Genomic DNA, 57,671 nt, shown 5'->3' on the forward strand with positions numbered 1-57,671 from the left:
CATCCCACAAAAGCATCTCAGTACTATCAAGCATCTCCTCAGGAACCTCCTCAGACAACAGAAGCCGCTGAATATCACGCACAGCCCGCTCCATCACCTTCTCAGAACGAATACGGTCACGCACCGCCCTACGCGTCACAGACCCAATATCCATCCCCTCCGTATAGCCAGAAACCACCTCAAACGCAGCAGGAATCGTAACCTCCGCTTTATACAAATCAGCAATGTCATACACAAAAGAAGAAGCATGCCCCGTATGCACAAAACCCAGCCCAGGCGCACACCCCAAAGACACAATCGCCGCATGAACAATCCCATACAACGCAGCATGAGCAGCCGACAACGCCTGATTAATCGGAGACCCATCACAAAAATTGTTCGGATCATATTCACGGCGCTCCCACGGAACACCAGTCCGCTCAGACCACTGCCTATACACAGAACGCACCCTCGCGCCTTCCCTACCGCGCAGTTGCTGCATCGTCAGCTCGCTCGTATCCTCGCCAGGAAAACGCCACTGATACATCATGCGCGCCACAGCCAAACGGCTCCGCGTATTCGACACCAGCTTCGCCTGAGCAATCAACAGACGCGAAGAACGCGCCACAGACTTGCCGCTCGCATAATAACGAACACCCTGCTCGCCAACCCACACTACAGTCGTGCCGCACTCCCCCAATAAAGCCATCGCCTGATGAGTAATACGGGTACCCGGCCCCAACAGCAAAGCGCTCAAACTCGCAGCAGGGCAATGAACCACGCCCTCTTCCTTCACAAACGTCACCGCACTATCCGCACGGGAAATCATCGCATGCTCCACATACACAAAACTCAAACGGTCAGAACTACGAAACAGCTCAGACGAGCTCGGAGGAATAGCCCCCTGCATGATCTTCTCCTATGAACATCAACGTGCCAGCATCGGCACAAAAAGTATGAGTGAATAAAGAAAGGGCGGGGCACTATCACACAGAACAGTCCCCCGCCCTTCACCCGCATTACCTAGCGGGACAGAGGCGCCAACGTCAGAAGGCCCATACCGTACGCCTTACCTCTGCCCATACCGGAAAGCAGAGACTGACGGAACAGCTCAACATCAGTGATGCGAAGAGCACCATCAAACTGAGCCTTACGGTGAGTCACCCTACCAACCTTGCCATCAGCATTACGGCGGGCAAACGCAAGGTCCTGACGAGAAGAAACCATCGGGCACTCCTCAATATCCTGACCTTCAACAGTAGGAATTACCTCAAATCCCCACTGCGGAGCACGCTCACGAATCCATGCCTGCTGCTGCTCGGCCGTCACGTGCGGGAACACTTCACGCTTACCCGTCTGCTTATTCGTGTGACGCTTCACAGGGTTTGCGGCAAGACGGAAAGCCCACTCCTGACCGTTCTCCAGCTTCGCCAGCAAACGGCCATAATGAGCGCTCTCACCAGGGCGAGTCTGCCAACCAGCCTGCTCCACAAGGGCCGAAAAATCAGGCTTCTCAGGGCTCAACATGTACAGAACCGGAGCATGCTTAGACTCATCCAAACGCCACAGGATGCGACCCTCAGAATAATCCGTATCCGGCGGCAAAGTCGCCATCACGGCTGCATGCATCGCCTGCGGGCTACGCAACAACTTCCACGCACCACGACGCCGCGGATTAATCATGAAACGAGAAAAATACGTCACGCTTCCATCACCGCCTTCATGTAATCAGGCTCAGAATCCTGGGCAGAAGAGCTCTTCGCAGAAGCCCCTTCCTCCGTGTTCTGTGCAAGCTGATCTTCCTTGACATTAACGAGGACAGGCTCAACCGATACAACCTCACGCGAAGCATACTGACGATGCTCCGGGCTGAAACTCACCGGAATATCCTGAACCAAATCACCACGCTCACCAGGTATTGCATCACGCAGGATGCGCAACGCTACCGGGCTCGGAAAATCCTTACGACGATACTCAGGAACCTGCCACTCCAACGAATGCAGAGCTTCCTCAGCAGACTCCTCAAGGATGCCCAGGACAAGGTCGTAACCAGCCGGGCATGCGCGCCGCCCAAGATACAGAGGATACACGGGCTTCTTCAACGCAGACTCAATAGTCTCCAGCTGTTCACGTTCACCTTCCAGAGCCACCACAAAAACAGCATCCGAAAGGTACATACGAGTCGAAAGAGAAGCCGCACCATTCGGGCTTTTAGCCCAATTCTTAGCGGTCTGATAGTCACGAATCAGGGTACCCGAGGCATCCGTACGCACCGCGAACCTCAACGAAACCAGGTCGTCAACCGGCTCATTACGCGAGCGCCCCAAGGCTGCAGCAACCATTCCAATCACGCCAGATTTACTCGGCTCATGTCCGGCATCACGGCGACGGAAACGGCTCTGAGTGCCCCATGACTGCAACGGCCCGCTCATCTTCAAGAGCAGGGTAGGCATTAGGACTCCTGAGAGGTGAGAGCAGTCAGCTGAGTTTCCAGGGACTCCAACAGACCCTTCAAAGAAACAGACTCGCCAAGATCAGCCAGTTCTTTCTTGAGGTCACCCAAAGCCAGAACGTACGAAGCGACAGGCTTGTAACCATATGCTTCTTCAATGTTCTTAGCCTCAGATGCGAGCGCACGAGCTGCAGCCACGCGGCGTCCCTCAACCTCGGTAATAGCCTTCTCGAAGGCGTTCACGTAGGAGATGGGGCGGTCGTTGCGAACGGTTACGATAACCGCGTCAGGCAGGGTGCGTGCGGCGAAAGAATTCTGCTTACCGGTAGGCATAGAATTGATGAACGCGCGGACAAACGCCAGGGTTGCTTCAACGCTTGCAGAAGTATCACCCAGGTTAGCGTTCAGTGCATCCAGGTTGATGTTGGCGTAGCGGTAGAAGGTGCTTGCCGCCATCTCAATGGTGCCGATCATGCCCGCACCGTTCGAGTCATCGGAAGAACGAACGACGTCATCCACTGCAGTGTAGTAGTCAAAATCGGGTTCGGAACCGTGAACGCTCAGAGCGTGTGCTACCTGGCATGCGGCGTCAACGTTGAAGTCGGCTGCTTCTGCCAGCATACGACCGAAGAGAGCAATATCAACGCTGTGGTTGGTGTCAAGGATTTCCTTAACATCCTTCGCAACGAGCTTCTCGCCGTTAGCGTCAATAATTGCCTGTGCCAGCTTGTCAATCTGCTGGTTACTCAGCAGAATCAGGTAGCCAGAAACAGCGCGGCCTGCTTCTTCGTCTTCCTTTTTCTTAGGCTTCTCCAGCTTAATCTTTGCTGCCTTGAACGCCTCAACGACAGCCGTCTCAGCCTTCTCAGCATCGAACTCGGGCGCAAGATCCAGGATACGTGCCACTACCTTGTCAGCAACCAGGCGGGTACGTACACCCAGCTTCGAGCGGTCAAGGTGCGACTCAAAATCGCGGCGAATAACGGACTTCCAAGCCTGGCTGGAAACACGCTGACGCTGAACGCCGCCAAAGAAAGCGGATTTGGGGCTGCCGGTGTCGTCACGGTTAATGTTCGACGGGGGCAGGGTCTGCAGGGCGTGGATGTCGACGAAAGTAGTCATGATTTTTTTCCTTCTTTCAGGGGTAATAGTTACTTAGTGGTTTTGTTCGCAGCAGCGCGAACAGGGATGAGCCCGTAGGAGAAGTCACGGTTCCAGCAGTACAGCACCTTCTGACGCGTCGTAGGGTTCATAAGATACATGTAATCCACCGCAAATCGACCGTAATCAAAGGCAATACCTTCGGAACGGAGCAGAGTAATCAGACTACGCAAGTAATGCTGGCGAGCGTTCTCCGTCTGAGCGGTCAGCAGAGAATCAAAACGCTTCTTCATCGAAGAAGTAGTCTGACTAACCAAGCGACCGACTGCCTGTCCAAAAGAAACACCTGCAACATGCATAGGCTGGTTCTGCGACTGCTGATGCAGAGCAAAAAGAGTCAAAGCAGTGTACGTGGCATTCTCCGCGTTACTTGGCTGGTCGCTCTTGCCTCGGTACTCTTCAGGGATACCTTCAGTACCGTCTTCCTTCTCCAAGACGAATCCCCAAAGCTCAGGATGAGCCAAGGGCGGTTCGCCCGTTCCACGGCGAAGCTTCGCCAGCTGTGCAGTAGCAGATGAAACACCGCTACTCTTCTGGTGGTAAAGGCGCATCACCTTTGCAGCGATAAACTGCTGCAGGTCATTCTGCGCAGTACGGTCACTCATTAGTGTCCTCCTGAGGTGAGTGAGAGGTAGAGGCTTGATAAGCCAAAGGGATAATCTTACGCAGACGCGCATGGAGCTGCCGTTCTGCGTGAGCGACACTGTAAAGAACTTCGTTCCCCGAAAGATCCTTACCAAAGAAACCAAGCATAGCCTTGGGTCCTGCACTATCGATAAGGATGTTCACTTCATGCTGGATAGCGGTACGCACTAGACGCTGCCATTCTTCCTTCCTAGCGGAGATGTCCTCTGTTGCCCCCTGACCTGCAAGCCAGAGGCGGAAAGACACTTCCATACGGTTAAGTACGGCTTCGGTAGCATCTGCACGGAATTCATATTCCCGACCTGCGGCACGCAACAAATTACCCGCGAACTGTCCCAGAGCAATTGCTGCGTCCATAGTTGCCTGAATATTTTCACGCACCATCTGGGAGGTGCTCACACCTTCATCAGTCAGCAGAGAAAGCTCAAGGGTCATCGAGTCAGAAATAATGTTCTCAATCACGGCACTCTGGTTGCCGTATTCAACACCTACCAGCTGAACCTGCACCTCCGCATCAGTCGGAAAGTACCTTCCCGAACCCAGCTGACGAATCACAGGAGCAGGCTTATTCTGCTTCTCAGATTCCGGGGTGAGACGAGTCAGCAGAGCATCAGCGCCACGCCACAGGGTACGTTCAGCCGAATGAGCCTGAGGCATCCACACCTGTTCAGTCTTCGACGACTGATTCTTGCTGTAGCGATAACCCGTCAGAGGGTCAGTATAGGTATTGCGGTCAAACCATTTATCACCATTAGCAACAAGGACCGAAGTTACGCGCTCGCCGTCATGATGCAGACGGATACGACGTGACTGCCAGGTCAAAATCTCGCACATGCCGTTCGCGGGCACCGGCTGATCCTTGTACTGAGCCGCAGGACCACCAGTGTACGCACGCGGTGCTGCGGTATCAGGCTCAGCGCGCTCCCATACCGGGAGGTCAAGCGCAAACGACTCTTCATCAGTCAGCTGCCCATAGTCGAGGCTGTACAGCAGGGTTTCCATGATGTTGGCACCGTGAACAATCACCTTACCGGTGGTGCCGTACCAGCCAACACCCAGAGGGTAGCCCTTACCGCCTTTAACACGGGGGTCACCCACTGCGCCAGATTTAATACCGGAATAATCCCAGGCTTGAATCGTCAGCAGGTAGCGTGCTGCCTCGGCAAAGCTCAGAGAGTCCAAGGTTTTTTCAGCACGAACCGAGAAGTACTCGCTCTCCGAGTCCAAAAGCAAGCGACTAACGGGTTTCGTGTCTCCCTTAGCCGTGTGCAAATCATGCACCTGCATAAAGGGGCGGTCACCACCTACCAACCAGAAACGGTCCTTAAAAATTTCAAGGTATCCCAGAACAGCAGCCAGATTGTCAGCATCAGGCTCTCGCATCTGGCGAATCCAGGGAGCCGCACCACCAAAGGTCTTAACGCCTTCGCTAAGAAAAGTGGCACGCGCAAAGATAATGAGTACAACACCCAAGATTGCAGTATCCGTCAGCGGGTTATCCGTCTGAATTCGGTCAATCTCATACACCCGCTTGAAATAATCACGCAGAGACAGCTCGACCACTTCGCCCGACTTAAGTCGTGCATGAATCCATGCTTCATCTACAAGATTGAACCTAGGTTCTTCTTTAGTAACCATTCCCACTCCTTTCTTCTTTGAAATCAGCTCCTTGTCGAATGACGAACAAGCGAGCAGAATATCGGACTCAGGTCCACAATGAGAGTAGACCAGGTAATTAAGCCTTGTCAGGGGGTTCTTGGTGGACCTCCAGTGGCTTGATAATTCCACTATAGGAGTAGCAAAAAGGTTAAGTCAAGTAAATCTACCAATTTATTAATACCTTTGATATTTATAAGGTGTAGAGTAAAATCTGAAGCAACGGAAGCAGAATCCCCGCTAGCGCGGGGACCACATCAACCAATTTTATAAATACTGGCTCATCCCCGTCTGCTTCGGGGAACATACGCCTCGCATCACAGTAAGGCACACACTATTCTACCGTTATAGGAGGAACCCATGGCACCGAGCTCCAACCAACTTTCAACACCTGAAACGGCATCATTCTGGGCAAAAACAGGAGACAATGACTCCCCTACCCGCGGCCTCTCCCTCGTTCAGCACATGCTCGACGCCGGTTCTGTTGCCGCCCGACTCTGGGATACATGGCTCGCTCCCGGTCTGCAGAAGCGATTCAGTGAGCACCTCCACCTTTCCATGGAAGATACACGAGCGCTCGTATGCTGGCTCGCTGCCACCCACGATATGGGTAAGGCAACCCCAGAATTCTCCGGGCAACTCGATGCGCGACGCGACGAAAACCTCGCTATATACCGTCAGCGTATCGAGCAGCAGGATTTTGAGTTCCCCGAAGACCTGGTGACCCCCACTAGCAGTATGCGCTGCCCCCACAGTAAATACAGTCAAAGCATCCTCGCTCACTTGCTCACGAACAATGTCGAGAGCATGCCGAGTGAAGTTGCTGTAACTCTCGCAAGCATTTCCGGCGCGCACCACGGCACGCCTGCAGACTATCTCCCTGCCTCCACAGATTTGAGCAATGTCATTTTGGAGCGCCTCTCCTCCCAATGGCATGCAACCTGGCAGGAACTCTACGACATCACCCTGGAACGTTTCGGTGCATCCTCGGCGCTACAGCAGCTAGCACAGCACGGACAGACCATCCCCATCTCCGTGCAATTCTGCATTACCGGTTTCGTCATCATGTCAGACTGGATTGCTTCAAACCCTGATTTCTTCCCCATGGGAACCTTCGGTTCGGCCGAGCAGGAACAGCGAGCGCGCATCGGTTGGCAAGCGCTCGGGCTTGAACAGCGCTGGACCGCCGCACTGGATACCAACCCCGACACCCCTGCAGCTGATCTCTATACTTCCCGTTTTGGGTGGCAGAATCCCACCCTACGCCCAATGCAGGAAGTCGTAGTCGAAGCGGCACGCTCCATGCAAAGCGGCGGCATGATGTGCATCGAAGCACCCATGGGTCAGGGTAAAACCGAAGCCGGTCTCATCGCTGCAGAGTTTCTTGCGCAGGCGACTGGACGCACCGGAGTAGCCTTCGCGGCCCCAACCCAGGCAACATCGAATGCTCTCTTTGACCGTGTTATAGAATGGGTGAAATACCAGACAAACATTGTGGCGCAAGAACACGGCGGATCTCTTGAACCACACTCTATGTTCCTGGGCCACTCCAAGAATCGTTTCAACAAGTCCTATGAGGCGCTCTCTAAAGCAGATATTTTCGATGAGTCTTCTGCCTCTAAACAAGAAAACAACCGAAAAACACTACGCCCCGGAACGTCTCTAGCACGACACAGCTGGCTCAGCGGTACCAAGAAGGGGCTCCTCTCCAGCTTCGTTGTGTGTACCATCGACCAGGTTCTCATGACTGCCCTGCAAGCACGGCATGTGATGCTCCGATACTTTGGGCTTGCGTCTAAGGTCATCATCATTGATGAGGTTCACGCCTACGACGTATACATGAGCCGGTATCTCTCTGCTGCGCTCTACTGGCTGGGTCAGATGAATGCGCCCGTCATTCTCATGTCCGCAACCCTGCCGTCAGCTACTCGTGATGATCTCATGGAGAGCTATGCCAATGGTCTAAAAATTGGGGCGGAGCCGCAGCACAAGGCGCCTGCATCTTCATCGGCACCCCAGAATGACATGATGGCGCGAATGATGGCGAATATTGCGAAAAATCAGGCACCTTCAACGCCTGCCGTGACTGAAAATTCTCCTCTTGATTTGGATTACCCCGTCATTCACACGCTCACCGCCGAAGATAACGGAACACCTAAGAAATGGAAGGTTGAACAACCCGTAGAGCAAACCGAAATCGAGTTGAAGCTCATTGATGACAGCCCCGAAAGCGTCCTGAAGGTACTCGAACCGCTCGCCAATGACCACGGATGCGCCGCAGTCATCTGCAACACCGTTGGACGAGCCCAGGAAATGCACGCCTTCCTGAGTGGACAGTTCGGCGAAGAGCACGTAATCCTCACGCACTCTCGCTTTACCGCCACACACCGCGCTGAGCAAGAAGAAATTCTTGTCTCCAAGCTCGGCAAGAAGGCACACTACAGCAAAGCTGAGGGGGAGGATCCTTCGCGCCCGCACAGCCTCATTGTGGTGGGTACGCAGGTCATCGAGCAGTCGCTTGACCTGGACTTTGACGTAATGATTACCGACTTCGCGCCGGTCGACCTGGTACTTCAGCGCATGGGACGTCTACACCGTCACGATAGCCGCAACAACTCAGAACGCACCCCCGCATACCGCAAGCCGGTGTGCTACGTGCGAGGAGTTGAAACTTTCGGCTCACACATTGAGGCACCCGACTTCCCTCGTGGATCGAAGGCAGTCTATGAGCCGATGATTCTGCTCAGCAGCTACGCACAGCTACTCCCCCACTTCGAGGGTGAACCTATTCGAATTCCTACGGACATTAGTCCTCTGGTACAGAAGACCTATCAAGAAAATACATCTGCTGAGATTCCTAGTGCTTGGGCAGAAGTCTACGAGAGCGCCAAGCAGGAGTGCGATAAGGTTAAGGAACAAGCCAAGGTCCGAGCTAAAGGCTATCTACTCTGTGCACCTGATGGTGACCAGCACACCATGGCGGACTGCATGAAACGTCTCCTTAAGCCTGATGACTTGCGATTCTCTGACGAGCAAATCGGTGAGGCGAAGGTTCGCGACACCGATGCATCCCTGGAAGTTATCGCAATCGTTGTAGAACGGAACCAACCGGGCAATACCAAGAGCGCGATTAAAAGCTACTGGCTCTTGCCTTCCATCAACGGCACAGACGAGGCTGATTCTCTCCGCTTTGACGCTTCAGCCGATGATCCACCGACTTACTGGCAGAGCATGCAACTTGCGGCTTCATCGATTCGACTCCCCTACCAGTACTCAGATGCACCCAACCACCGCATCAAGAGTGGGAAACAGAGTGGGAAACTCCGGTTCGACGTTGCACTCGACCGGTTGGAGAAGGAACGCATCGAGAGCTGGCAGAAATCATTCATGCTGGAGGGGCAGCTCATCCTGCCCTTCGAAGAGGTCGAAGCAGGCATGTACTCGTATAAACTCTGCGATTACGAACTCGTGTACAGTCCCCAGCTAGGCTTGCAGAGCTTCAAGCTTGATAACGAAGACTAGTCAAAGACAAACAAAGACCCCCGCCGGATCCTCTCATGGAGCATCCGGCGGGGGCCTTTACTATATAAACTTTTCGGCGCAGTTCACGCTGCCCAGTTTCGCAGCGTCAGGCGGCGGCTACTCAGATTCGCCGAGCATGCCCTCACGAGCCAACGCAGTCAAACGAGACACCGCACGGAAATACTTCTTCTGATAACCACCAGCCAGCATCTCCTCAGTAAACACCTTGTCAAAAGGCACACCCGAAGAAACAATCGGCAAGTCCTTGTCATACAGGCGGTCAGCCAACACCACAAAACGCAACGCCACCGACTGCTCAGTAATCGGGTGAACATTACGCCACGCAATACCACCTAAGCCATCAATCAGCTGACGGTAACGCGACGGGTGCACCTTCGCCAGATGCTCCACCAGGTCAGCGAAGTTATCAATGCCAACAGTCTGGCCGCCGAACACTTCCTCAACCTTCGTATCAAACGCATCATCAGCAACAGGCTCCGGCGCGGCAGGCAGGCCACGGTGACGGAAATCCTCACCATCCACACGGTGCACCTCAAACTGCGAAGCAAGCACCTGAATCTCACGCTTAAAATCCTCAGCCGCGAAACGGCCCTCACCCAGTGCACCAGGCAGCGTGTTTGAGGTCGCCACAAGCTTCACGCCAGCATCCGCCAGCTCACGCATCAGACGAGACATGAGCACAGTATCACCCGGATCATCCAGCTCAAACTCGTCAATACACACCAGCTTGTAGCTGCTCAACGCCTCAACCGTCTTACGGAACGTCAACGCACCCACCAGGTTCGTGTATTCCACAAAAGTACCGAACGCCTTCGGGCCATCCACGTAATGCCACAGCGACGCCAACAGGTGAGTCTTACCCACACCAAAACCGCCGTCAAGGTACAGGCCAGCCTTCGTCGAATCCTTCTTCTTGCCACCAAATAGGCGACCAAAGAAACCGGCACCAGCACCGCCACCATTAATCTTGTCGCCAAAATCCTTCAGCTTCTGCACGGCCTCAGCCTGCGACGGCTGATTCGGGTCGGGAATATAGCTATCAAAAGACACTTCACCAAAACGCTCAGAGGGTCGGAAACCCGCCAGCAACTCATCAGCAGAAACGCGAGGGATGCGGTCGGTCAAGTGTACGGTCGTGGTGGGCACAAAAACTCTTTTCTTCAGTGACGGCGATGTGACATTCGCTTTAAGTGTAGTACTGTCTAACACCCCGCGTGAGCCTCATGAGTTGCCCGCCACATTACGGGCATGAGGAGGGGCGGCGGCAGGATCATAAACGCACCCCACAGTGCATGGTGACTTCCGTAAAATGGTGTCTATGGCTAAGAAAACTAAAGGTAAGAAGAGTGGCGCAGCAACCGCCGCCGTAGCGTTGCTGACCGAGACGAATACCCCCTTCCAGATGCGCGAATACGAGCACGTTGAGGGTGTCACCTCCTTCGGTGAAGAGGCCGCGAAGAACCTCGGCGCCTCCGAGGAACAGGTGTTCAAGACCCTACTGATTGTGCACGAGAAGGATTTCGCGGTCGCAATCGTGCCGGTGTCTGGCAAGCTGAACATTAAGGCAGCCGCCGCTGCTCTGGGGTGGAAGAGCGCCTCCATGTGCGACCCGAAGGTCGCTGAGCGCCGCACCGGCTACGTGGTGGGCGGTATTTCTCCGCTGGGTCAGAAGACTCCCTCCCCCACCCTGCTGGATGAGTCTGCGCAGCTTTTTGACACGATTATGGTCTCTGGCGGTAAGCGCGGCCTGGATGTTGAGCTCGCCCCAGACGACCTACTGAAGCTGACCAACGGCAAGTACGCTGATATCCGCGCGTAGCGGGAATAATCCGCCCAGCCGCGGCGTTATGTGAGCTGTAAGAGCCTGAGCATGAGAGCAAACTGAAGGAGTCATGATGGGCAACTCATTACCCGGCGTGGGTGCTATCGCTAAGAACTGGCGTGAAGTTCTCAAGCCTGAAGAGTACGCTGTTCTACGTGAGGGCGGCACCGAGCGCGCATTCACTGGCGAGTACTGGAGCACCCACACGGAGGGTGTGTATTCTTGCCGTGCTTGCGGTACGGAGCTGTTCCGTTCTGGTGAGAAGTTCGATTCGCATTGTGGTTGGCCGTCGTTTTTCGCGCCGCTGGCCGAGGATCGTGTGCGTTACCTGGAGGATACGACGTTCGGTATGCGCCGTGTGGAGGTGCGTTGCGCCGCCTGCGATTCGCACCTGGGTCACGTGTTTGAGGGTGAGGGTTACCCAACTCCAACGGATTTGCGATATTGCATTAATTCGGTGTGTTTGACGCTGACCCCGGCTGGTGAAGCACAGCCCGGTGAGGCCCCGGCTGGTGATGCTCCGGTTGACGAGGCGCCAGCTGACGAGGCGGAAACCGCCGAATAAAGCCCGGCGATGACCCCAGCGGGAACACCGGTGAACCCCTTATTATGAGTCTCTCTAAATTCGAGGCTTTAAGCTCGGGCGGGTAGAATGGCGTAGTGCCTTCGCGTGCACGCCACCCCGCCAGGGCTTATATTTGCTTGGGTGTACGCCTACCCGGGCATCTGGCGCATCATATGGGCGCGTCGAACCAGACAGAGGAAAGGGATTGAGTGCATGAGTACCGCAGCTGAACAGAATGCCGCAGGCACCCCTCAGCTGACCCTTCACGGTATCGAAGTTCCGGATGTTGTTCCTCTGGAGGCCCCTTCCTCACCGATTCCGACTCTCATCACCACTGAGAGCGGTCTGCATCGTGCCGCTGAGCAGTTGGCCGCGGCGTCCGGCCCGGTCGCTATTGATACGGAGCGTGCCCAGGGCATCCGCTACGGTTCACGCGCCTTTTTGGTGCAGCTAAAGCGTGAAGATCAGCTGTACCTGATTGACCCTGAGGCGTTTAAGGATTTGCGCATTATTAACGATGCTTTGGCGAATGCTGAGTGGGTTATTCACGCCGCAATTCAGGACTTCCCGAGCCTAGACATGCTCGGTATGCGCCCGAACCGCCTGTTTGATACGGAGCTTGGTGCGCGCCTGGCCGGTTTGGAGCGCGTGAACCTGGGTGCGACCGTTGAGGAGCTGCTCGGCTATAAGCTGGCGAAGAAGCACTCGAAGGAAGACTGGTCGCGCCGCCCCCTGCCGGAGTCGTGGCTGAACTATGCGCTGCTGGACGTTGACGTGCTCATTGATTTGCGTGACGCGTTGGAGGATTTGCTCCGCCAGCAGGGCAAGCTGCAGTACGCCCTGGAGGAGTTCGAGTACCTGTGCAAGACCCCGGTGAAGGATCCGATGGATCAGCCGGAGCGTTGGCGTAAGACGAAGGGCCGCACGATGTTGCGTTCCGTCAAACAGCTGACGGCACTGCGTAACCTGTGGCATGAGCGTGACTCGCTGGCACGTAAAAAGGACGTCGACGCGAAGCGTCTGCTGCCTGACTCTGCGATTGTGGAGGCGGCACGCATCATGCCGCGTAACGTTCCCGCCATCATGGCGATTCCCGGTTTTCAGACGCGCGGTCTGCGTCGTGAGGGCCCGCGCTGGGTGCGTGCTATTGCCGCGGCGGCACGCGGCGAGAACGCCGTACCGTTCACTTTGCCGTCGACTGCCCCGCCACCGTTGAAGGCGTGGGAGTCCAAACGCCCCGAAAACTTGGTGCTGTTCACCGAGGTTCGTCATGCCATTGATGAGCTCTCGGAGAAGCTGACTATTCCGGCGCAGAACCTGATTACGACCGATTATGTTCGCCGCCTCTGCTGGGAGCCACCGGCTCGTTTTGACGAGCAGACCCTGGGAGATGCACTCGCCGAGTACGGTGCGCGTCCGTGGCAGACGGGGCTGGTTGCCCCCGTGATTGCGCCGATTTTTGCCCGCCATCTAGGGTAGCTTTCACTAATGCTAAATAGACGTGTGCCGGTTGGGTGTGTTGCTGATGCGCCCACCCGACCGGCATTTTGTGTGCCTCGGAAGTTTGCCTCAGAAATTTGTCTCGGGAGCAATACAAACCAAGCTTAGCCTGCTCTCATTCGCTTTTTATCCTAAACCGGCTTAGGGTGGAGAGAGTACACGAAAGGACCCACCATGCCCGCACCCAACGGATGCTGCCGCTCTCAGAAGGCATACTCCTCGCCCACTGCATCTGCCGCCATCGAATCTAATGCTGTCGATACCGTAGCAGCTACCGCCGAGACTGAATCTTCTGCGCGCGTCCTCTCCCGACGCGCAACCCTCGTCACCGGTGCCGTCGCGTCCGGTGCCCTACTTGCTTCCTGCGCTGAGGAGGACTCCGCCGTCACCGCACCTGAAGGTACCATTGAGGTAGGTTCTGCCTCCGCTGTGGGTGTGGGCAAGGCGGCGCGTCTGACCCATGGCTCCACGACTGTTATCGTGTCACAGCCCTCTTCAGGTGAATACAAGGCGTTCAGCACCGTGTGCACCCACCAAGGTTGTCAGGTACAGGTGCAGGACTCCAACCGTATCGTGTGCCCCTGCCACGGCTCCGAATACGCCGTAGCTGACGGCTCAGTAGTGCACGGCCCTGCGGAGGCGCCTCTGACCAGCTACCCGGTGCAGGTGAAAGGCGGCAAGATTTTCGTCAGCGGCACTACTAACAATTCCTAAAACCACTACTTCTCATGCTCATAAGCTCAGGCACTGGCCGATAGTGCCCCGTATAGTGGATACCGCATAGTGCATACAGCAAAGCCCCGCCCATCACAACTGATGGGCGGGGCTTCTGTCTGCCTATGCTGTCTATTATTGAGAATCTACCGCTGAGAGCCGATGGCTGAGGGAAGCGCAGACCGGAATATCTAGCGGGTGTGGCGCGGCTTCTGGCCCTCTTCACGAGCGAATGGAACCTTATCGCCAGCCAGCTGCGCACGCAGGTCAGCGATAATGGTTTCCGCAGTCAGGCCGACCTCTTCCAGAATCTGCTCGCGGGAAGCGTGCGGAATGAACTCCGCCGGAAGACCCAGCTCGCTCAGCGCGGTATCCACACCGGCCGCACGCATTTCCTGGCGGATGCGTGAACCCACACCGCCGGAACGTACGCCGTCCTCAATGGTCACCACAATGCGGTGATCACGCGCTAACTCAATAACCGAAGACGGCACCGGCATCACCCAGCGCGGGTCAACCACGGTGGACTGGATACCCTCGGCGGCAAGCACCTTCGAGGCTTCCAGGGCCACACGGGCCATAGCACCAACAGCGACGAACAGCACATCACGCTGGCCGGTCTCCGGGTGGGGTTTATCGGTGCGTGCCAGCACATCCACGCCGTCGTTACGACGTTCCAGGGCGGGAATGTCCTCGCCCACGGAGCCCTTCGGGTAGCGAATCACGGTCGGTGCATCGTTGATAGCTACAGCTTCACGCAGCTCTTCGCGCAGGGTCGCACCATCACGCGGAGCCGCCAGGTGCAGACCCGGAATGAACTGCAGCATCGCCAAATCCCACATACCGTGGTGGCTTGCGCCGTCTGGACCGGTAATACCGGAGCGGTCCAGCACCACGGTCACGCCCGCCTTGTGCAGAGCAACGTCCATGAGCAACTGGTCAAAGCCACGGTTCAGGAAGGTTGCGTAGAGGGCAACCACCGGGTGCATACCGCCGTACGCCAGGCCGGCACTCATCGCCACGGCGTGCTGCTCAGCGATACCTACGTCAATAACGCGCTCGGGGTGGCGCTTCTGAAATTCGCGCAGACCCACGGGAATGAGCATCGCGCCGGTAATACCGACAACGTTCTCCTGCTCATCAGCAATATCCGCGATTTCGCGGCCAAAAACGCTGGTCCACGATTCAGAGGTGCTGGTCGAAACATCCTCACCGGTCAGCGGGTCAATCTGGCCCACCGCATGGAACTGGTCGTCCTCATTCGCGCGGGCAGGCGCGTAACCGTGGCCCTTCTCGGTAATGGCATGCACAATCACCGGGCCGGCGTAGTTCTTCGCCGCGGTCAGTGCGTTCTCCACAGCCTGCTGGTCGTGGCCGTCAATGGGGCCCACGTACTTCATGCCCAGGTCTTCAAAAATACCCTTAGGTACGACAACGTCCTTAATGCCCGCCTTCATGCCGTGCAGACCGCGGTACACCATCTGACCGACGGGGCCGCCACGCTGTAGACCGATACGCACAGCATCCAGGGCGTTGTCATAGCGGTGGTCAAGGCGCACGCGATCCACCTGCTGCTGCACACCGTGCTTGAGCTCAGACAGCTGGTTTGCGAAACCGCCAATAGTCGGCGCGTAGGAGCGGCCGTTATCGTTGACCACAATCACGACCTTGCGGGTGCGGTCGGCAGCAATATTGTTTACAGCTTCCCACGCCATGCCACCGGTCAGCGCGCCGTCGCCAATGAGAACCACGGTGTAGCGGTCATCTTCGCCGTTAAGCTTATGCGCGCGAGAAATACCGTCAGCCCACGAAATCGAGCTGGAGGCGTGCGAAGAAGCAATAATATCGTGTTTAGATTCGTCGCGATCCGGGTAACCCGACAGGCCTCCCTTCTGACGCAGAGTCTTAAACGCGTGACGACCAGTCACCAGCTTATGCACATAGGACTGGTGGCCGGTGTCGAAAAGAATATTGTCCTTAGGAGATTCGAAGACACGGTGAATGCCGAGAGTCAGCTCCACAACGCCCAGGTTCGGACCCAGGTGACCACCGGTTGCCGACACATTCGTCACGATGAACTGGCGAATTTCCTTAGAGAGCTCCTCCAACTGCTCGTAGCTGAGGTTCTGCAGGTCTGCCGGGGACTGAATACCCGGGAGCAACTTGGCAGTGGCACCATCGCCAATGCTGTAGTCAGCGGTGGGTGCGCCACCGGGGACGCTATTCGGGGTCTCCTCCTGCGGCAATGCGTTTTCAGCGGACATACACCCACACTCCTCAAGGTTGGGGCACGGCTCATTCCGTGCGTTGGTTCTTCAATGATTCTACCGTTTACAGTGCCAAAAAGCAGATTTATGCTCCCGCAGAGCAAGACGCACCGGATTGAGCGAAAACAGCCTGAAATAACCCCTAGTGGGTAGGCTGGTGAACAGCCCAACCCGCCCAACACAGCAATTATGTGCTTCTTTGTAACGGCAACTAGTTGCACGCTACGTGGTGCGGCGGCGGCGCGGACGAGGCTTCGCCGGGGCACGCTCAAAAAGCGCCACCGACTCCACATGATGCGTATTCGGGTACATATCAAAGGCCCGAAGCTGCACCATGTCCCAACCCAGCTCACGCAAAATACCGGTGTCACGCCCCAGGGATGCCGGGTCACATGCCACGTACAGAATACGTTTGGGGTCCAGCGCATCCAGGCGTTCCAGGGTGGTTCGGTTCGCACCCTCACGGGATGGATCAAGGACCACCGCATCAATAGCGGGGATTTCACCAAACTCAAGGGCGGTCTTCAAATCGACCAGGTGGCGTGCCACGTCGCCACGAATCACCTCAATACGGGTGTCCGCAGAGTTTTCCGTGCGAGAACAACCATCAGGCGCGAAGTTCGAGCGGGCATCCTTATGGGTCACCGGGGAACCCTCAATGCTGATGACGGTACCCGTCGCACCCACGGCATCTGCGAGCGCGGCGGTGAACAGGCCCGCGCCAGCGTACAGGTCGAGGGTGCATTCACCTTCCTGCGGGCGGAGCATGTTGAGCATGGCTCCGACCATGGTGGAGGGGGCGGCGCGGTGAATCTGCCAGAAGCCGCCGGCAGACACCTGGTAGCTGAATCGGCGGGAGCCGAAGGTGACTTCTTCGGTGACGGAGCGCAGGCCCGCGCCGAGCAGCTGGTCGCCTTCGGGTACGCGGCGGTAGGGGCTGTGGGCGGAGCCGGGGCGGCGGCGCTTGGGCTTGCCATTCGAGGTGGACTGCGGGGTGAAGAAAAGGGAGATCTTGCGCTTGGCGAGCAGTCCCCAGGCGTCGGATGCCTGCTGTTCGATGTCCTTGGCGACTTCTTCGATGGAGAAACGCGGGTCAACGATGAACTGCAGAAGGATCCTGCCTCGGGAGGAGACGGTTGCCTCGACTTCGCGTACGCCGCGCAGGTTCAGCCGCTCAAGCTCCAGGTTACGCAGTTCGGGTGCGGCGAGGGGAAAGTCTATGACCGGTACGGGCTGGGAGGCACGGTAGGGGTGCATGCCGACGCGCCAGGTGACGACGGGGCTCTTCTTGCCGCTGTTCTTCTGGTCGCTGGGCTGGGTGCGGACCTTGGTCACGTTGTAGCGCACGCGGGTACGCCAGGACAGGCCTTCGTTGTTATCGCGCAGGGGTAGCTCTTCAACGATGAGGTTGGTCAGCAGGGGTGATTCGAGGGGCAGGCCGCCCAGCCGGTTGATTTGGGTGCGGACAATATCGGTCTTGTAGTGTCGCTGCTCGGCCAGGCTGATGTGGCCATATTCCATGCCGCCGAGCAGTTCGGGTACGCCGGTTGCTGTGGCGCGTTCCTCTTCAGTGGCGAGCGCATCCGCCTGAATCCAGGGGTGGGGGCGGCGTTCCAGGGAGGGTACGGATACGGAGATGACGTCTGCGAAGTAGAAGCGGCGCTTGGGGCCGATTGCGGTGATGCGCACTTCTGCCTGTTCGCCGACGATGCCGTGACGCACGAAGATGACGCCCTGTTCGGTACGCGCTACGAAGGCGCCGCCGTGCGCGGGTGCCTCACAGGTGACGGTGAGGGTCTGCCCGACGCTGTATCCGTCTACGTTGTTGGAGGCGGCAGGCGTGGTAGCAGTGTGGGTCACAGCATTGTCTCCTAAAAGAATCACTTAATGTGAACTATTTTACACCCGATTGTGCCTTCGCTCCGGTTCCGACGCCCCCGCAAGGGGTGCCTCATCCATTGCAAAAGGCAAAGTCCAGGCGTTATACGGGGTGTTCAAGCAAAGTTGCAGGGCAATTGACCGGGCAGGGCGCTGGGCAATTATTTCTAGGCACCAGGCGATTATTACGGCTGGCGTTTCTTCTCGCTCACCACCGCTTCCGCCTCGTGCAGGCGGCCGCGGTACACCGCGTGGCGGTTGCTCTGAATCAGTTCACGGCCGCCACCGGCAGAACGAGTAATCTTCGGGGCAACAGATGCCGTTGGGGCCTCTGCTTCTACCGTTGATTCTTCGCTTTGTAAACGCTGATCAAAATTCTCATCATACACCTCATCCTCATGCATCGCCCAGGGCACGGTGGCCGTCATGACGCCCGGCTCGTGCAGAAGCGCCCGCTTGAGGAGGCGCACCGTGCGGCGGTGCAGAAGACGCTGCCACCAGTGCTTCACCACGAATTCCGGCAGGTACACCACCAAAATATCGCGGGGTGACTTCTTGCGGCGGCGGCGAATATACGAGACGACAGCATCCACCGTGTCACGGTACGGCGAGTCAATGACCGACAGCGGCACCGGAATACCGAGGGCGTACCAGCGCTTCTTCACGATCTCCAGGGCAGCACGGTCGTTGTTGACCGTCAGCGCCTCAATCGTGGAGGGGCGACCGGCACGCGCATAGGAGAGGGCACGAACCGCCGGGCGGCGCACACGCTCCACGTACACGATGGCGTGCACACGCGAAGGCAGGGCTGCCACATCCGCAACGGATTCGGCGTTCAGGGAGACGTCCAGGGCGGCATCCACCGCATCATAATGGCGGCGAGTCACAACCATACCTCCAACCATCAGGGCAATCATTCCAAGGGAAAGCCACGCACCGGCGGCAAACTTCGTCACCACGACGATGACCAGCACCACGGCGGTCACGACCACTCCCACCGCAGAGACAGCAATATCACGAATCAGGGCGCGGCGCGGTATCTGCGCGAGAGTAATACGCAGCAGGCGTATGCGGTAGCGCACCACCGCCAGCTGCACCATCACCATGGACAGGCACATGCCCACAATGTACAGCTGAATCAGCGAGTACACATCCGAACCGAAAATGGTGGTGAGGAAAATTGAGAATGCCGACAGCGCCAGCACACCATTCGCGTACAGCCCGCGTGATTCCACGCTGCGGAAGAAGACCGGCAGGTACTGGTAATCAGCCAGGGACGAGGCAATCATCGGGAATCCCGTAAACGCAGTCAGCGAGGCGATAATCAGCACGCCCACCGTGGCAAACACCAGCAACTGCGCGAAGAACGGAATACCCTGATAAATCGCCAAAGCCACTTGATACAGCGCCGGCTTCTGGTGGAAGTACTCCCCTGGCGTGTGCCCGTCAATGAACAAAAAACGGGTCGTATCGTGCACCATGTGCACACGGGTTGCCGCCGCAAAACCGAGCAGGCTCACCAGCAGGACCGAGGTAATCACGCCCATCAGCATCATGGTGACCGCCGCATTATATTTCTTCGGGCGGCGGAAATACTTCACAGAATTAGAGATCGTAGAAACACCCGAGAACGCCACCACACCTGCGGAGAAAGAACGCGCCAGAAGCAATACCAGCGCCAGCCCTTCCAGGGCATAATCGTGGTATTCGGGGGCAATCACGTATGTAGCCGATTCAGCCAGCGGCAGAGTACCCATGGCGGCACGAATCCAACCCACAATGAGGGTGACCCCCAACAACGCCAAGAAAACGTACAACGGCCAGTACGCAATCTTTCCCAGCAATTGCACACCGCGCAACGCAAACAGCGTCAGAGCAACAATGAGCAGCACCGCAATGAGGGTGCGCCAATCCTGAATCTGCGGGTACAGCGCCACCAAAAACGAGGACGCCGAAGACATCGAAACCGCCACCGTGAGCATATAGTCCATCAGCGAGGATGCGCCCATCACAATCGAGGGTAGCGCACCCAGCTTGTGGTGCACCAGCTGAATATCGCCCTCGGAGGCAATCTGGTTAATGTTGTACCGGTAGGTACCAATCACCAGCAGACCCACCATCGCTACACCCAAACCAATCCAGGGCGAAAAAGCGAGCGCAGAGGCACCCGCAGCGGCAAGGGTCAGAATCATCTGGTCGGCAGCGTAGGCGACCGAGGAGATACCGTCGGTGCCGAAAAGAGGCAGAGCGTAACGCTTCGGCAGGTTAACAGCCGAAAGATTTCGCGTGCTGACCGGCCTGCCGGTCAGGGCGATGCGCATCTTATCCCAACGATTCTTCACGCTGTTAAGGCTATAGGTCACAGCTTCAAAGCTCAATTTTATTCAGCCGAATAGTGGGCATGGCGAGCGGAATATCACGGAGCATCGGCGCGGAACCTCACCCGCCCATTACACTGGTAGAGGTAGGCGGTAACGCCTTATCGACACAAAACATCAACACATTCGGAGGGTTGTATGCCTCACTTCGTCATTATGGGCGCCGGGCGCGTGGGCGTCATGTTGGCGCGCACTCTGGAAGCTTCGGGGCATACGGTCGCCGTCATTGACCAGGACGAACGCGCTTTCCAGCCGCTGCGTAAGGGCTTTGAAGGCCGTCTGGTGACCGGTGTTGGCTTCGATGAGGACACCCTCAAGCGTGCCGGTATTACCGAGGCGTACGCTTTTGCCGCCGTCTCTTCGGGCGATAACTCGAATATTATTGCCGCCCGTGTGGCACGCGAAATGTTCAAGGTAAAGAACGTTGTTGCGCGTGTGTACGACCCAAACCGCGCCGAGTTCTTCCAGCGCATGGGCATTCCCACGGTCGCTTCGGTGCGCTGGTCTACCGACCAGGTGCTGCGCCGTCTGCTGCCCGAGCAGGCGCTCAAGGGTGATTTCCGTGAACCCTCGGGTCGCCTCATGCTCACCGAAATTCCGCTCAACGACGGTTGGGCAGGCCACGCCCTGACCAGCATCGAAAGTGCCGCCGGGGTGCGCATCGCCTACGTCACCCGCTTCGGTGAGGGTATGCTCCCCCGCCCTGATACTGCCTACCAGCAGGGTGATAGCGTGCACGTGATGATGCACACCGACGACGTTGCGGACGTAACCCGCATCCTCTCCCGCCCGCCGCGCGTTGAAGACAAAGAAGTGGAGGCGGAGTACACCCCCGCCTCGGGACACAGCAAGCATCCCCACGCCCCGAAGAAACCCGCCGAGCAGAAGCACAACAACCGCCTCGTTGTCGAACATGAATTCCACCTCGGTGACGCTCCCCCGGAGCTGCCCGATCCCGTGGAGCTCATCGGCCGCCATCGTGACTCCTCGAAAGGTAAAAAATAAGTGAAGGTCCTTATTGTTGGTGCCGGTTCCGTGGGCGCCTCCATCGCCAAAGAGCTCATGATGAACAGCCACGACGTGACCATCATCGACTCCAAGCCCGAAGCCAAGAAGCGTGCCGATCTGCCCGGCGTGCGCTGGCATATTGGTGACGCCTGCGAGCTGTCCGTGTTGCGCCAGGTGCACCCGAACAAGGCGGACGTGGTCGTTGCCGCAACCGGTGACGACAAGGCAAACCTGATGGTGTCCCTGCTGGCTCGTAGTGAGTTTGGTGTGCCCCGCACCGTGGCTCGTGTAAACAACCCACGTAATGAGTGGCTTTTTGATGACTCCTGGGGCGTGGACGTTGCTGTGTCCACCCCGCGCCTGATGACCGCCCTCGTCGAGGAAGCCGTGGAAGTCGGCGATGTGGTGCGTCTGCTGACCCTGCAGGCTGGCGGCGCGACCCTTGCCGAGTACACTGTGCCGGACGATCACCCTGTCATCGGTTACCGTGTAGACCACGTACAGTGGCCCGTCGATACGGTGCTCACCGCGATTCTGCGTGACGGTACGCCGATTCCGCCCAGTGCGGATGTAGCGATTGAGGGCGGTGACGAGCTGTTCTTCATCACAACCATTGCCGGTGAGGATCAGATCCGCGCGCTGTTCGCATAGCCCTGATCGCATAAGCGTTGCGAGGCGTGGTTCTTTCTCTCCCCCCCCCCAAAAAAAAATTGAGGAGGCACAGGTTTGAGGGGACAAAAGCCCCGGTCACCCATACGGGTACCGGGGCTTTCGCTTACTTTTATGAAGCTATTTCGCTAAGTTTCAGGCGCACAAGTTGCCGGGCTTACCTTAGCGGTTCGCAGAGCCTTCAGCATCCGGTACTTCAGCATCCAGCGCCTCGGGGGCTTCGCTCACCAGCGCCTCCTCGGGAGCCGAGACACGCCACGCCAGCCACACGCCCAAAGCGTACAGCGGCAGGCCCATGATGAGGCGGGTTGCGCCCAGCACCTCCACATTATTCGCGAAGTACAGAGGCACCTGCACAGCAAGGCGCAGCATCATCAGCACGGTAATAATCCAGGTCGCCAACATGTACTGGCGCAGACGCGCCGGGTTCTCACGCCAGGTCAGCGCCTCACCGCGAATCACCGCGAAGATCAGACCCATCAGCGGCCAACGCACCAGCATCGACAGCAGATACGCCAGAATGTACACGCCGTTCGTCCAGAAACCGACCACAAAGTAGTCGCTCGCATTACCGGTACGGTACGCAGCAAACGCACAGATTGCCACGCCAACCAGACCGGTCAGCGCGCTCACCAGCTTAGAGCCCTGCACCAGGCGAATCAGCGTGAATACGCTCGCCGCAGCCAACGCCGCAATCAGGGACAGGTTCAGTTGCTTCGTCACGGTGAACAGCGCCAGGAACGCCACAGCAGGCAGAGAGGATTCCACCAGGCCGCGCCAGCCGCCAATAGCGTGCAGAATATCCACATCACCGTTAGCAGTGCGGCGCATATTTGCACCCATGGAGACGCTCAGGCTCTGCGCCAGCTGCTTCTCCTCCTGCCCCGGGTTATCTGCGGGGCTAATTGCGGGGTTAGCGTGCGGATTGGGCTGGGTCGAAGACTGCTCAGCGCTCATATTTTCCCTTTTCCACAAAGAACTGCGGCACAATCTCATAGCGCGGGTTATAAATCACCGGCTGATGCGCCCTCACAGACACCACACCAGAACAGCGCAGCAGCACACCGGCAAGTACACCGGGCACCATCTGCTGGCCCTGCCACTTGAGCATGACCCTATCCCCCGGAGTAAACGGTGCATAGGGTGGGAAAGACACCTCGTGCGGATCCTGCACCACCACGGTCGCCAAAGACGCCGTGTTCAGATGGTACTGCTTCTCGGAGTCCTCCTCGAAATCCTCACCGGGCGGCTCCACAATCGGCATACCAATCAATGCCAGCGGGCTCGACCACTGCAGAGGCTTCGACTTAGCCACCACCAGCTCGGCACGGTACATCGGCTTATCCTGGGCAGTCGGCAACCACACCTGCTCCACGCGTCCGGCAAGGCGTACGCGAAAGCGCTCGGGGTACCCGGGAGCAAAAATCTGCTCCTCAAGAACCGCGAACGCACTCGGGTAGTTCGAAAACTCAGGCATTAGCCAATCTCGGTAATCTCAGGGCCGCGGCGAGGCATCGGGCGCAGCTTGCTGTGCTCATTCTCGGTTTCTTGCTCAACGGCGGGCTCTTCCTCAGCCGCAACGATCAGGTCGGCGGGCAGAGTCATGGGCAGCAGTTCACGCGGCGGGCGCGGGTCGTCGCCACGGTCCACCACGATGGTGCGGAATACTTCTTCCGCGGAGGCGGCAGCCTTATCGTCACCGAGCACAGCCGCGCCGGAGATGACGCCGCGCAGGAACCAGCTAGGGCCGTCCACACCCACGAAGCGGGCGACGCGCTCGCCGGGCTTACCGTCCGGGGTGACGGCTGGCAGGCGAGTGAGCATCTCGGCACCGAATACGCCAGCGTAGATTTCGACATTGCCGCCCTGGGAGGCGACGGATTCAGTCAGGTCGTGACGGATATCGTCCCAGATACCGGTGGTGCGCGGTGCGGCGAATGCCTGCACCTGCAGGGTTGCGCCGTCGCGGGTGATGGTTGCGGCGATAACCGCGCCGGTTGCGTCGTCGGTTTCGAGGCGCAGGTTCATGCCATCGAGCAGCTTGATGCGCAGTGCCCCCAGGTCGACGTAATCTTCGAGGTCTTCGGTGGTGACTTCTTCGATGTCGTGCGGGCCGTTAACGCGGTCGTACTTGATAACCTCGGGTGCGTCAGCTTCGGTGCCCTCAGCCGCGCTGTCCTCAGCTTCAGTGGTTTCTTCGGTCGCCTCGACTGCCTCTTCGGTCTTTGCCTCTTCAACCTCGGCGGTGCGCTTCTTCTTACCAAATCCGAACATGGTATTCCTACTTTCACCACACACAGGGTGCGGGGGTTTCTTCTCTTCTCTCGTGCGACAATCGCGGTGAGAGCAGACTAGTGGATTCCGCTGGAGCCGAAGCCGCTGGAGCCGCGTTCGGTCTGTTCCAGTTCATCCACCACGGTAAAGGTTGCGTGCTCGTACTTCTGAATGACCAGCTGGGCAATGCGGTCGCCGCGCTGCACGTGGAAGGACTTGGTCTTGTCAGTGTTGAGCAGGGTGACCATCAGCTCGCCGCGGTAGCCGGAATCAACGGTGCCGGGTGCGTTCACGATGGTGATACCGTTCTTTGTCGCCAGGCCAGAGCGCGGGTGCACCAGACCGACGTAACCTTCGGGCAGGGCGATTGCCACGCCGGTGGGGACAAGGGCGCGTTCGCCCGGTTCCAGATCGAAGTCAATGCGGGAGCGCAAGTCAGCGCCGGCATCGCCGGGCTTTGCGTAGGCGGGGGCGGGCAGCTCGGGGTCGAGCAGCTTAATGTGGACGTTTACGGGGGTCATCATGGTCAATACTCTAACCTTTCGCGGGTGTCTGTGCCATCACCTCGCGCTGTGTTGAGGCTCTACTGCGGGGTGTTTTCGTTGCGTGTTGATGTTCAGTACCTGCCGCGATGCGCCCTGTTGGGTTCGACGCGGCGCTGTTCATGTGTGCGCGGCTTTCACATACTCAACGGGGCGGGTGCACTCGGCACTCGCCCCGTCATGAGGTGTATGTCGGGTGGGTGTTAGCCCTTCCCTAAAGTTTTAGCCCTCGCACTCGATGCAGTAGGACAGGTTGCCCTCTTCGTGTGCAATCTGCGAGCGGTGGCGTACCAGGAAGCAGGAGGCGCAGGTGAACTCGTCGTCCTGAGCGGGCAGAACAACAACGTTCAGCTCCTCGTTGGAGAGATCAGCACCGGGCAGCTCGAAGCTTTCTGCTGCACTGTTCTCGTCTTCGTCCACCGCACCGGACTGCATCTCGGAACGGCGGGCGTTCAGCTCCTCGTAGGACTCTTCGTTCTGCTCTTCGTCCTGCTTGCGAGGTGCATCGTAATCAGTTGCCAAACTTTCACGCTCCGTTGGTTCTGTGGCTGTGTGTTGGACCAGGCCACGCTTGTTTAACTTATTTAATGAGTGCTCTAGATGCCGCTGGCGTGTAATTTAACCCCGACGGCATGCCAGGTATTGTTCACCATTGGCACCCTATTTGTCTAATCCTGGGTAGGCTTTGGACTGTTTAGGCGTCACATTTTAGCTTTTTTATCGCGAAAAGTACATGTTTTTTTGGTGAAAATCCCGCCTCCACTACTGATTTACCGCGCTTTCACGGTACCCTGGTAGGTAGTTTGCGTTCCGTGCAACACATTCACGAACGCGTCCGGTTCACCTATGGAGGTTCTCATGCTTGAACTGCGTCTGATTGGCGTTCACGATGACGGCGAAAATCTGGTGCTTGAGTCTGTTGACGGCACCCGCTTCTTACTGCCGATTGACGCAAACCTGCGCACGAGCATCACCAAGGCTCGCCGTATTCAGCCCGCCCGCGGTCTGGGCGCTAAGGGCACCTACGGTCCGCGCGATATTCAGACCCGTTTCCGTCAGGGTGCCTCCGTTGAGGAAATCGCTGAAGAGTCCGGTTGGGAGCCGGAGCGCGTGCGCCGCTACGAGTGGCCGATTGTTGCTGAGCGTGCCCACATTATTCGTGCCGCTCAGAGCGTGAAGATTGGTCGCCGCAGCTCCGCTTCGGGTACCGCACAGATTCCCGTAACCCTGAGCGCCCGCATTGAGGAAGTCTCCGAACGTTACGGTTTTGAGGACGCAACCCAGGACTGGACCACCCGCCAGCAGGAGAACGGCCAGTGGCGCGTTGAGGTTGATATTGCGCTGAAGGATTCGGTGCGTCAGAACCTGCCCGCGCAGGTCGTCTTCCCCGCGCGCTGGGTGTACAACCCGGCGAACCAGGGCCTGTACGCGTCGAATGAGGCGGCGTACTTCCTGATGGGCAATAGTGAGGACGCCGTTGCCGCCGCCGCGAAGAAGGCTCCCGTTGAGGTCCCGCCCGCCCGCCTGCCGAAGGCACCCGAGCCCGCACCGGCACCCCTTACTTCCTCTGAGAGCGCTGATGAGCGTAAGCTCAAGGAGCTTCTGGAGCGCGCCCGCTCGGTGCGCCCGGCGCAGGTTGAGGAGCCTGAGGTGTTCATGCACCGCGAGCCTGTAGCACCGGCTGCGCCCACTACACCTGTTGCCCCGGTAGCGCCTGCGGCACCGGCTACACTCGAGCCCACCGCAGAAACTACCGTAGAAGCAGAAACTACCGTAGAAACCACCGGCCCGCTGGCTGTGGACTCGGAAGCACCCGTTGAATCCGTTCCGGTCGAGTCCTTCACCATGCCGGCCCCCATCGAGGACACACCCGCAGCTGAGGCCCCCGTTGCTAAGACGCAGACTGAGCCCGCCTCCGATGAGAAGCCTAAGCCTTCCTCCTCGAAGAAGCAGCGCGTGAGCGTTCCGGCATGGGATGACATCATCTTCGGTAGCCGCAAGTAAGCGACCGCCCTCGCCGCCCGATAAAGGGCATCTAGGCGAGAGCATCTAGACAAGGGCATCTAGACACACAAAAACCGCTGGTTATTCCCCCGAATCACCAGCGGTTTTCTATGCCCTCTGGGGTTTTAGAAGACTAGTACTTTAGAAAGTCATGAGCATACGCAACGGCACCAGACGCTCAGCGTCCGTCAGCGAACCGTGCTGACCAACCATGTGCAGGGCACGCTCCTGATAGTGGCGCATATCGTACAGCGCCCAGTCCTCGCGAGCGCACACCATTAGGTCGCCAATGCGGCCACGCGCCGCATCCGTGATGACCGGGCCGAAGTAGCCGGCACGCATCAGTTCGCGAGAGTCAATCACCCAGGCGCGTTCGCCCCAGTATTGCGCCCAACGCTGAGCGGTGGCGGTGCGTGCCGCCTCCGAAGTATCTTCGAGGTACAGGTGCACGGCGCGCGGTTCACCGGCTGTCATTGCGATGTTGCGGGTCAACTCATCAACGCCCGAGTAGTCGATGCGCTGATGCTCGGGCACATTCACCATGCCGTGATCGGCGGTGACGAAGAGTGCCGCCCACGCCGGGGCTCGCTCTGCCAGACGCTTCAGCGCCGAGTTCAGCTCTTCCAACTGTTGCAGCCATTCGTCGCTACCCACACCGTAGCGGTGGCCCGCCGCGTCGATCTCTCCCCAGTACAGGTACACGGTGGTCGGGGTGCGGCTGGAGAGCGCCTCCAGGGCGTAGGTGACGCGGGCATTGTAGCCGACAGCATCCACGAATTCGCCGCCGCGCAACGCCGCCTCAGTCAGGCCGGTACCACGGTACTTACCCAGCGAAATGGTGAGCACGCGGCGGTTTTCGTGGTGGCGTTCCAGCACGGTTGGCAGCGGCTGCCAGGCGTGCGGATCAACCGACTGGTCCCAACCGGACAGGTGGTTCATGACCGAGCCCGCTCCCCCATTACCCGTAGGATTGCGCACCTCATAACCGGCGATGCCGTGTGCGCCGGGTGCCGTACCGGTACCCAGCGAGGTGAGGGAGGCGGCGGTCGTGGTGGGGAATGCGGCGTCCAGCGGGCCCAGGTTCAGGGTGTTACGCAGGGCGGGCGCGTAGCCGCCGTAGCTATTGAGTAGCTGATCGCCCAGACCGTCGACCAAGATCACACAGGCGTGGCGGAAAGACGCCGGGTCAACGTCTTGCTCCGCGAGGCGACCGGCAAGGTTCAGCGGATCGGCTACGGAGTTAAACGCTGGGTCGGCGTCCAGAGCGTGCGCGGGGCGCGCCAGGCTTCGCTGAGCCACCAGAGAGGAGGCGGACTCCAGCACATCGGCGATGCTATTGCTGCCGTAGGCGGGTGCTGCGGGCAGGGGCGCACCCAAAACATCGTGCAGGGTGGTCTGTGCCGTCATAGGTTCCTCTCGGGGGGTCTCTCTCGGGGGGGGTGCCTCAGGGGGTACGTGAAAGTACAGGGCGCCGCGCGGGATTATTGCCGCGAGGGCTGTTACTGCGCGGGATTTATACTGTGCGAGCGCTTATCGGCGGGTTGCGTACATGCGGGCACGGTGCAGAGCACGCGCAAAATCCTGGGCACGCTGAACCGACTCCGGGCCGTCAGCGGTCGCAGAAACACGCACCGCGATGTCCTCGCGGCGTGCATCGCCAGTGAAGCCGTGGTCAGCATTGCACTGCGGATCCTGGCAGCCGGCAGGAGCCAGCTCCATGTGCAGCGAACCGGTCCAGGCAATCTGGAAGGAAATCTCAGTCGGGGCGGTGCTACCGGCATTGTACGCCTGCGGCTGGCTGAAACCGTAGCTGATGGTCACCGCGTTCAGGGCGCTCAGGTGCACCGCCTCCACGCTCACATGCGCCACGGTACCCTGTGCATCACCCTCAAGATGCTGGTCGTCCAAGTGTGCAAAGATAACGTGCTCACCGCAGAGCACCATCACGGTGATGTGGCGGTGAAAATCATCGCGTGAGAAGTGGGTTTCATGCTGCACAAAGTGCGCATCCGGGTTCATACCCGCCAGAGCGTCATCCACCACTTCCAGCACGAGGTCGGGGTAGAAACCGGCATGCTTAATGTCTGCGACCAGTTGCTCGCGTTCGGGGGTGGTGGCGTACATCGTACCTCTTTCGTGCGGTGCCCTCATGAGGCGACGTCGGTCGGCGCACACCGTGAAGGCGGTTAGGTGTTACTCCCCTCTACCTTAGAGGGTTCTAGCCGGGCTGTGCTACTTGACCACGCTGATACAGGCGCATATGACGGCGTGAGCTCTCCCGGTACGCTTCGGTTACTGCCCCGCGGCCGGCTTGGTGCCCCCCACAGATGACGCTGACCAGCCAGCCCGACTCCTCCGCTCCCACCCGCTAAAATAGGAGGAGCGAAAACACACCGACACGAGGAGATATATGGCTCGCCGATCCAAATCCGCCGTCAGCGATTACCCGGTGGATGTGGTAGAGAATATTGTCGACATCGACGTATCCACCGAGATGGAATCCAGCTTCCTGGAATACTCTTACTCGGTGATTTATTCGCGCGCCCTCCCCGACGCCCGCGACGGCCTCAAGCCAGTGCAGCGCCGCATCCTCTATATGATGCAGCAGATGGGTCTGCGCCCCGATAAGGGCCACGTCAAGAGCGCCCGCGTGACCGGCGAGGTCATGGGTAAGCTCCACCCGCACGGTGACGCCGCCATCTACGACGCCATGGTGCGCCTCGCTCAACCTTTCGCGCTGCGTCTGCCCCTCGTTGACGGTCACGGTAACTTCGGTTCCCTCGACGACGGCCCGGCAGCCGCCCGATACACTGAAGCACGCATGGCACCCGCCGCCCAGGCACTCACCGCTGACCTTGACGAAGACGTGGTTGACTTCGTACCAAACTACGACAACCAGTTCATGCAGCCCTCCGTGTTGCCCGCAGCTTTCCCGAACCTGCTCGTCAACGGCACCACCGGCATTGCGGTCGGTATGGCAACTAACATGGCGCCGCACAACCTGCGCGAAGTTATCGCCGGTGCCCGCCACCTCATCGCCCACCCCGAGGCGACCCTCAAAGACATCATGAAGTTCATCCCCGGACCCGACCTGCCCACTGGCGGAACCATCGTGGGTCTGGGAGGCATCCGTGACGCCTACGAAACCGGCCGCGGCACCTTCAAGACCCGCGCGAAGGTCTCCATCGAGCAGGTCAGCCCCCGCAAGCAGGGCATTGTCGTCACCGAACTGCCGTACATGGTCGGCCCCGAAAAGGTCATCGAAAAGATCAAGGACGGCGTCAACTCCAAGAAGCTCACCGGCATCTCCGACGTGGTCGACCTGACCGACCGCACCAACGGTCTGCGCCTCGTCATCGAAATCAAGAACGGTTTTAACCCGGAGGCGGTGCTCGCCGCCCTCTATAAGCACACCCCGCTCGAGGACTCCTTCGGTATTAACAACGTCGCGCTCGTGGACGGTCAGCCGCAGACCCTCGGCCTGCTCGACCTGATGCGTGTGTACATTGACCACCGTCTGAACGTGGTCCGCCGCCGCACCGAATTCCGCCTGGGCAAGCGCACCGACCGCCTACACCTGGTGGAAGGCCTGCTCGTGGCAATCCTCGACATTGACGAGGTCATCCAGATCATTCGTGAGTCTGATGAGACCGCTCAGGCCCGCGAAAAGCTGAAGGTCGTCTTCGACCTGACCGACACCCAGGCGAACCACATTCTGGAGCTGCGCCTGCGCCAGCTCACCAAGTACTCCCGCCTGGAGCTGGAAGCAGAGCGCGAAACCCTGCAGCAGGAAATCGCGGAATTGCAGCGTATCCTCGGCTCCGATGCGGCGCTGCGCGAATTGGTCTCCGACGAGCTCACCGAGGTCGCCGAACTCTACGGCACCGACCGCCGCACCCAGCTTAAAACCAAGGACGACATGCAGGTCGCTATTGAGGCAGTCACCGCACAGTCCAAGGCGAAGAAGAGCCTCGGCCTCGCCCTCGAAATCGCGGATGAGCCCTGCTGGGTGTTGCTTTCGGCCTCCGGCATGATGGGACGAACCCCCGGCAAGCCCATCCGTGAGGCGCTCGTGGATCCCGGCAAGCGTTTCAAGCACGACGTGTTCACCTCGATTGTGCCGACCACCGCGCGCGGTGAGATCGGTGCCATGACCTCCGCAGGACGCATGGTGCGTCTGTCCGTCATGGACATTGCGGTGCTGGACGAGAACGGTGGCACCCCCTCCATAGCGTCGGCAGTGAAGGCAACCGAGCTGGTTCAGCTCGCCAAGGGTGAGAAGCTGGTTGCCCTGGCACCGCTGAATACGGTTCTGGCGATGGCAACCGCGGGAGGCGTGATTAAGCGAGTCAACCCGGATTACCCGCTGAACCAGACCGAGTGGGACATCATGAAGCTCAAGGACGGCGACGAAATCGTAGCCGCCGCTCCCTGCCCCACCGACGATGCGGTACTCACCTTCGTCACTCGCGACGCGAAGCTACTGACCTTCGACGCAGCAAAGGTCCGCCCGCAGGGACGCACCGGCGGCGGTATCGCAGGCATCAAGCTTGCCGAGGACGACCGCCTCATCGCCCTGGGCGTGACCGCGCCCGGCGACGCGGCGGAGGTCGTGACTGTCACCAACGGCAAGGACGGGTTGGCGAGTGCCAAGGTCACCGCCCTGAGCGAGTATCCGCAGAAGGGCCGCGCGACCGGTGGTGTGCGTGCGCACCGTTTCCTCACCGGTGAGAGTCAGCTGGCTCTGGCGTGGGTGGGTGTGGGCCCGGCGAAGGCGGCGTCCTCCGGTGGTGTGGCTCGTTCCCTGCCGACCGAGCACGGTGCCCGTGACGGTTCCGGTGTGATGCTCACTCAGAGCATCGGCATTGTGGGCCCGAACTATGCGGCTGTTTCTGCTGCGATGGCGGTTAGCCCGGAGGCTGAAAAGCTCTTCTAGGCGCGCTTCCCTACTTCATTCCGCGGGGCTCAATTCACTGGCTCCTTGGAATCGCCATGGGATGCGCCAATATGGCGCGAAGCTGGGTTGGTGCCCGCACCGCAATTCACCTGGGTGAGCGATTCATTCGCCGTGTGCTCATTATCGTTGTAACCATCATGCTGTTGCGGGTAAGCGCACAGATACTCAGTTAGGTCTAGCTCCCCCCCCGACCGGACCTATCTGTGCAGAAATATGAACGCGCAAAAAGGCCCCGGTACATCATGTACCGGGGCCTTTCTTCGTGGGCAATCCGCACGTGGTGCCTGCGTCAGAGGCGTTTAGAGACGAACCACCTCATCGCAGCGGGCAATATCCTCAGGACGGTGCGACACCAGAACCGTAGCCACGGAGCTAGAGCGGGTCGCCGCATCCAGGTCAGCCATCAGCGCGCGGGCAGATTCAGCGTCCAGGTGTGCCGTCGGCTCATCCAGCAGCAGCACCGGCGAGTTCACCAGCAGAGCACGAGCTACCGCCAGACGCTGACGCTGACCACCGGAAAGGAAGGAACCGCCAGCACCCACCGGGGTACGCAGGCCCTGAGGCAGAGCATCAAACCACTCCCCCAGACCCACACGGCGCAGAACCTCAATCAGCTCTTCCTCACTCGGGCGATCCGAACGGTCACGAGCCAGCATCAGGTTACCTTCAAGAGTCGACTCAAAAATGTGAGCCGCCTGCGGGCACCACGCCGCGTAGCCGCGCAGCTGCTCACCTTCCAGGACCTCACCGGAAGCCAGCACACGGCCGGACTCCAGCGGCAAGAAGCCCAGAACGGTTGCAAGCACCGTAGACTTACCGGAACCGGAGGGGCCGGTCACCGCAGTCCAGGAGCCCGCACGGGCGTTCATGTTCAGGTCGGTGAAGACCGGGTGATCCATACCCGGCCAGCGAGCAGCTGCGTCCTGCAGGCTCAGGGCGGGTTCGGTGACCTTCACGCCGAGGTCCTGCTGAGTACCGCAGCTGACCAGGGTGGGTTCGCCAGGCTTCGGCGGGCGCGGTGAGCCAGCCTTAGATTCCGCTTGAGCGTTAGCCGCAGATTCGGGGCGGTCAAAGCGGTGCGCACGCTGACGGTCTGCCTCCAGCAGTTCCTCCATCTCGGCCTCCGCGCGGGCACGCAGACGCTCAGCACGACGCGGCAGAACGTGGGTGTCTACCTCAGCCTCGGTCGGTACGAAACGCTTCAGGGTCGAGACGGCAACAATGCCCTCCAGGGATACGTCGCGCACGCTCGGGGCAATCGTCGCGAGCAGACGGCTGAACGCAGGCCAAGAGCGGACCGCCTCAACATGGCCCAGGGAGCTTTCCAGCATGCCGGTGCACAGCAGCACCACGATCGCCGCTTCGGGGGCACGCACGGTGCCGTCAACAGCCAGCGGGTACGCAATGATTGCGCTCGCCAGAGCCGCACCGAACCAGCTCAGAGTGACGAGGGTACGGCCCACACCCTGAGCGGTCGAGCCCTTCTGCAGGGCGGACAAGTTCTCAGCGTCCAGGGCGCCGTTAGCCTTCTCAGCGGTGGTTGCCACGCCGTTAGCGCGCAGGTCCTCAGCGGCCGAGAGCATGCCGGTACCCAGGCGCAGCATCTGCGCGGTGGAGCGGCGAGCCAGCGCTTCCGCACGGGCATCGGCGCGAAGCACAATCCACGGAGCCACAAAAGTGCTGACCAGCACGGCAAGCAGGACCGGGATCAGAGCCTGCGGCAGGATGCACGCGGTCGTAATCAGCGCCGCAGTCATGACCAGCAGGTGCGCAGCCGGCGGAATAATAACGCGCGGCACGCCGTCACGCAGCTCATCAATACCGCCCACGAGGCGTTCGAGCAGCGCGTCACCACGCAGCAGGGCACGCACGCTACTCACGCTCTGCCATGCGCCAACCCAGGCGCGCAGACGCAGAATATTTGCGGCGGCAAGAACCTTCGAGTGGGTCATCAGACGCTCAGCATAGCGGGCACAGGCACGACCCAGGCCGAAGAAGCGCACGCCCACAATGGCGACCATTAGGTACATCATTGCCGGACCCTCGGCGGCGCGAACAATCAGCCAGCCGGACAGCGCGGTCAGTGCCGCCGCCATCAGGGAAGTAATCGCAGCCATGATCACCGGGCCAGTTGCGGCGCGAACACCAATACCCGTCAGTTCCTTCAGTGTGCGCAGGCTTGCGAACAGGCCGGCAGGCTCGACTTCCTCGGCCTCGACAGCTGCGGAGGCGCCCACCGGGGCGGTGCTTTCAGCCTCGTACTCTTCCCGATCCTTGAGCAGGTGCGCGGGGGCTTGCGCAGGAACCGCAACGCGGGCGGTATTCGCCTCAGCGGTCCAGGTGTAGCCCTGGGGGGTCTGCACGGCACGAACGAGGGTGTCGCAGCCGGCGGCGAGCTCCTGCTCATGGGTCACAATCAGCACGGTTGCGCCAAGTTCCGCCAGGCGGTGCAGAGCGCGGGTCACCAGGTATGCCGAGTAGGCGTCCAGGTGCGCGGTCGGCTCATCCACCAGGACGGTCAGCACGGCCTGCTCACCGCCGGCACGGTAGATAGCCTCGGCCCGAGCCAGGGTGCGTGCCACGGCGAGGCGGCGTGCCTGACCTGCACTGAGGGCACCGGGCTCAAGGGCGGTGAGCTTCTCCATGCCCAGCTGAGCCAGCGGGCCAACCAGCAGCTCGGACTCGGCATCGGTAACGGACAGCTTCTTGGAGTGCATCGCTTCACCGAGCAGAGCCGCTGCACGCTCACGCTCCGCCTCGGTAGCACTCAGCGCGTAGAGAGCCATTTCGGTCTGCACAGTGGGTGCGGTGAAGACCGGCGACTGCGGAATGACCAGGGTCGTTCCCAGACCGGTCACGCTACCGGTCAGGTACACGGGCTCCTCCGAGCCGGTGGGCACCAGACCCTCACGCACGGCACCGGAAAACACATTCAGCAGGGTCGACTTACCGCAACCGGACTCACCCATCACACCGATAACCGCACCGCGCTCACCCTGGGCAGTGGCAACGTGACGGTCCAAGTTCAGGGACAGGTTAGTCAGCACCGCAGGACGCGCCGGGTAGTTCACCGACAAGTCCTCAACAGAGATGGTGGAAGGCTGAGCCTCTTTACTCTCAGTTGCAGCACTGTCTGCTACAGCTGCGGGCAGGGGCGCATCAATAATCTTCTGAGCGCTACGCAGTGCGGCAACGCCATCCTCCGACTGGTGGTAGGCGGCACCCACATCACGCAGCGGTTGGTAGCATTCGGGAGCCAACAGCAGCACGAGAATTGCGGTGTCCAGGCCCAAGGTGCCGTTGACCAGTCGCACACCAATCAGCACAGCAATCAGCGCCACCGAAATGGTGGTGATAAGCTCCAGTGCCAGCGAAGACATGAAGGCGCTACGCAAGGTCTGCATGGTGCGTTCACGGTAACGCTGGCCGAGAGCGTTCATGGCGCGCGTCTGTGCGCGTTCACGACCCAGACCGATAATGACGGGCAGGCCGCGCACCAGCTCCAGAATATGGTCGGAGAGTCGGTGCAGTTCAGCCTGAGCTTCTGCGGTTTCGTCGCGGGTGTTCTTACCAATCAGGATCATGAACACCGGAATGAGCGGCAGGGTGCACGCCAGCACCATTGCGCTCATCCAGTCCAGGGACGCCACAACGACCCAGAGCATGAACGGCACAATCGCGGTGGAAACAAACGCGGTCAGCGTCTTGGTGTAGTAGTCATCCAGGGCGTTCAGGCCGCGGGAAAGCAACACAGCGGTCGCGCCGGTACCCTCGGGGGTGTCTGCGCCACCAGTGGCGAGCACTCGCTTGAGCAGGGCGGAACGAATCTGAGACTTCGCTCCGGAGGCGGCACGCTGCGCGCTCACAGCCAGCAGGTAGTCGGTACCCGAGCGGACGAGCAGCGCAATGACGGCAACCGCAATCAGGCCGGGGGTAATGGTGTCTGCGTCACCGAAGAGCCCACCGAGGCCGAGCAGCCAGCCACCGTGCGCCTCCAGCTGCGCCTGCGCGGAACCAGCGAATTCGACGTAGGCGCGGTACACATCCGGCGCGCTGGTCTCTTTGAGGTGTGCATGCTCGGCGGCAACAGCGGCAAAACCGGCGTGGGCTGCGCGGGCAATAATCACAGCCAGGGCGGCGCTGAAAAGCACCGTCGCGAGGGTGTGCACGGCGGTGATAACACCGAAGGTGCTGAGGGTTTTACGGGCGTCAGGGCCCAGGGGCGGGCGACGGTCAGCGCGGTCGTTGCGCTTTCCCGCGGTCACCTCTGGTGCCTCAGTATTCTGATGTTTGTCAGCATGACGCGGTGTGTGCGTTCGACTCACGTGTTGTCCTTTGACCTAGTCTTCTGCTGTTTTTACCTCCCATCAGTTTAAGGGCTGGGCTATCTAATACCTATTTGACCAGTCAGGTTTCGGATATTTGACTGCCCCCCCGCCCAGCGCTAACTCTAGCCGCGCATCGCGTCGGCGGGGCTCTTACGGGATGCCACCCACGCCGGGTACGCCGAAGACACCAGACCGGTGAGGGCACCAACTCCCACGCCGAGCACCACGAATCCCGGGGAGAGAATCGCCTGCCAGCCCTGCACGAGTGAAAGCATGATGGTCGCAATCATGCCGGAGCAGGCACCAATGGAGCCGCCGAGCACACCGAGCATGACCCCCTCCATGAGGAAGATGCGGGCAATCAGCCATTTACTCGATCCGATGGCGCGGCGTAGTGCAATTTCTGCGGTGCGCGATTGCACGGACAGGTACATGGCGGTTGCCGCCGAGAGGGAGGCGAGCACCAGCAGAATCCCGGAGAGCACACCCACGTACAGGCCCAGATCCGAGGCGATGGACGCGCGTAGGCTCTGCAGGTCGGAGGGGGTTTCCACATTGATTTGGCTGGGTTCAGCAGGTTTGAGGGTCAGCGGAATGGCCTTGGCAACTGCTTTACCGTAACCTCGTTCAGTTTCGGCAATGTAGGTCACCTGGCCGCGTCCGGTGCGTTGTAGCTTACCGGGCGAGACAATGACCGTGTTCCTGAATTCGTAGCCGCTATTGCCGGGGTCGAAGAGGCCGATGACCGGCATCAGCTGACCGTCCACCCAGATGCTCACACCTGGTGCTACCTGCGGTAGCCCACCGAGTTTAATGCCGTACTCGACGGTGGGCAGCTCACCGGGTCTGGGCTCAGTTGTGGCGTTATCTGCCGCCTTATCTTCGGGAATAATGCCGAGGGCGCGGGTAGCAGAAACCGAAACGATGGCGCCGGAGAGCTGCTCGGCACGCTCACGGTCGGCAACGTTCTCCCGGGTGAGGGTCGAGTTCATCTGTTCGAGCGCACGCAGAGTTTCGGGGTTCATGCGGGCACCGATTTGCTCAAGCCTGGTCTTCGAGGTGGAGCTGAGGCCAATCGCCGTTTTGGGTTCATCCTCGTAGGGGCTGAATCGGGTGATTCGCACGTCGGCGGGTGCCACGCTGCTGACGAATCCTGTGTTCTTCACGTAGTCCAGCGCGCTAATACGGTCGGCAACATTCTGCGCGGATTCGCCATACCGGTAGGTTCCGAGCACGTTCTGGTCATTATCCCTGTCACTGATGTAGAGCGTGGATTGTTCGGAGCCGAGCAGCCGCTGATTCACCTGGTAGCTGGCGGATTCGCTCATGCCGGAGGCGCTGATGAGTCCGCCCACGCCCAGCGCAAAGGACAGGCCCAGTAGCAGGGTGCGTAGCGGTCGTGAGGTGAGCGCGGAAATTGCCTCGATGCTGTCATCAGTGAGGAAGCTTCCGCGACGGTGGGAGGCGGGCTTCTCCCCCGGTGCGAGGCTAACGGGAGCATCTACGGTGGCTTCTGCAGGGGTGTCCGCTGCAACCGGCACAGCCTCGGCAACCGGCACCGTAGCCGAATCGGCACGGCTCTGCTCGTGTAGCCGCCCATCCTCAATGCGAATCACACGGCGGGCGGCGGCGGCAACCTCCGGGTCGTGGGTAATAACCAGCACGGTACAGCCGGTCGCGTTAATGCGCTGCAGAATCTCAATGACCTTGGCGCTATTGTGGCTGTCCAGGTTGCCGGTGGGCTCGTCGGCAAGAATCAGCGGCGGGCGCGTGGCGAGGGCACGGGCAATGGCGCAACGCTGCTTTTCGCCGCCGGACAGGTACCGGGTGCGGATGCTGGCGCGGTCGCTCAGCCCCAGAAATTCTAGGGTTTCTTCGGTGCGTTGCAGGCGCTCACTGTAGGGTACGCCCTGCACGCGCAGGCCCATGGAGGCGTTGGTCATGCTGGTTTCGTCCAGCAGCATGTTCGAGGATTGGAAGATGAAGCCGAGGTGGTCTCGGCGGATTTCGTCGCGTTCTCTGTCGCTGAGTCCTTCCGTATTTTTGCCAAAGAGGCTGTAGGTTCCGCTGGTGGGAGTGTCAAGCAGGCCAATGGCGTTGAGCAGGGTGGATTTACCGGATCCGGAGGGTCCGATAATGGCGAGGAATTCGCCGCGTTCGACCACCAGGTCGAGGTGGTCAAGGACGGGTCGTTCGCTCCCCTCGAAGATACGGGTAATGCCGCGCATTTCGATAGCGGGCGCGGTGTTGGGCATCGTGTCTAGCGCAACGTCGTGCTCGGCTGCATCTCCCCTGATGCGCGGGGCTGTCATGGCGTCGGGGGCTCGCTCGGGGATTCTATTTCGGCGGCTCATGAGACAAGCACCTTCTGTCCCGCGCTGAGGTTCGCGTTGATTGCGGCGTATCCGCCGGCGGTGCGTAGAACCTCAACGTTGATTCGTTCGGTGGCGGGCGCCTCTTTGCTGGTCGAGGTGGAGCTTCCATCCTTTTCAACAAGCACGTAGGTGCCCTGGGAGTCCTGGCGTACCGCAGTGGTGGGCACGGCGAGAGTGGTTGAGGTGTTGCCCTTGCTGGTGATGGAGGCACTCTGACCCGGAGTAAGCTTACTCGGGTCATCGGCATTGAATCGCACGCTCTTCACCGCGCCTTTTGAGGGGTCGTTCTGCAGTTCACCAATGCTGGTGATGGTGCCTTCCACGCTACCGGTGGAGGTGCGCAAGCTAATGCGGTCGCCAACCTTGAGCTTATTGGCAACGGAGAGCTCAACGCTAGATTCCACGTAGGGTTCACTGGTTTCTACGCTCGCGATGGGGGTTCCGTCGTTAATGAGCTGGCCGACCGCGGCAACTGCGGTGACGGTGCGGCTACCGCCGGGCAGGATCGCGTAGTTGCTGCGGGCAATACTGGTGACTCCCTCACTGGGCACGCCGGTCAGGTGCGCGCGGTGCAGGCGCGTGACGGCGTCGAGGGTGTCTTCGGTGACGGTGCCGCTCTGCGCGGTGGAGTACCCGGCGGAGTTCAGTGCTTTCTGGAAGGCGAGCACGTCGTCGCCGTTATCGCCCAGGTTCAGGTCGCGGTACAGCGGTAGCGGCCCGTCCAGCACGAAGACGGGGTCGGCACCGATAATGCCGATGAAGTCACCGGCTTTGAGCACGTTACCGGGCTTCTGGTTCTGGTAGACGAGCACCGGCTCACCGTTGGTGCGTGCGCTAATCGGGGCGGTCTCTCCAGCTTTGGTGGTTCCGGCAATGGCGAGTCCCTCGCTGACGGTGCGTTCTTCGACCTTCGCCCAGACCGGAATCACGGTTTTCGCCTGCACGGTCGGGTCGGGGCCTGTTGCGGCGTAGCGGGTGCCCAGGTAGAAGGACAGCATGAGCGAGCCGATGGCGAGGATTGCCAGCAGCAGGAGCACGCGGGGTCGGGCGATGCGCTCGCTGAAGCGGTGCCCGCTGTTTTGGTTCTGTGAATGAGTGGTCATGGCGGTGTCTTTCTGAACTGTTTTTGCGCTGTCTATTTCTCTGCGCTGTCTTTTGCTACGCTATCTTTCGTTGCGTTGTCTTTTAGCGTCCCGGTTTACTGGTGCTCCTGAACGTACTGCTTGAACTTCTCGTCGCGGTCGCGGTCGGCTTGGCGTTCCTGTTCAAGCTGTGACTGGTGCTTACGGATGAGCGGCATCTGGTACTGGGCTTCCAAGTCGTAGAGCTGCTGGCTCATGCCGACCTGCTGGTTACATTCGGCCTGGATGGTGGCGATACGGATCTCTTCTTCGGAGGCGGGCTCGTTGAAACCGCCGTTCTTGCTCAGCTGCTCAGTCAGCGGGGTTTCCTCGGCGACGGAGCCTGCCGAACGCGGGGTGAGGCCGCGGTCAGAGACGCACTGCTTCCACTTCTCTTCGAGCTCGCGGTGCAGTTTACTACCGTAAACGGCGTTACCCGCCTCAGTGGAGATACGACTGTATGTGGACTGCCCTTCCTTCTCGGGCCTCTTACCTTCGGGCACCGCGGCGTCCAGGGTCTCACGGGCCTTGGGGTAGCATTCGGTGCGAAGCTTGTCCTCGGGGCTCATGGTCTCTCCCGAGTTATAGGAGATGGGCTCGGCAGCGTTGGGGTCACGCTTCTGAAAACCGTACTTCTGGGCGTACTCGACGTTCCAGGGACCGTACTTTCGCCCCATCTCTCCGCGGGGCGCACCCTCAGAGTAGGGAGCCTGGATGGTGTAGTTCTGCCCGTGTTCGGCGAAGCACTGCTTCATGGCAATCTGAAAGGCCGTGTATTCGTAGTGAGTGCGCTCGCCGTAGAGGTAATCGTCCAGGGGCATCTTCACGATGTCCTGTTCCGCGTCAAAGATGGCGTGGACACTTTCGTCGCGTTCCAGCGGCGGCTCGAAGAGCGAGCATGCGCTCAGCGGGAGCACGCCGATGCAGAGCAGGGCACCCGCGGTGAGCAGTCGGCGGCCCATATTGGCGCGAGGGGTGGGTGCGGTGGAGCGGCGGTTGCGGGACTTCATCGTTGAACACCTTTCATCAGAGTGAGTTGTTAGCCATATTACACTTCCTGCTCCCTGTTGCGCGCGAATTTCGGGGGGGGGTGCACCAAAAATTTTTGCGCGCCCACTCATCTACCAAGAACTGCATCCTCTGCGGGCATAGAAAAATCCCCCGAACTTCTCAGAAGAGAAATTCGGGGGATCCTTCAATCAGCTATATGCTACTTGGTCGGCAGTTCAGCCAGTTCGGTAGCGTCGTGAGCCTCGGGGATGTGATCCACGTGCAGACGCTTACGGAAGACCCAGTAGGTCCATGCCTGGTAGACGAAGACGACCGGCAGACCGAGGCAGGTCACGAAGGTCATAACGCCCAGGGTGTACTCGGAGCTGGATGCGTTCGCAATGGTGAGCGAGTATGCCGGGTCCAGGGTGGAGGGCAGAACGTTCGGGTACATTGCGGTGAAGATTGCCAGCGCGCCGAATGCGAGGAACACGGACAGGCCAGCAAAAGCGCGACCCTCACGGCCACCCTTTGCGGAGATCCAAGCAATCAGAACAGCAACCACAGCCAGGATGGTGAACAGCCAGGAGATGCCGTTACCGGTGGTGAAGTCCAGTGCCAGAACCCATGCAACAATCGGCAGCAGCAGGACAGGAGCCCAGCGTACCAGGGTGTTGCGGGCACGGTCGCGGATGTCACCGTCAGTCTTCAGAGCGATGAAGGCAAGGCCCTGAACCAGGGAGAAGCCCACGAAGCCCAGACCGCCGAGCAGAACCGGCAGGGAGACCCATGCGAAGGCGCCGCCGACACGGTCGCCATTCTCGTTGATGGGCAGGCCCATGGAGGTCAGACCAAGCAGAGCACCAACGAGCAGTGCGATACCGAAGGAGGAGACGGACAGAGCAATGTTCCAGTTACGGATCCACTTCTCGTCGTTCTTCTTCCCGCGGTATTCAATTGCGACCACGCGCAGAATCAGGAAGACCAGCGCGAGGGTCAGGGGGATATATAGAGCCGAGAAGAGGGCTGCGTACCAGATGGGGAATGCCGCGAACAGAGCTGCACCGCCGGACACAATCCACACCTCGTTACCGTCCCAGACAGGGCCGATGGTGTTCAGTAGCAGACGACGTTCCTTCTCGTTCTTAGTGAACTTGGAACCCATCAGCATACCGACGCCCAGGTCGAAACCATCCAGAATCAGGTACATGATGAAGAAAACACCAATGGCAACAAACCAGAGGGTGGGCAAGCCAGGCTGACCGGCAAAGATATTGAAATCAAAGTTCATGGTGAATCAATCCTTACCCGCCTAGTAGGCGAACTCCAGCACATCGCGCTTAGACTTGTCGTTGGACTCGTCCTCGTGGTGCGACTGAACCAGCTCGGGCATTGCTGCCACCACACCGGCCTTGACGTACTTGATGAGCAGGTAAACCTCAACCACCATCAGCACACCGTAGAGCAGACCCAGGGTGAGCAGGGAGAAGAGGATTTCTTCACCGGAAACACCCGGGGAGATAGCTGCTGCGGTGAACAGGTGAATCGAGGGGTCACCCTGAAGGTTCGGAGCCACAACGAAGGGCTGGCGGCCCATTTCGGTGAAGATCCAGCCGAGGGAGATAGCGAAGAAGGGGGCCATAATAGACCAGACTGCAACGTTCTTGAGCAGCTTGGACTCGGGAACGGTGCCCACACCCTTCTTACGGGTTACCCACAGTGCGTAGAGGTAGAAGGGTAGTACAACCGCACCCAGACCAATCATGCCGCGGAAGCCCCAGTAGGAGACCTCGAGGGAGGGCAGGTAGTCGATCTTCTGACCTGCACGCTCACCGTAGAGCGGGTTGTTGGGCAGGTTAGTGCCGAACTTAGCTTCGTATTCGGGCAGCAGGGTCTGAATACCCTTCACCGGAGTGTCGAAGTTGTCGTGTGCCAGGAAGGACAGCACGCCGGGGACCTCGATGATGGTGTTGATCTTGTCACAGCTCTGAGCGCCGAGTTCACCGACGGTCAGAACGGAGAAGGAGGTGCCGTCGTGGCACGCAGCTTCTGCAGCAGCCATCTTCATGGGCTGCTCGTGAATCATCATCTGTGCCTGCAGGTGACCGGACGCACCGATACCTGCGAAGGCGAGGAGACCCACAACAGCGCCCAGGCGCAGGGACTTGAACCAAACCTGGAAATCAGCCTTGTCACGTGCACCCTTGTCGGACTCACCAACAACGACCTTGCCGTCAACGACCTTGTCGATGCCGTCCTTGCGGCGACGCCACAGCTTGTACCATGCGATACCAACCAGGAAGCCACCAGCAACCTGAATAGCGGAGGTGATGACGTGAGAGAAGGTTACCCATGCGAGGGGGTTCATCAGCACTGCGCCAATATCGGTCATACGGGGACGACCGTCAATCATTTCTGCACCGACGGGGTGCTGCATCCAGGAGTTTGCAACCAGAATGAAGAATGCAGAAATCCAGGAGCCGAGGACTGCCATGAACAGCGAGAATGCGTGTACAGCAGGCTTGAGTCGGTCCCAACCGAAGATCCACAGACCGAGGAAGGTAGACTCAACGAAGAAGGCGAAGAGGCCTTCCATTGCCAGCGGAGCGCCGAAGACGTCGCCGACGAAGCGGGAGTATTCGCTCCACGCCATGCCGAACTGGAATTCCTGAACCAGACCGGTGGCCACACCCATAGCGAAATTAATGAGGTACAGCTTGCCCCAGAACTTCGTCATGCGCTTGTATTCGTCCTTCTTGGTACGAACGTAGCGAATGTACAGGTAGGTCACCACAAGGCCCAGACCCAGAGTCAGCGGAACCATGAAGAAGTGGTAGACGGTGGTAATACCGAACTGCCACCTACCAAAATCAAGGGGATCCATTGATAGGTCCTTACTATGTGTGTACTTAATGTGTGTTTGTGCCAGATTTCGGGTAGTCCCCCACCAATGGAGGGCATACGAGAGTTACTGACACAGTGTCTCTCATGCTTCTAAGGTACAGGGTTTTCCTCGGGAGCTGTGAGTAGACTGTGCATAGTATGGACGTTTATTGTTTGACGTTTCTCTAAAGGTACCTTGAACGTTATCCCTCGGCGTGCGGATGGATTGAGGGACGAAACACGATAGTGCCTTGCGGGGTTGGAAGGTACTTTCGGAACTAGGGTGAAACTTTGCAGTTTTATATCACTTTTGCAAAATTTTGGTGACAGATTCCCGGATTGTGACAGGTAATCCGAGTAGCACTCAAAGCTTAAACTTGCCCAAGTTATACCAATTTTACTGAGATTTCCAAGAAATATTGTGATTATTATCATGGAAAAATCATAGAATGTGACACGCCAGCCGCCACTACCCCGTAAGGTACACCGCAAGCTACATATCAATATTCTCAGTATCCAGCTGATGAGCACCCGCAATGATGAATTCCTTACGCGGAGCCACCTCAGAACCCATCAACAAGGAGAACGCACGCTCGGCAGCCTCCGCATCCTCAATGCGAATACGGCGCAACATGCGATGGCGCGGATCCATCGTCGTCTCAGCCAGCTGATCGGCATCCATCTCACCCAGACCCTTATAACGCTGGATGGGTTCCTTATAAGACACATCCTGCTCCTGCAAAGATTCCAGAAGCTCGTGCAGCTGCTTCTCCGAGTAGGTGTACACCATCTCGTTCGGCTTGCCGCGGCGTACCACCTCTACACGATGCAGAGGCGGAACCGCAGCGTACACGCGACCGGCCTCAATCAGCGGACGCATGTAACGGTAGAACAGGGTCAGCAGCAGGGTACGAATGTGGGCACCGTCCACGTCCGCATCGGTCATCATAATAACCTTCCCGTAGCGAGCAGAGTCCAGGTCAAAAGTACGACCCGAGCCCGCACCGATAACCTGAATCAGCGCCGCGCACTCAGCATTCGCGAGCACATCAGTCACCGAAGCACGCTGAGTGTTCAGGATCTTACCGCGAATCGGTAGCAGAGCCTGATACGAGGAAGAACGCGCCAGACGCGCAGTACCCAACGCCGAGTCACCCTCCACAATGAACAGCTCAGAATGCTCAACATTGGTCGAACGGCAATCCACCAGCTTAGTGGGCATAGATGAAGACTCCAGTGCGGTCTTACGGCGCTGAGTTTCCTTATGGATGCGCGCCGAGACGCGGGTTTTCATCTCAGAGACAACCTTCTCGCACAGAGCGGTCGCCTGAGCCTTCTCCGCACGAGCGGTCGACTCCAGGCGAGCCTTCAGGGCATCCCCCACGACCTTCGACACGATTTGGCGGACCGCCGGGGTACCCAGAATTTCCTTGGTCTGACCCTCAAACTGGGGCTCAGCAAGACGCACGGTCAGCACGGCGGTCAAGCCGGCGAGCACGTCGTCCTTCTCAATCTTGTCGTTACCCACCTTGTACTTGCGTGCGTTATCGGCAAGGTGCTTGCGCATCACGCGCAGCAGTCCCTGCTCAAAACCGGTAGTGTGAGTACCACCTTTGGGGGTGGCAATAATGTTCACGAAGCTACGGACCGTCGTCTCATAGCCAATACCCCAGCGCAGCGCAACGTCCACTTCACAATCGCGCTCCACATCGGTCAGCTGTGAGCGGCCATCCTCACCCAGCACGGGCACGGTCTCGGTGAAAGAGCCACTGCCGCTAAAACGCCAGGTGTCGGTAATACGCTCATCATGAGCCAAGAACTCGACGAACTCGCTAATGCCGCCATCGTACTGGAAAACTTCCTCGTGGGGCTCCAACTCGCCGGGGGTGCCAGGCAGGCGGCGCTCATCGCGGATGCAAATACGCAGACCCGGAATAAGGAACGCGGTCTGGCGCGCACGAGCAGCCAAGTCCTCGTAGCTGAACTTAGCATCGGGGGTGAAAATCTGCGGGTCAGCCCAATAGCGCACACGGGTGCCGGTCACCCCGCGCTTAGCGCGACCCACAATCTGCAGGGCGTCAGTACCCTCGGTTGCGGTAGTGAACGGATCTTCGGGCTTGGGGGTGCGACCGGACTCGAAGTGACCGGGAATGCCGTGGCGGAAGGACATCTGGTAGGTCTTCGAGCCACGGTCCACCTGCACATCCAGGCGGGAAGACAGCGCGTTCACCACAGAAGCGCCCACACCGTGCAAACCACCGGAGGCGTTATAGGAGCCGCCGCCAAACTTACCGCCGGCGTGCAGCTTAGTGAACACGACCTCCACACCGGACAGGCCGGTGCGCGGCTCAATATCGGTGGGGATACCGCGGCCATCATCGCGCACCTCAACCGAACCGTCACGGTACAGAATGACCTGAATGGACTGACCGAAACCGGCGAGCGCCTCATCCACCGAGTTGTCGATAATCTCCCAAAGGCAGTGCATCAGGCCGCGGGAGTCGGTGGAGCCAATGTACATGCCCGGGCGTTTGCGTACAGCTTCCAGACCTTCCAACACGGAGAGGTGGCGGGCGGTGTAGTTCGAAGACGCCACGGGAATCCTTTCGGCAAGTGATGACTGTGTGTTCTCTGTAGGTGTTCCCTGCAGATGCTCTCTGCAAATATGCTCTGCAGATGTTTTCAGCACGGCAAGCTCGCGAAAGGGAGAAAATGCCCCGGGCTTGTACTCATAGTGCTCTAAGTTTCTATTCTATCGTGGCTTGTTGTTGCTTTCTGTCTGCCCCGTCATTAGGCCCTACACCGTCATGAGGCTCTGCCGAGAAACTGGGAACGCAGAGAAGGAACACAGAGAAGCACCGGCTACCACTCCCCCCCCTGGAGTAGCAGCCGGTGTGTGAGTATCTGTGGGTATCTGAATTTTATTTTTAGGGTGAACTTTTTGAGGTATTCAGTCTGGGCGCTTCCAGCCTGTGCATTTCCATCCTGATCGCCTCATAGCAGAGGCACTCCCCTAGTGTGCTTCACCTGAGGCACGCGAGGAGCTCTCGTGACGGTTCGTGACCATGATATTGGACTTGAAGTAGAACTCTTCGGGAAGCTCATTCGTGACCGGGCCATGCGGGAACTCGCTGAGCTTCGGCACGAAGTGCCAGTCCATCAGCTCGCCGCTGCTCTGCTTGAGCACACGGCGTTCCCTCATGGCGTGGTGTACCTTGCGGCGCAGACGCGGGCTGTCTTTCAGGGTGCTGGTGAAGACCCACGGAGTCTCGTAGCCTTCGGTGACCATGCCGAAGGTAATGCGCAGGTTGCCGTTCTCGTCGGCGTCCATCGTGAAGTCGCCGTCTGCGATGTCGGTGAAGGCGAGCATCCAGCTGTGGCGGCGTTCGTAGCTTTCGCGGGTGGTTTGCAGTGCCACAATGATGCGGTGGTCGACCAGCAGCTCCACCTTACGTTCGGTGATTTCGCCCAGACGAGCGTAAGAGCCGAAGGCACGATTCGCACCGCTGCGGCGAGGCCACTTGGTGACCGCACCGTGCGGCACCTCCCCCGCAAAGGTGAAGGGGCCCGTCATGGTACCGGGCAGACGCAGACGCTCAAACGGAGCGGTCGGCAGAAACGTTGTCAACAGCTGATCGGAGCTGACCGATTTACCCCAGCGCGCCATCTCCAAAATCGTCGGTTCAGGACCTACGGGGTAGATATGCGGCATCTTCCGACCGAATTCATCAAAGCCCTCAATAAACTCACCGTTAGAGCTGTACCCGGGCATGGTCGCACCGAGCGGGCGAGTCCAAGACCCCGAATACGGTTTGGTCAGGTGCGGGTTCTCCACCGGCAGGATGCTGGTGCGAGCACCCAGGTAGGCGGGCATCCGCGAGAGGTTGCGCCAGGCGAACTTCGCGGCAACTGCTTCACGCCACCACATCGGGCGTTTGCCCGGGGTCTGCCCGCCCAGGCAGTGCATGAGCAGCCAGAATCCAGCCCAGCCGAGGCAACCTACGGCAATCACCCAGAAAATAATCGTCAGCACGGTGTGCAGGGTTCCGGTCACCCAGATGTTCATGGCGATGAGAGCCATGAACGCCGCCCACGCCGCCATGATGTACGGGCCGAGCGTAATCATCGGGTCGACCACCTTCACGGCGGCAATGACGCGGCGGTTCAGTCCGCGCCACACGTAGGAGTACGCCCAGCATCCGACGGCAAGGGCGAATGCCATCAGCAGAAGAAGGATGAGCATCGGTGTGTCTCTTTCGCTGCAGGTTTTTCTACCACGGTCGGTGACAGCAAGCATCGGGGCAGATGCAGCGTTGAAAGGCTCTTCAATAGCAAAACTCGTCTGCCGAAGGTACCTTCAGCAGACGAGTTTCTTTGGTGTCACTAACCTTGAGGTAAAGCTTCTCACACTATTGTGCCTTTAATTGGTATCCCTGTGGGGGATTTTAGAGGGATGCGTAAAAAATCGCACCCAGCCCCGCGTTTTCACCCATCAGGCCAGCGCAGTGAGACCGGCACAGCGAGTACACTCTGGCACCTCAGCGACGGTTTTAGGAAGCCAGCGCCGCAGCAATCTGAGGAATTAGCGCCTCAAAAGCACGCGCACGGTGGCTAATCGAATTCTTAATCTCTGCGGGAATCTCAGCGCACGACTTGCCAGCGTACTGGCCCTCATACAGGGCGTTCTCGCCGTTCAGCTCCACGGGGCGCAGAATCGGGTCGTAGCCGAAGCCGCCCTTCCCAGCCGGTGCAGTCAGCAACTCGCCAGGCAGCTCGCCGTACTCGACCGCCTCAAAACCGTTCGGGGAGGCGACTGACGCCGCACAGCAGAACTTCGCACCGCGGTGCTCGGCAGGAATATCGCTCAGCTGAGCCAGCAGCAGGTTCAGGTTCGCGGTGTCATCACCGTGGTTACCCGCCCAGCGTGCCGAGAAAATACCGGGGGTGCCGTTGAGCACATCCACCGACAGGCCGGAATCGTCAGCAATAGCGACCAGGCCAGTTGCCTCGGCAACAGCGCGTGCCTTCAGCAGGGAGTTCTCAGCGAAGGTCACGCCGGTCTCGGGAACATCGGGTGCGTTCACGCTGGAGGCGTCAACCACCTGGGTATTAACGTCCAGGCCATCAATGCGTCCGCGCAGAATTTCGCGCAGTTCCTTGAGCTTGCCCTTATTGTGGCTTGCCAGAACAATCTTTGCGTCTGCCATAGTTTCTCCTTATCGACGGAACTAGTTACCGGGACGGGTTAGTGTGCTAGTGCTTCACGCTGAATCTGAGCCAGCTCTGCAGTGCCTTCCAGCGCCAGGTCGAGCAGGCTGTTGAGTTCGTCGCGATCGAAGGGTGCCCCCTCGGCGGTGCCCTGCACCTCAACGAACTTGCCGCTGCCGGTAACGACCACGTTCATGTCGGTCTCTGCACGTACATCCTCGGTGTAGGGCAAATCCAGCATGGGGGTGCCGTCAATAATGCCCACCGAAATTGCGGATACCGAATCAATCAGCGGGTTCGCCTTAGCAGGCAGAATCTTCTGTTCCTTTGCCCAAGAAATAGCGTCAGCCAGTGCCACATATGCGCCGGTGATGGAGGCGGTGCGGGTGCCGCCATCAGCCTGCAGAACATCACAGTCGAGCACAATAGTGTTCTCGCCCAGCTCATCCATGTTGATGACGGCGCGCAGGGAGCGACCAATCAGGCGAGAAATTTCGTGGGTGCGGCCGCCCACGCGGCCCTTGAGCGACTCGCGAGAAGAACGGGTGTTGGTGGCGCGCGGCAACATCGCGTACTCGGCGGTCACCCAGCCCTTACCTTCACCTTTGAGCCAGCGAGGCACACCCTCGGTGAAGGATGCGGTGCACAGCACGCGGGTGTTGCCGAACTCGATGAGCGCGGAGCCCTCAGCGTTGCGGGACCAACCGCGGGTGATGGTGATGGGGCGCAGCTCGTTGAGGGCACGGCCGTCTTCGCGGGTAGCAGTCATGGGTTCTCCTTGAATCTGTCTGCGGGATTTATGTCTGTCTGTTGATTCTATGTCAAAAAGTGGGCGGGACTGAGCACAGTTTGCACTAGTCCAGCTCGTTTTAGCCTAGCTCGGGTTTGGTCTAGTCCAGTTCGGGCTTCGCCTAATCTAGCTCTGGCTTAGGGAGAGCAATCGCGGTATTCAGCGGCGGATCAAGCACCTCGACCACATTCAGGGTGGACGTGACCGGGTGAGCCTCCGTCGGGCGCGGGTAGATGCGGTAGCTTGCCGCCATTTCGGCAATGCCGACCGGGCCGGAGAAGGCACTGCGCGCCTCCGCGTAGGCGATATCCGGGTCGTTCCACACGGGTAGGTGGGTCAGCAGCAGGTTACGCACACCCGCCTCCGTGGCAGCCTCACCGGCACGCTTGCCAGTCAGGTGAATACCGCGCAGGGCATCATCGCGACCCTCCTGGTATGCCGCCTCACAGAGGAACAGGTCAGCGCCGCGCGCAGCCTTAACCAGGCCCTCGCACAGGTCGGTATCGCCCGAGTACGAGAACACGGTGTGGCCCTCGCGGTCGTTGCAGGTGATACGCAGGGCGTACGGGTCCTTCGAGGGGTGAACCACACGGAACGGCTCCACACGGAAGGGCCCTATCTGCACGGTCTCGCCCTCAGTCCAGGTGTGGTACTCGAATTCGGTGCTCATGCCCGGGTCCGGGTCCAGGCCGTGAGTCGCAGAAAGGTACTCGTTAATTGCGGCGGGACCGTACAGCGGAATACGGCCCTTAGGCCAGCCGCGCGGATCCCACTTGACCGCCACGTGCAGACCGGACAGGTCAACGCAGTGGTCCGGGTGCAGGTGCGAAATCAGAATCGCGTCGATATCGCTCAGATCGATATGGTGCTGGAGCATGCCGAGTGAGCCGTTGCCCATGTCCATGATGATGCGCCAGGTTCGACCCGCGAAGTCCGTGGCGGTGAGCATATAGCAACTAGCCGGTGAGACGGGGCCGGGGAAGGAGCCCGTGCAACCGATAACGGTTAGACGCATGAGGTGTCGTCCTTAGGGATGGTGCCAGAAAATTCGGTGCCCACGGAGATGCGTGCCGCCTCTGCAGGATCTGCCGATTCGTTGATGTTGATGTTGCGGTGTGCCGTAAGCATTTCGGGAGTGAGTGCAGCCAGCGAGCCGGTCGGGTAGCGTTCCGCAACCGAGCTGGTGTGGCGCACGTTGGTGACCTCAGGGCCGAGGAATCGGCGCGCCAGGTGCGAGAACGTCTCAGATTCGCCGGTGGCGAGGAATTCGTGGTGCGGGTTTTCCTCGGGGACCGGGCTTTCAATGGCGTGGTTGAGCAGCTCGCGGTACACGTCCTTCGCGGTCTCATCCGCGGAGGAAACCAGGCTGACGTCCTCACCCATAATGTAGGAAATCACACCGGTTAGCAACGGGTAGTGGGTACAGCCGAGCACGAGGGTGTCCACGCCGGCGTCCTTGAGCGGCTGCAGGTACTGGCGGGCGGTCTCCAGCAGCTCGGGGCCGGAGGTAATACCCTTCTCCACGAACTCTACGAAGCGCGGGCATGCTACCGAGTACACCTCAAGGTTCGGGGTAATCGCGAAAGTATCCTCGTAGGCGCGGGAGGTGACGGTCGCCTCCGTCGCAATCACACCGATCTTACGGTTGCGGGTTGCGGCGAGCGCACGGCGGGCGGCGGGCTGAATCACCTCAATGACGGGGATGCCGTACTGGCGGGTGTAGCGTTCGCGGGCGTCGCGGAGCACCGCTGCGGAGGCGGTATTGCAGGCGATGACGAGCATTTTCACGCCTGAGTCGACGAGTTCGTCCATGATGCGTAGCGCGTTGGCGCGTACTTCTGCGATTTTGAGGGGGCCGTAGGGTCCGTGAGCGGTGTCGCCGACGTAGATAATGCGTTCGTGAGGCAACTGGTCCATGATGGCGCGTGCCACGGTGAGTCCGCCGACACCAGAGTCGAAGACGCCGATGGGTGCCGCAGCCGTGGGGCCTACGGGCGCAGGGCTACCCCAGGGGGTGCGGGCACGGTAGGGATTGGTCGCGTCGATGCTGTCACTCATGTGTCACCTACACTTCGTTATCGGTCGGGTACCACGTTCTATGCTAACTCGCTAAGGTTACCCTTTTAGTCCGTTGAGCGGTTAGATGAGTCGAGAACCACCATTAAGTGGTTGTATATGACGATAGTTTGAGGGGTAACTCGAAAAATTCGCTCTATTCTTGCTCGGTTGTCTCGCCACATGCTCGACCGGGTGTTTCTTTGTCATCCAGCCCGTCGATCATGGCGAGCATGAGCGAGTCCTGAACCCAGGAGACGAAGTTATACACCACAGCCATGTACTCTTCCTGGGTCTCAATCTCGGAAGGGTCGGTAAACGCCGCAATGTCTTCTGCGGTGTCTTCGTCCACGATGTAGAGGCGGTCGGCGAGCACTAGACGAATATCGCCGAGCGCGGCAGCCCAGGCACGGGCATGTTCCTCGTTCAGGCTCAGGTCCCTGGATTCGATGTCGAATGCGAGCATGGCGAGGTTTGCGCGTTTGGTTTCGCGCAGGTCGCGTTCGGTGTAGCGGCGGTATTCGATGGCGGTCTCGTCGTCGTTGCTTGCGGCCGGTAGCAGGCGCGCTACTGCGCTGTCGGCGGGGAGGGTGGGCTTTTCGGTGATGCCGACCAGCGCCTCCAGCGGGTCGACGGTGCTACCGTCAGCGGTGGTGTCTGCCGGGCGCAGTAGTGCGCGCACGTCTTCGGCGAGTTCGCGGATCAGGTCGCGTTCAGCGGGTTCGAAGGAGGCGGTGTAGCCTCCGGGGGTGCGGCGGAAGGGTCGCGCCATTAGTTTTCTACTTTCTCGAAGGTTGCCAGCAGGCCCCAGGCGTGCATTGCCTGGGTGTGTTTTTCGGCGTCTTCGCGTGAGCCGGTGAAGACGATTGCCTTGCCGTTGTTGTGCACCTGCAGCATGAGCTCTTCGGCGCGGGCGCGGGAATAGCCAAAGTGACTGCGGAAGACGTAGGACACGTAGGTCATGAGATTGACGGGGTCGTTCCAGACGATGACTTTCCAGGGGATGTCTGTGGCGAGGATGTTTTCCAGGGCGGTGTCGAGGTCGGTCTCTTCAAGGGTTCCGGTGGAGAGGGTCACGGCGGTAGTGTTCATTGGTTTCCTTTGCGGCCGGTTCCCTTTGATTATACGGGCGGGTATGTGTTGCCCCTGTGTTCGTCCTGCGCTACTGCGGTGTTTAGACTGCGTTGTTCATACACAGAATGCTGGTAATTTGTCATACTACAGTACTTAGAGTCAAGAATACTTTATGTAGTGATTGACACGCCGACTCAAGAGGAAAAATACCCTAATTCCCCTCTACAATAAACACATGGCTACTACCTCTCTTCTCACCGATCACTACGAACTGACCATGCTCCAGGCGGCACTCGCATCGGGCGCAGCCAACCGTAAGTGCACCTTCGAAGTCTTCACCCGCCGCCTACCCGCAGGCCGCCGCTACGGTATCCTCGCAGGCACCGGCCGATTCCTCGAAGGCCTCGCAGACTTCCACTTCAACGACGAAGAACTCTCCTTCCTCTCCTCCCGCAACATCGTCAACAAAGAAACCCTCTCCTACCTCGAATCTTTCACCTTCAGCGGCGAGATCCGCGGCTACGCAGAAGGCGAAGCGTTCTTCCCCCACTCCCCCGTCCTGCAGGTCGAAGGTACCTTCGCCGAAGCGTGCGTCCTCGAAACGTACCTGCTGTCCATCCTGAACTTTGACTCCGCCGTGGCGAGTGCAGCCTCCCGCATGAGCGCAGCCGCAGGCAACCGACCCTGCCTCGAAATGGGTTCGCGCCGCGCCCACGAACGCGCCGCCGTCTCCGCTGCACGTGCCGCCGTTATCGCCGGCTTCGTGGGCACCTCCAACCTGGAGGCTGGTCTGCGCTACGGCCTGCACACCATCGGCACCAGCGCCCACGCTTTCACCCTGCTGCACGACAGCGAACGTGAAGCATTCGAGGCACAGCTGCGTTCCCTCGGTGCCCGCACCACCCTGCTCGTCGACACCTACAACGTGGACGAGGCAGTCCGCCTCGGCGTGGAACTCGCTGGCGAAGAGCTCGGGGGTGTGCGTCTGGATTCCGGCGACCTGGTCGCTACCGCGGCACGCGTGCGTGAACTGCTCGACTCGCTCGGCAATACCCACACCAAGATCACCGTCACCAGCGACCTGGACGAGTACGCTATCGCATCCCTGGCGGCAGCACCCGTGGACTCCTACGGCGTGGGTACCAAGCTGGTCACCGGTTCCGGTGCGCCGACTTCCTCCATGGTGTACAAGGTCGTCGAGCGTGAGAACGCCGCTGGTGAAATGCAGCCGGTCGCTAAGGCCTCGGCTGGCAAGGCTTCTATCGGTGGTGCCAAGCGTGCGGCCCGCCGACTCAACGGCATGGGCATTGCGACCGCCGAGGTTCTGGGCACCCACGAGGACCCGAGCCTGCTCGAAGACACCCGCCCGCTCATGGTGGACTTCGTTCGCAACGGCGAACTGCTGCCCGGCTTCACCGGTGAGGAAGGCGTGCGCCGCGCAACCGCCCGCCACGCAGCCTCCCTGGCTGAGCTTCCGGAAGCTGCCCACCGCCTCTCGGAGGGTGAGCCGATCATTCCGACCGAGTTCATCTAAACCATCCTTCTGAGATACTGTTTTCACCTGGCGAATCAGAGTGAAGACCTTCCCTACTTGTAAAGGACAGACATGTCTAAGGCACTGATTATTGTTGACGTGCAGAACGATTTCTGCGCCGGCGGCACCCTCGCTACTGAGCGCGGCGCGGATATTGCCGCGCTGATTAGCGAGTATGTGGAGAACAATCACCACCGCTATGACGCGATTGTTGCCACCCAGGATTGGCATATTGATCCGGGTTCACACTTCTCCGACACCCCGGACTTTGTGGACTCCTGGCCGGTGCACTGCGTCGCGAAGAGCGAAGGCTCACAGATTCATGAGAATCTGGACACCGACTATATTGAGGCGTACTTCCGTAAGGGCCGCTTCGAGGCAGCTTACTCGGGGTTTGAGGGCCTTCTGGCACCCGAGGATGAGGTCGCAACCGGCGAGCACGAACCCGGTGTAGACGCGTCCGAGGGAGGCCCGCAGACTCCCCTGTCGGAGTGGCTGGATGAGCACGGTATCGAGTTCGTCGATATTGTTGGTATCGCGACCGATTATTGCGTGTCGGCAACCGCTCGCGATGCGGTCGATGCAGGCTACGAGACTCGCGTATTGGTTGACCTGACCGCGCCCGTGCACGAGGACAAGCTCGACGACGTGGTTTCCGAGCTTGAAGATGAGGGCGTTGAGGTGGTTGAGGTTCTCTAACCTCCACTATCACTGTAGGTAACTCGTCATTTCAGGCGGCGTTGAATATATAGAGACGCAGAATATGCAGAGGCGGGGAGTCTTGGGATGTGCTATCCCAGGCTCCCCGCCTCTAGCGTGCCTATGACTTAGTGTGCCCACGACTCATCGAACGATACAACTCGAGTAGCCGCGGCTACTTAGTCAGCCAAGCTGCCGCGTACCCATTCCAGACCGCAGACCGGGTTAATGCATAGCTGGATCCGGGCAGCGGTGCGGTGAAGCTGAGTTCGCGTATGCCCACCGGGACGGTGAAGGTCTTGGGACCGTTTACCTGTCCTTTGATCATGGGCGGGGGGAGGTGTGGGTTTGTGCGCCATTGGCTGCGTATGCGGGTACTAGGGCGGAAGCCACAATGATGGGCAGTGCCCATGCTGCGCCAGTGAGGATGGTGCGCCGGGTGGGGTGTGCGTTGTGTGGCATGAGGTTTTCTTTCATGGGATTTCAGATGGGTGAATAATTTACACCTTTGTATACTGTGTACAATATTCATTTTCTGGGGTATAGAACCCGAAAAACATTCTCAACTCATCACGCCATAACTTCGCTCAACCAGGCATTTCCGGGCATGAAAAAGCCCCGCGAGCACACACACTCGCGGGGCTTTCCGTACGTTCTATTCACATTCTAGCGTCGACCAACGAACCAGTCCGACAGCTTATCGATACGCGCCTGAATCTGCTCAGCAGAAGCCTGCGCCACCGCCGGGCCGCCACAAATCTTACGCAGCTCATTATGAATCACGCCGTGCGGCTGCCCCGAACGAATCGACCACGCCGCCACATTCTTCGCCAGCTTATTTCGCAGCGCCTTCAGTTGGCGGTGATCCACCACCGAAGGTGCGGCAGTGGCCGGGCGACGTGCCGCATGCTCACGCTGATGCGCTCGCAGCAGCGTACCGACCTGTTCGGCATCTAGCAGACCCGGAATACCCAGGAAGTCTTGCTCCTCCTCGCTACCGACCGCCAAATCACCAGATGCGAACTCGGCGCCGTCGAACAGCACACCGTGAAAGGATGCCTCGGAGCCGAGCGCCTCGAACTTGCCGCGTGCCAGCTGCTCGGAGGCACGCTCCTCGCGGTTTGCTTCTTCGAGCAGGTGGTCGTCCAGACCCTCAACCATGGGGTCGATTTCCTGGGGTGCTCCGCGGTCAAGGGCGTGGTCACGTTCCACTTCCATGTCGTTGGCGAGCATCATCAGCTGCGGCACGGACGGCAGGAACACGGAGGCGGTTTCGCCGCGCTTGCGGGCACGCACGAAACGACCAATCGCCTGCGCGAAGAATAGCGGGGTACTGGTGCTGGTGGCATACACACCCACGGCGAGGCGGGGCACGTCCACGCCTTCGGACACCATGCGCACCGCAACCATCCAGCGTTGCATGCCTTCACGGAATTCGTCAATTTTTGCGGAGGCTTCACGATCGTCAGAGAGGATCACGGCGGGGTATTCGCCGGTGATTTTCTGGATCTGTTCGGCGTAGGCTTTAGCGTCCGCGTGGTCGGTAGCGATGACGAGTGCACCGGCGTCGGGCACGGTGCGGCGCACCTCGGTCAGGCGCTTGTCGGCTGCCGCGAGCACGGTCGGGATCCATTCGCCGTTGGGGTCAAGGGCGGTTCGCCACGCTTGGGAGGTGATATCCTTGGTGAATCCTTCACCAAGGTTTGCCGCCATTTCCTCACCGGCGGAGGTGCGCCAACGCATCTGCCCCGAGTAGGCCATGAAGATGACCGGGCGTACCACGTGGTCCTTCAACGCGGGGCCGTAACCGTAGGAGTAATCTGCCTTGGAGCGGCGGATACCGTCATTGTCGACCTCGTAGGTGACGAACGGAATCGGGGAGGTATCCGAGCGGAACGGGGTACCCGTGAGCGCCACGCGGCGGGTCGCATCGTCGAACGCTTCACGCAGGCCGTCACCCCAGGACAGCGAATCACCTGCGTGGTGAATCTCATCAAAAATCACGAGGGTTTTCGTCGCCTCGGTGTTGCGAGCGTGCAGCTGCGGCTTATTTGCCACCTGCGCGTAGGTCAGCGCCACACCCTTGTAGTGGCGGCTGATGGTTACATCTGCGTTCTTGAAGTTCGGGTCAATGGGAATACCGACCTTCGCGGCGGCGTCTGCCCACTGCTTTTTCAGGTGGTCGGTCGGCGCCACAACAATAAGCTGGCGGACCGTACCGCGGTTGAATAGTTCCTTGGCGAGGGTCAACGCAAACGTGGTTTTACCCGCGCCGGGGGTTGCGACTGCCATGAAGTCGCGGGGGTTGGTGTCGAAGTACTTCTGCATGGCTTCTGCCTGCCAGGCGCGCAGGCTGACGGAGGTACCCCAGGGGGCGCGGTCGGGATATGCCGGGGAGAGCTTCGGCTTCGCCATACTGTCGAATAGTGTGGGTTCCTCTGCGGGTGCGCTCATTCTCTCCTTCTTCCTCGTCTGCATCTGCTGGTTCCATCCGCTGACTCTTCTCCCACGTGTGGAGGTGGTGGGCGTCTGGCGGTCCGGAAACAGCGAGGTTAAATTCTAGCACCACATCCACGGGCTGTTGCCGGGTTGTGGTGCAA

The 57,671-nt window shown here is 59.4% G+C and carries 44 protein-coding genes and 1 pseudogene (1 of these 45 cut by a window edge); 12 read left to right on the forward strand and 33 right to left on the reverse strand.

Features of this window, described 5'->3' with window-relative positions; translation table 11 throughout:
- From cas1e to casA, 6 genes are all read right to left on the reverse strand, one after another.
- Positions 1 to 889, reverse strand: the 5' portion of a protein-coding gene (cas1e, locus tag ACUXHH_RS05210) for a type I-E CRISPR-associated endonuclease Cas1e (protein WP_458390963.1). Its footprint begins 53 nt before the window's first position; 889 of the gene's 942 nt are visible here — the first part of the coding sequence; its start codon is at positions 887 to 889; the stop codon falls past the left edge of the window.
- 113 nt (positions 890 to 1,002) lie between these two features.
- On the reverse strand, positions 1,003 to 1,683 hold the full coding sequence (gene cas6e / locus ACUXHH_RS05215; protein ID WP_458390964.1) for a type I-E CRISPR-associated protein Cas6/Cse3/CasE: 681 nt from the start codon (positions 1,681 to 1,683) through the stop codon (positions 1,003 to 1,005).
- Positions 1,680 to 2,432 carry a type I-E CRISPR-associated protein Cas5/CasD gene (cas5e, locus tag ACUXHH_RS05220; protein WP_458390965.1) on the reverse strand — a complete coding sequence of 251 codons (753 nt, stop codon included), beginning with the start codon at positions 2,430 to 2,432 and terminating at the stop codon, positions 1,680 to 1,682. Before cas5e ends, cas6e begins: the two co-directional genes overlap by 4 nt.
- Positions 2,432 to 3,553 (reverse strand): type I-E CRISPR-associated protein Cas7/Cse4/CasC, encoded by a 1,122-nt coding sequence (cas7e, locus tag ACUXHH_RS05225; RefSeq protein ID WP_458390966.1) that lies wholly within the window; start codon positions 3,551 to 3,553, stop codon positions 2,432 to 2,434. The genes cas5e and cas7e overlap by 1 nt, the downstream gene beginning before the upstream one ends.
- Before the next feature lie 29 nt (positions 3,554 to 3,582).
- Positions 3,583 to 4,197, reverse strand: a complete 615-nt coding sequence (gene casB, locus ACUXHH_RS05230; protein WP_458390967.1) for a type I-E CRISPR-associated protein Cse2/CasB — start codon at positions 4,195 to 4,197, stop codon at positions 3,583 to 3,585.
- The gene (casA, locus tag ACUXHH_RS05235; RefSeq protein WP_458390968.1) at positions 4,190 to 5,875 is read right to left on the reverse strand and encodes a type I-E CRISPR-associated protein Cse1/CasA; all 1,686 of its coding nucleotides are present in this window, start codon (positions 5,873 to 5,875) and stop codon (positions 4,190 to 4,192) included. Before casA ends, casB begins: the two co-directional genes overlap by 8 nt.
- A gap of 378 nt (positions 5,876 to 6,253) precedes the next feature.
- Here casA and cas3 point away from each other — a divergent pair, with 378 nt between their 5' ends.
- Positions 6,254 to 9,415 carry a CRISPR-associated helicase Cas3' gene (gene cas3 / locus ACUXHH_RS05240; protein WP_458390969.1) on the forward strand — a complete coding sequence of 1,054 codons (3,162 nt, stop codon included), beginning with the start codon at positions 6,254 to 6,256 and terminating at the stop codon, positions 9,413 to 9,415.
- Positions 9,416 to 9,532: 117 nt separating this feature from the next.
- Here cas3 and zapE read toward each other — a convergent pair whose 3' ends face one another.
- Positions 9,533 to 10,582, reverse strand: coding sequence for a cell division protein ZapE (zapE, locus tag ACUXHH_RS05245; protein ID WP_458390970.1), 1,050 nt, complete (start codon positions 10,580 to 10,582; stop codon positions 9,533 to 9,535).
- Between the two features lie 172 nt (positions 10,583 to 10,754).
- Here zapE and ybaK point away from each other — a divergent pair, with 172 nt between their 5' ends.
- The 4 genes from ybaK to ACUXHH_RS05265 all read left to right on the forward strand — a co-directional run bounded on the left by ybaK (position 10,755) and on the right by ACUXHH_RS05265 (position 14,037).
- Positions 10,755 to 11,255 (forward strand): Cys-tRNA(Pro) deacylase, encoded by a 501-nt coding sequence (ybaK, locus tag ACUXHH_RS05250; RefSeq protein ID WP_005506356.1) that lies wholly within the window; start codon positions 10,755 to 10,757, stop codon positions 11,253 to 11,255.
- Positions 11,256 to 11,331: 76 nt separating this feature from the next.
- Positions 11,332 to 11,823, forward strand: a complete 492-nt coding sequence (gene msrB, locus ACUXHH_RS05255) for a peptide-methionine (R)-S-oxide reductase MsrB (RefSeq protein WP_458390971.1) — start codon at positions 11,332 to 11,334, stop codon at positions 11,821 to 11,823.
- A 213-nt stretch (positions 11,824 to 12,036) separates the two neighbouring features.
- Complete coding sequence (locus tag ACUXHH_RS05260) at positions 12,037 to 13,302, forward strand: HRDC domain-containing protein (RefSeq protein ID WP_458390972.1); 1,266 nt, start codon at positions 12,037 to 12,039, stop codon at positions 13,300 to 13,302.
- Between the two features lie 195 nt (positions 13,303 to 13,497).
- Positions 13,498 to 14,037 carry a Rieske (2Fe-2S) protein gene (locus ACUXHH_RS05265; RefSeq protein WP_458390973.1) on the forward strand — a complete coding sequence of 180 codons (540 nt, stop codon included), beginning with the start codon at positions 13,498 to 13,500 and terminating at the stop codon, positions 14,035 to 14,037.
- 191 nt (positions 14,038 to 14,228) lie between these two features.
- On the opposite strand, the gene dxs is transcribed toward ACUXHH_RS05265, so the two are convergent.
- From dxs to ACUXHH_RS05280, 3 genes are all read right to left on the reverse strand, one after another.
- Positions 14,229 to 16,301 (reverse strand): 1-deoxy-D-xylulose-5-phosphate synthase, encoded by a 2,073-nt coding sequence (dxs, locus tag ACUXHH_RS05270; RefSeq protein WP_279790490.1) that lies wholly within the window; start codon positions 16,299 to 16,301, stop codon positions 14,229 to 14,231.
- A 225-nt stretch (positions 16,302 to 16,526) separates the two neighbouring features.
- The gene (locus ACUXHH_RS05275; protein WP_458390974.1) at positions 16,527 to 18,164 is read right to left on the reverse strand and encodes a class I SAM-dependent RNA methyltransferase; all 1,638 of its coding nucleotides are present in this window, start codon (positions 18,162 to 18,164) and stop codon (positions 16,527 to 16,529) included.
- Between the two features lie 203 nt (positions 18,165 to 18,367).
- The gene (locus ACUXHH_RS05280) at positions 18,368 to 20,503 is read right to left on the reverse strand and encodes an APC family permease (RefSeq protein ID WP_279790574.1); all 2,136 of its coding nucleotides are present in this window, start codon (positions 20,501 to 20,503) and stop codon (positions 18,368 to 18,370) included.
- A gap of 195 nt (positions 20,504 to 20,698) precedes the next feature.
- Here ACUXHH_RS05280 and ACUXHH_RS05285 point away from each other — a divergent pair, with 195 nt between their 5' ends.
- Both ACUXHH_RS05285 and ACUXHH_RS05290 read left to right on the forward strand, forming a co-directional pair.
- Positions 20,699 to 21,565 carry a potassium channel family protein gene (locus ACUXHH_RS05285; protein WP_279788656.1) on the forward strand — a complete coding sequence of 289 codons (867 nt, stop codon included), beginning with the start codon at positions 20,699 to 20,701 and terminating at the stop codon, positions 21,563 to 21,565.
- Positions 21,566 to 22,219 (forward strand): potassium channel family protein, encoded by a 654-nt coding sequence (locus ACUXHH_RS05290; protein WP_279740592.1) that lies wholly within the window; start codon positions 21,566 to 21,568, stop codon positions 22,217 to 22,219.
- Between the two features lie 180 nt (positions 22,220 to 22,399).
- On the opposite strand, the gene ACUXHH_RS05295 is transcribed toward ACUXHH_RS05290, so the two are convergent.
- From ACUXHH_RS05295 to ACUXHH_RS05315, 5 genes are all read right to left on the reverse strand, one after another.
- A complete protein-coding gene (locus tag ACUXHH_RS05295) occupies positions 22,400 to 23,194 on the reverse strand; it encodes a DUF3159 domain-containing protein (RefSeq protein ID WP_279790493.1) in 795 nt (264 codons plus the stop codon).
- Complete coding sequence (locus ACUXHH_RS05300) at positions 23,184 to 23,714, reverse strand: asparaginase (protein WP_279740588.1); 531 nt, start codon at positions 23,712 to 23,714, stop codon at positions 23,184 to 23,186. Before ACUXHH_RS05300 ends, ACUXHH_RS05295 begins: the two co-directional genes overlap by 11 nt.
- Positions 23,714 to 24,511, reverse strand: a complete 798-nt coding sequence (locus ACUXHH_RS05305; RefSeq protein ID WP_279790495.1) for a DUF3710 domain-containing protein — start codon at positions 24,509 to 24,511, stop codon at positions 23,714 to 23,716. Before ACUXHH_RS05305 ends, ACUXHH_RS05300 begins: the two co-directional genes overlap by 1 nt.
- Before the next feature lie 77 nt (positions 24,512 to 24,588).
- On the reverse strand, positions 24,589 to 25,035 hold the full coding sequence (gene dut, locus ACUXHH_RS05310; protein WP_279754605.1) for a dUTP diphosphatase: 447 nt from the start codon (positions 25,033 to 25,035) through the stop codon (positions 24,589 to 24,591).
- Between the two features lie 240 nt (positions 25,036 to 25,275).
- Positions 25,276 to 25,575, reverse strand: coding sequence for a DUF4193 domain-containing protein (locus ACUXHH_RS05315; RefSeq protein ID WP_279740582.1), 300 nt, complete (start codon positions 25,573 to 25,575; stop codon positions 25,276 to 25,278).
- Between the two features lie 336 nt (positions 25,576 to 25,911).
- Between ACUXHH_RS05315 and sepH the strand changes: the two genes are divergently transcribed.
- Complete coding sequence (gene sepH / locus ACUXHH_RS05320) at positions 25,912 to 27,057, forward strand: septation protein SepH (protein WP_458390975.1); 1,146 nt, start codon at positions 25,912 to 25,914, stop codon at positions 27,055 to 27,057.
- A 141-nt stretch (positions 27,058 to 27,198) separates the two neighbouring features.
- Here sepH and ACUXHH_RS05325 read toward each other — a convergent pair whose 3' ends face one another.
- Positions 27,199 to 28,464 (reverse strand): alkaline phosphatase family protein, encoded by a 1,266-nt coding sequence (locus ACUXHH_RS05325; protein ID WP_279790497.1) that lies wholly within the window; start codon positions 28,462 to 28,464, stop codon positions 27,199 to 27,201.
- Positions 28,465 to 28,587: 123 nt separating this feature from the next.
- Entirely contained in the window at positions 28,588 to 29,181 is a 594-nt protein-coding gene (locus tag ACUXHH_RS05330; protein ID WP_279740577.1) for a DUF5998 family protein, read from the reverse strand.
- Positions 29,182 to 29,467: 286 nt separating this feature from the next.
- Here ACUXHH_RS05330 and ACUXHH_RS05335 point away from each other — a divergent pair, with 286 nt between their 5' ends.
- Complete coding sequence (locus ACUXHH_RS05335; protein ID WP_458390976.1) at positions 29,468 to 31,993, forward strand: DNA gyrase/topoisomerase IV subunit A; 2,526 nt, start codon at positions 29,468 to 29,470, stop codon at positions 31,991 to 31,993.
- An 11-nt stretch (positions 31,994 to 32,004) separates the two neighbouring features.
- A pseudogene (locus ACUXHH_RS05340) lies at positions 32,005 to 32,187 on the forward strand (sulfite exporter TauE/SafE family protein); the annotation flags it as partial.
- 126 nt (positions 32,188 to 32,313) lie between these two features.
- Here the strand turns inward: ACUXHH_RS05340 and ACUXHH_RS05345 are convergent.
- The 14 genes from ACUXHH_RS05345 to clpS form a co-directional block, all read right to left on the reverse strand.
- Positions 32,314 to 36,279: an ATP-binding cassette domain-containing protein gene (locus ACUXHH_RS05345; protein ID WP_458390977.1), complete on the reverse strand. Its 3,966-nt coding sequence runs from the start codon at positions 36,277 to 36,279 to the stop codon at positions 32,314 to 32,316.
- Between the two features lie 185 nt (positions 36,280 to 36,464).
- Positions 36,465 to 38,696, reverse strand: coding sequence for an ABC transporter ATP-binding protein/permease (locus ACUXHH_RS05350; protein WP_458390978.1), 2,232 nt, complete (start codon positions 38,694 to 38,696; stop codon positions 36,465 to 36,467).
- Entirely contained in the window at positions 38,693 to 39,820 is a 1,128-nt protein-coding gene (locus tag ACUXHH_RS05355; RefSeq protein WP_279740568.1) for an efflux RND transporter periplasmic adaptor subunit, read from the reverse strand. The genes ACUXHH_RS05350 and ACUXHH_RS05355 overlap by 4 nt, the downstream gene beginning before the upstream one ends.
- Before the next feature lie 95 nt (positions 39,821 to 39,915).
- Complete coding sequence (locus tag ACUXHH_RS05360; protein ID WP_279740567.1) at positions 39,916 to 40,848, reverse strand: multidrug transporter; 933 nt, start codon at positions 40,846 to 40,848, stop codon at positions 39,916 to 39,918.
- Positions 40,849 to 41,048: 200 nt separating this feature from the next.
- Complete coding sequence (gene cydB / locus ACUXHH_RS05365) at positions 41,049 to 42,119, reverse strand: cytochrome d ubiquinol oxidase subunit II (RefSeq protein ID WP_279740566.1); 1,071 nt, start codon at positions 42,117 to 42,119, stop codon at positions 41,049 to 41,051.
- A gap of 21 nt (positions 42,120 to 42,140) precedes the next feature.
- Positions 42,141 to 43,712 carry a cytochrome ubiquinol oxidase subunit I gene (locus ACUXHH_RS05370; RefSeq protein WP_279754616.1) on the reverse strand — a complete coding sequence of 524 codons (1,572 nt, stop codon included), beginning with the start codon at positions 43,710 to 43,712 and terminating at the stop codon, positions 42,141 to 42,143.
- A 492-nt stretch (positions 43,713 to 44,204) separates the two neighbouring features.
- Positions 44,205 to 46,307 carry a DNA gyrase/topoisomerase IV subunit B gene (locus ACUXHH_RS05375; RefSeq protein ID WP_458390979.1) on the reverse strand — a complete coding sequence of 701 codons (2,103 nt, stop codon included), beginning with the start codon at positions 46,305 to 46,307 and terminating at the stop codon, positions 44,205 to 44,207.
- A gap of 417 nt (positions 46,308 to 46,724) precedes the next feature.
- A complete protein-coding gene (locus ACUXHH_RS05380; RefSeq protein WP_458390980.1) occupies positions 46,725 to 47,954 on the reverse strand; it encodes a peptidase E in 1,230 nt (409 codons plus the stop codon).
- Between the two features lie 307 nt (positions 47,955 to 48,261).
- Positions 48,262 to 48,918: a non-canonical purine NTP pyrophosphatase gene (locus tag ACUXHH_RS05385; RefSeq protein ID WP_458390981.1), complete on the reverse strand. Its 657-nt coding sequence runs from the start codon at positions 48,916 to 48,918 to the stop codon at positions 48,262 to 48,264.
- Positions 48,919 to 48,956: 38 nt separating this feature from the next.
- Positions 48,957 to 49,688, reverse strand: coding sequence for a ribonuclease PH (gene rph / locus ACUXHH_RS05390; RefSeq protein WP_005506419.1), 732 nt, complete (start codon positions 49,686 to 49,688; stop codon positions 48,957 to 48,959).
- A 142-nt stretch (positions 49,689 to 49,830) separates the two neighbouring features.
- Positions 49,831 to 50,724: an MBL fold metallo-hydrolase gene (locus tag ACUXHH_RS05395; protein WP_458390982.1), complete on the reverse strand. Its 894-nt coding sequence runs from the start codon at positions 50,722 to 50,724 to the stop codon at positions 49,831 to 49,833.
- Positions 50,715 to 51,767: a glutamate racemase gene (murI, locus tag ACUXHH_RS05400; protein WP_279740557.1), complete on the reverse strand. Its 1,053-nt coding sequence runs from the start codon at positions 51,765 to 51,767 to the stop codon at positions 50,715 to 50,717. Before murI ends, ACUXHH_RS05395 begins: the two co-directional genes overlap by 10 nt.
- 154 nt (positions 51,768 to 51,921) lie before the next feature.
- The gene (locus ACUXHH_RS05405; RefSeq protein WP_279740555.1) at positions 51,922 to 52,536 is read right to left on the reverse strand and encodes a DUF2017 domain-containing protein; all 615 of its coding nucleotides are present in this window, start codon (positions 52,534 to 52,536) and stop codon (positions 51,922 to 51,924) included.
- Positions 52,536 to 52,856: an ATP-dependent Clp protease adapter ClpS gene (gene clpS / locus ACUXHH_RS05410; protein ID WP_279754621.1), complete on the reverse strand. Its 321-nt coding sequence runs from the start codon at positions 52,854 to 52,856 to the stop codon at positions 52,536 to 52,538. Before clpS ends, ACUXHH_RS05405 begins: the two co-directional genes overlap by 1 nt.
- Before the next feature lie 217 nt (positions 52,857 to 53,073).
- Here clpS and ACUXHH_RS05415 point away from each other — a divergent pair, with 217 nt between their 5' ends.
- Both ACUXHH_RS05415 and ACUXHH_RS05420 read left to right on the forward strand, forming a co-directional pair.
- Positions 53,074 to 54,372, forward strand: coding sequence for a nicotinate phosphoribosyltransferase (locus ACUXHH_RS05415; protein WP_279740551.1), 1,299 nt, complete (start codon positions 53,074 to 53,076; stop codon positions 54,370 to 54,372).
- Between the two features lie 72 nt (positions 54,373 to 54,444).
- A complete protein-coding gene (locus ACUXHH_RS05420) occupies positions 54,445 to 55,071 on the forward strand; it encodes an isochorismatase family protein (protein ID WP_279788687.1) in 627 nt (208 codons plus the stop codon).
- A gap of 324 nt (positions 55,072 to 55,395) precedes the next feature.
- Here the strand turns inward: ACUXHH_RS05420 and ACUXHH_RS05425 are convergent, their stop codons facing one another.
- Complete coding sequence (locus tag ACUXHH_RS05425; RefSeq protein ID WP_279740547.1) at positions 55,396 to 55,533, reverse strand: hypothetical protein; 138 nt, start codon at positions 55,531 to 55,533, stop codon at positions 55,396 to 55,398.
- A gap of 204 nt (positions 55,534 to 55,737) precedes the next feature.
- Complete coding sequence (locus ACUXHH_RS05430; protein ID WP_279754622.1) at positions 55,738 to 57,525, reverse strand: DEAD/DEAH box helicase; 1,788 nt, start codon at positions 57,523 to 57,525, stop codon at positions 55,738 to 55,740.
- Positions 57,526 to 57,671: the final 146 nt, after the last annotated feature.

It is taken from the genome of Rothia sp. 110740021-2, assembly GCF_054263775.1.

What these genes read in the sequence shown, in the direction of transcription:
- cas5e (WP_458390965.1), bottom strand. Translation starts at nt 2,432, where the DNA reads ATGCCTACCCTGCTCTTGAAGATGAGCGGGCCGTTGCAGTCATGGGGC.
- cas7e (WP_458390966.1), bottom strand. Translation starts at nt 3,553, where the DNA reads ATGACTACTTTCGTCGACATCCACGCCCTGCAGACCCTGCCCCCGTCG.
- casB (WP_458390967.1), bottom strand. Translation starts at nt 4,197, where the DNA reads ATGAGTGACCGTACTGCGCAGAATGACCTGCAGCAGTTTATCGCTGCA.
- casA (WP_458390968.1), bottom strand. Translation starts at nt 5,875, where the DNA reads ATGGTTACTAAAGAAGAACCTAGGTTCAATCTTGTAGATGAAGCATGG.
- cas3 (WP_458390969.1), top strand. Translation starts at nt 6,254, where the DNA reads ATGGCACCGAGCTCCAACCAACTTTCAACACCTGAAACGGCATCATTC.
- ybaK (WP_005506356.1), top strand. Translation starts at nt 10,755, where the DNA reads ATGGCTAAGAAAACTAAAGGTAAGAAGAGTGGCGCAGCAACCGCCGCC.
- msrB (WP_458390971.1), top strand. Translation starts at nt 11,332, where the DNA reads ATGGGCAACTCATTACCCGGCGTGGGTGCTATCGCTAAGAACTGGCGT.
- ACUXHH_RS05260 (WP_458390972.1), top strand. Translation starts at nt 12,037, where the DNA reads ATGAGTACCGCAGCTGAACAGAATGCCGCAGGCACCCCTCAGCTGACC.
- ACUXHH_RS05265 (WP_458390973.1), top strand. Translation starts at nt 13,498, where the DNA reads ATGCCCGCACCCAACGGATGCTGCCGCTCTCAGAAGGCATACTCCTCG.
- dxs (WP_279790490.1), bottom strand. Translation starts at nt 16,301, where the DNA reads ATGTCCGCTGAAAACGCATTGCCGCAGGAGGAGACCCCGAATAGCGTC.
- ACUXHH_RS05280 (WP_279790574.1), bottom strand. Translation starts at nt 20,503, where the DNA reads ATGCGCATCGCCCTGACCGGCAGGCCGGTCAGCACGCGAAATCTTTCG.
- ACUXHH_RS05285 (WP_279788656.1), top strand. Translation starts at nt 20,699, where the DNA reads ATGCCTCACTTCGTCATTATGGGCGCCGGGCGCGTGGGCGTCATGTTG.
- ACUXHH_RS05295 (WP_279790493.1), bottom strand. Translation starts at nt 23,194, where the DNA reads ATGAGCGCTGAGCAGTCTTCGACCCAGCCCAATCCGCACGCTAACCCC.
- ACUXHH_RS05300 (WP_279740588.1), bottom strand. Translation starts at nt 23,714, where the DNA reads ATGCCTGAGTTTTCGAACTACCCGAGTGCGTTCGCGGTTCTTGAGGAG.
- ACUXHH_RS05305 (WP_279790495.1), bottom strand. Translation starts at nt 24,511, where the DNA reads ATGTTCGGATTTGGTAAGAAGAAGCGCACCGCCGAGGTTGAAGAGGCA.
- dut (WP_279754605.1), bottom strand. Translation starts at nt 25,035, where the DNA reads ATGATGACCCCCGTAAACGTCCACATTAAGCTGCTCGACCCCGAGCTG.
- sepH (WP_458390975.1), top strand. Translation starts at nt 25,912, where the DNA reads ATGCTTGAACTGCGTCTGATTGGCGTTCACGATGACGGCGAAAATCTG.
- ACUXHH_RS05325 (WP_279790497.1), bottom strand. Translation starts at nt 28,464, where the DNA reads ATGACGGCACAGACCACCCTGCACGATGTTTTGGGTGCGCCCCTGCCC.
- ACUXHH_RS05330 (WP_279740577.1), bottom strand. Translation starts at nt 29,181, where the DNA reads ATGTACGCCACCACCCCCGAACGCGAGCAACTGGTCGCAGACATTAAG.
- ACUXHH_RS05335 (WP_458390976.1), top strand. Translation starts at nt 29,468, where the DNA reads ATGGCTCGCCGATCCAAATCCGCCGTCAGCGATTACCCGGTGGATGTG.
- ACUXHH_RS05350 (WP_458390978.1), bottom strand. Translation starts at nt 38,696, where the DNA reads ATGAGCCGCCGAAATAGAATCCCCGAGCGAGCCCCCGACGCCATGACA.
- ACUXHH_RS05355 (WP_279740568.1), bottom strand. Translation starts at nt 39,820, where the DNA reads ATGACCACTCATTCACAGAACCAAAACAGCGGGCACCGCTTCAGCGAG.
- ACUXHH_RS05360 (WP_279740567.1), bottom strand. Translation starts at nt 40,848, where the DNA reads ATGAAGTCCCGCAACCGCCGCTCCACCGCACCCACCCCTCGCGCCAAT.
- cydB (WP_279740566.1), bottom strand. Translation starts at nt 42,119, where the DNA reads ATGAACTTTGATTTCAATATCTTTGCCGGTCAGCCTGGCTTGCCCACC.
- ACUXHH_RS05370 (WP_279754616.1), bottom strand. Translation starts at nt 43,712, where the DNA reads ATGGATCCCCTTGATTTTGGTAGGTGGCAGTTCGGTATTACCACCGTC.
- ACUXHH_RS05380 (WP_458390980.1), bottom strand. Translation starts at nt 47,954, where the DNA reads ATGCTCATCCTTCTTCTGCTGATGGCATTCGCCCTTGCCGTCGGATGC.
- ACUXHH_RS05385 (WP_458390981.1), bottom strand. Translation starts at nt 48,918, where the DNA reads ATGGCAGACGCAAAGATTGTTCTGGCAAGCCACAATAAGGGCAAGCTC.
- rph (WP_005506419.1), bottom strand. Translation starts at nt 49,688, where the DNA reads ATGACTGCTACCCGCGAAGACGGCCGTGCCCTCAACGAGCTGCGCCCC.
- ACUXHH_RS05395 (WP_458390982.1), bottom strand. Translation starts at nt 50,724, where the DNA reads ATGCGTCTAACCGTTATCGGTTGCACGGGCTCCTTCCCCGGCCCCGTC.
- murI (WP_279740557.1), bottom strand. Translation starts at nt 51,767, where the DNA reads ATGAGTGACAGCATCGACGCGACCAATCCCTACCGTGCCCGCACCCCC.
- ACUXHH_RS05405 (WP_279740555.1), bottom strand. Translation starts at nt 52,536, where the DNA reads ATGGCGCGACCCTTCCGCCGCACCCCCGGAGGCTACACCGCCTCCTTC.
- clpS (WP_279754621.1), bottom strand. Translation starts at nt 52,856, where the DNA reads ATGAACACTACCGCCGTGACCCTCTCCACCGGAACCCTTGAAGAGACC.
- ACUXHH_RS05415 (WP_279740551.1), top strand. Translation starts at nt 53,074, where the DNA reads ATGGCTACTACCTCTCTTCTCACCGATCACTACGAACTGACCATGCTC.
- ACUXHH_RS05420 (WP_279788687.1), top strand. Translation starts at nt 54,445, where the DNA reads ATGTCTAAGGCACTGATTATTGTTGACGTGCAGAACGATTTCTGCGCC.
- ACUXHH_RS05425 (WP_279740547.1), bottom strand. Translation starts at nt 55,533, where the DNA reads ATGCCACACAACGCACACCCCACCCGGCGCACCATCCTCACTGGCGCA.
- ACUXHH_RS05430 (WP_279754622.1), bottom strand. Translation starts at nt 57,525, where the DNA reads ATGAGCGCACCCGCAGAGGAACCCACACTATTCGACAGTATGGCGAAG.